Source organism: Paenibacillus sp. FSL H7-689, from assembly GCF_000517905.1.
Classification (GTDB): Bacteria; Bacillota; Bacilli; order Paenibacillales; family Paenibacillaceae; genus Paenibacillus; species Paenibacillus amylolyticus.
On sequence record NZ_ASPU01000055.1, the window covers coordinates 115,343 to 173,013 of the forward strand.

The 57,671-nt window shown below is 46.4% G+C and carries 39 protein-coding genes (2 of these 39 running past the window's edge); 11 read left to right on the top strand and 28 right to left on the bottom strand.

What is annotated here, in order from left to right:
* From C170_RS24630 to spoVAC, 5 genes are all read right to left on the bottom strand, one after another.
* Positions 1 to 796 carry the 5' portion of a DUF58 domain-containing protein gene (locus C170_RS24630; protein WP_179086484.1) on the bottom strand. 452 nt of this gene lie to the left of the window's left edge, so only the first 796 of its 1,248 coding nucleotides appear in the window; the start codon lies at positions 794 to 796; its stop codon lies off the left edge, out of view.
* 3 nt (positions 797 to 799) lie between these two features.
* Positions 800 to 1,756 carry an AAA family ATPase gene (locus C170_RS24635; protein ID WP_036615157.1) on the bottom strand — a complete coding sequence of 319 codons (957 nt, stop codon included), beginning with the start codon at positions 1,754 to 1,756 and terminating at the stop codon, positions 800 to 802.
* Between the two features lie 208 nt (positions 1,757 to 1,964).
* Positions 1,965 to 2,315, bottom strand: coding sequence for a stage V sporulation protein AE (spoVAE, locus tag C170_RS24640; protein ID WP_036615159.1), 351 nt, complete (start codon positions 2,313 to 2,315; stop codon positions 1,965 to 1,967).
* A 5-nt stretch (positions 2,316 to 2,320) separates the two neighbouring features.
* Positions 2,321 to 3,337 carry a stage V sporulation protein AD gene (gene spoVAD, locus C170_RS24645; RefSeq protein ID WP_036615162.1) on the bottom strand — a complete coding sequence of 339 codons (1,017 nt, stop codon included), beginning with the start codon at positions 3,335 to 3,337 and terminating at the stop codon, positions 2,321 to 2,323.
* Positions 3,334 to 3,837 carry a stage V sporulation protein AC gene (gene spoVAC, locus C170_RS24650; RefSeq protein WP_036615164.1) on the bottom strand — a complete coding sequence of 168 codons (504 nt, stop codon included), beginning with the start codon at positions 3,835 to 3,837 and terminating at the stop codon, positions 3,334 to 3,336. Before spoVAC ends, spoVAD begins: the two co-directional genes overlap by 4 nt.
* A gap of 648 nt (positions 3,838 to 4,485) precedes the next feature.
* On the opposite strand from spoVAC, the gene C170_RS24655 reads away from it, so the two are divergent.
* Positions 4,486 to 5,559, top strand: coding sequence for a M42 family metallopeptidase (locus tag C170_RS24655; protein ID WP_036615166.1), 1,074 nt, complete (start codon positions 4,486 to 4,488; stop codon positions 5,557 to 5,559).
* A gap of 159 nt (positions 5,560 to 5,718) precedes the next feature.
* Entirely contained in the window at positions 5,719 to 6,039 is a 321-nt protein-coding gene (locus tag C170_RS24660) for a hypothetical protein (protein WP_036615167.1), read from the top strand.
* A 231-nt stretch (positions 6,040 to 6,270) separates the two neighbouring features.
* Here C170_RS24660 and C170_RS24665 read toward each other — a convergent pair whose 3' ends face one another.
* Complete coding sequence (locus C170_RS24665; RefSeq protein ID WP_036615169.1) at positions 6,271 to 6,978, bottom strand: metal-dependent hydrolase; 708 nt, start codon at positions 6,976 to 6,978, stop codon at positions 6,271 to 6,273.
* Positions 6,979 to 7,253: 275 nt separating this feature from the next.
* Between C170_RS24665 and nirB the strand changes: the two genes are divergently transcribed.
* From nirB to C170_RS24685, 4 genes are all read left to right on the top strand, one after another.
* Positions 7,254 to 9,683, top strand: coding sequence for a nitrite reductase large subunit NirB (gene nirB, locus C170_RS24670; RefSeq protein ID WP_036615171.1), 2,430 nt, complete (start codon positions 7,254 to 7,256; stop codon positions 9,681 to 9,683).
* Between the two features lie 55 nt (positions 9,684 to 9,738).
* Positions 9,739 to 10,065 carry a nitrite reductase small subunit NirD gene (gene nirD / locus C170_RS24675; RefSeq protein ID WP_036615174.1) on the top strand — a complete coding sequence of 109 codons (327 nt, stop codon included), beginning with the start codon at positions 9,739 to 9,741 and terminating at the stop codon, positions 10,063 to 10,065.
* Positions 10,066 to 10,108: 43 nt separating this feature from the next.
* Positions 10,109 to 10,891, top strand: a complete 783-nt coding sequence (locus tag C170_RS24680; RefSeq protein WP_036615178.1) for a formate/nitrite transporter family protein — start codon at positions 10,109 to 10,111, stop codon at positions 10,889 to 10,891.
* A 285-nt stretch (positions 10,892 to 11,176) separates the two neighbouring features.
* Positions 11,177 to 11,806, top strand: coding sequence for a YfbR-like 5'-deoxynucleotidase (locus C170_RS24685; RefSeq protein ID WP_036615181.1), 630 nt, complete (start codon positions 11,177 to 11,179; stop codon positions 11,804 to 11,806).
* Here the strand turns inward: C170_RS24685 and C170_RS24690 are convergent, their stop codons facing one another.
* Positions 11,807 to 12,616 (bottom strand): response regulator transcription factor, encoded by an 810-nt coding sequence (locus tag C170_RS24690; protein WP_051447379.1) that lies wholly within the window; start codon positions 12,614 to 12,616, stop codon positions 11,807 to 11,809.
* Positions 12,600 to 14,498, bottom strand: coding sequence for a cache domain-containing sensor histidine kinase (locus C170_RS24695; RefSeq protein ID WP_036615184.1), 1,899 nt, complete (start codon positions 14,496 to 14,498; stop codon positions 12,600 to 12,602). Before C170_RS24695 ends, C170_RS24690 begins: the two co-directional genes overlap by 17 nt.
* Positions 14,499 to 14,675: 177 nt before the next feature.
* On the opposite strand from C170_RS24695, the gene C170_RS24700 reads away from it, so the two are divergent.
* The 3 genes from C170_RS24700 to C170_RS24710 all read left to right on the top strand — a co-directional run bounded on the left by C170_RS24700 (position 14,676) and on the right by C170_RS24710 (position 17,779).
* Positions 14,676 to 15,977, top strand: coding sequence for an ABC transporter substrate-binding protein (locus tag C170_RS24700; protein ID WP_235200827.1), 1,302 nt, complete (start codon positions 14,676 to 14,678; stop codon positions 15,975 to 15,977).
* 103 nt (positions 15,978 to 16,080) lie between these two features.
* Positions 16,081 to 16,953, top strand: a complete 873-nt coding sequence (locus C170_RS24705; RefSeq protein ID WP_017687164.1) for a carbohydrate ABC transporter permease — start codon at positions 16,081 to 16,083, stop codon at positions 16,951 to 16,953.
* Between the two features lies 1 nt (position 16,954).
* The gene (locus C170_RS24710; RefSeq protein WP_036615189.1) at positions 16,955 to 17,779 is read left to right on the top strand and encodes a carbohydrate ABC transporter permease; all 825 of its coding nucleotides are present in this window, start codon (positions 16,955 to 16,957) and stop codon (positions 17,777 to 17,779) included.
* Positions 17,780 to 17,940: 161 nt separating this feature from the next.
* On the opposite strand, the gene C170_RS24715 is transcribed toward C170_RS24710, so the two are convergent.
* The 16 genes from C170_RS24715 to C170_RS24790 all read right to left on the bottom strand — a co-directional run bounded on the left by C170_RS24715 (position 17,941) and on the right by C170_RS24790 (position 52,212).
* Positions 17,941 to 19,269, bottom strand: a complete 1,329-nt coding sequence (locus C170_RS24715) for an MFS transporter (protein ID WP_036615192.1) — start codon at positions 19,267 to 19,269, stop codon at positions 17,941 to 17,943.
* A 20-nt stretch (positions 19,270 to 19,289) separates the two neighbouring features.
* Positions 19,290 to 19,925, bottom strand: coding sequence for a TetR/AcrR family transcriptional regulator (locus C170_RS24720; protein ID WP_036615194.1), 636 nt, complete (start codon positions 19,923 to 19,925; stop codon positions 19,290 to 19,292).
* Positions 19,926 to 19,985: 60 nt separating this feature from the next.
* A complete protein-coding gene (locus tag C170_RS24725; protein WP_036615197.1) occupies positions 19,986 to 20,753 on the bottom strand; it encodes an ABC transporter ATP-binding protein in 768 nt (255 codons plus the stop codon).
* Between the two features lie 12 nt (positions 20,754 to 20,765).
* Complete coding sequence (locus C170_RS24730; RefSeq protein WP_036615199.1) at positions 20,766 to 23,099, bottom strand: ABC transporter permease; 2,334 nt, start codon at positions 23,097 to 23,099, stop codon at positions 20,766 to 20,768.
* A gap of 35 nt (positions 23,100 to 23,134) precedes the next feature.
* Positions 23,135 to 23,875 carry a thioesterase II family protein gene (locus C170_RS24735; protein WP_036615200.1) on the bottom strand — a complete coding sequence of 247 codons (741 nt, stop codon included), beginning with the start codon at positions 23,873 to 23,875 and terminating at the stop codon, positions 23,135 to 23,137.
* 25 nt (positions 23,876 to 23,900) lie between these two features.
* Positions 23,901 to 24,785 (bottom strand): hypothetical protein, encoded by an 885-nt coding sequence (locus C170_RS31190; RefSeq protein WP_017687157.1) that lies wholly within the window; start codon positions 24,783 to 24,785, stop codon positions 23,901 to 23,903.
* Positions 24,782 to 25,045 carry an acyl carrier protein gene (locus C170_RS24745; RefSeq protein WP_017687156.1) on the bottom strand — a complete coding sequence of 88 codons (264 nt, stop codon included), beginning with the start codon at positions 25,043 to 25,045 and terminating at the stop codon, positions 24,782 to 24,784. The genes C170_RS31190 and C170_RS24745 overlap by 4 nt, the downstream gene beginning before the upstream one ends.
* Before the next feature lie 15 nt (positions 25,046 to 25,060).
* Positions 25,061 to 26,110, bottom strand: a complete 1,050-nt coding sequence (locus C170_RS24750; RefSeq protein WP_036615300.1) for an HAD-IIIC family phosphatase — start codon at positions 26,108 to 26,110, stop codon at positions 25,061 to 25,063.
* Positions 26,111 to 26,129: 19 nt separating this feature from the next.
* Positions 26,130 to 26,981 (bottom strand): 3-hydroxyacyl-CoA dehydrogenase family protein, encoded by an 852-nt coding sequence (locus C170_RS24755; protein WP_036615201.1) that lies wholly within the window; start codon positions 26,979 to 26,981, stop codon positions 26,130 to 26,132.
* A gap of 28 nt (positions 26,982 to 27,009) precedes the next feature.
* On the bottom strand, positions 27,010 to 28,329 hold the full coding sequence (locus C170_RS24760) for an aspartate aminotransferase family protein (RefSeq protein WP_036615202.1): 1,320 nt from the start codon (positions 28,327 to 28,329) through the stop codon (positions 27,010 to 27,012).
* Entirely contained in the window at positions 28,326 to 29,306 is a 981-nt protein-coding gene (locus C170_RS30250; RefSeq protein ID WP_051447380.1) for an ACP S-malonyltransferase, read from the bottom strand. The genes C170_RS24760 and C170_RS30250 overlap by 4 nt, the downstream gene beginning before the upstream one ends.
* Positions 29,303 to 30,454, bottom strand: a complete 1,152-nt coding sequence (locus C170_RS24770) for an acyl-CoA dehydrogenase family protein (RefSeq protein WP_036615204.1) — start codon at positions 30,452 to 30,454, stop codon at positions 29,303 to 29,305. The genes C170_RS30250 and C170_RS24770 overlap by 4 nt, the downstream gene beginning before the upstream one ends.
* Positions 30,451 to 30,708 carry an acyl carrier protein gene (locus C170_RS24775; protein ID WP_036615207.1) on the bottom strand — a complete coding sequence of 86 codons (258 nt, stop codon included), beginning with the start codon at positions 30,706 to 30,708 and terminating at the stop codon, positions 30,451 to 30,453. The genes C170_RS24770 and C170_RS24775 overlap by 4 nt, the downstream gene beginning before the upstream one ends.
* On the bottom strand, positions 30,705 to 34,904 hold the full coding sequence (locus C170_RS24780) for a beta-ketoacyl synthase N-terminal-like domain-containing protein (RefSeq protein WP_036615210.1): 4,200 nt from the start codon (positions 34,902 to 34,904) through the stop codon (positions 30,705 to 30,707). The genes C170_RS24775 and C170_RS24780 overlap by 4 nt, the downstream gene beginning before the upstream one ends.
* Complete coding sequence (locus C170_RS24785) at positions 34,894 to 51,672, bottom strand: hybrid non-ribosomal peptide synthetase/type I polyketide synthase (protein ID WP_036615212.1); 16,779 nt, start codon at positions 51,670 to 51,672, stop codon at positions 34,894 to 34,896. The genes C170_RS24780 and C170_RS24785 overlap by 11 nt, the downstream gene beginning before the upstream one ends.
* A 63-nt stretch (positions 51,673 to 51,735) precedes the next feature.
* A complete protein-coding gene (locus tag C170_RS24790; protein WP_026080959.1) occupies positions 51,736 to 52,212 on the bottom strand; it encodes a DUF6790 family protein in 477 nt (158 codons plus the stop codon).
* Between the two features lie 423 nt (positions 52,213 to 52,635).
* On the opposite strand from C170_RS24790, the gene C170_RS24795 reads away from it, so the two are divergent.
* Positions 52,636 to 53,061 carry an Rrf2 family transcriptional regulator gene (locus tag C170_RS24795; protein WP_036615217.1) on the top strand — a complete coding sequence of 142 codons (426 nt, stop codon included), beginning with the start codon at positions 52,636 to 52,638 and terminating at the stop codon, positions 53,059 to 53,061.
* A 110-nt stretch (positions 53,062 to 53,171) separates the two neighbouring features.
* Positions 53,172 to 54,029 (top strand): SDR family oxidoreductase, encoded by an 858-nt coding sequence (locus C170_RS24800; protein ID WP_036615219.1) that lies wholly within the window; start codon positions 53,172 to 53,174, stop codon positions 54,027 to 54,029.
* Positions 54,030 to 54,239: 210 nt separating this feature from the next.
* Here C170_RS24800 and C170_RS24805 read toward each other — a convergent pair whose 3' ends face one another.
* The 4 genes from C170_RS24805 to C170_RS24820 all read right to left on the bottom strand — a co-directional run.
* Complete coding sequence (locus C170_RS24805) at positions 54,240 to 54,779, bottom strand: RNA 2'-phosphotransferase (RefSeq protein ID WP_036615305.1); 540 nt, start codon at positions 54,777 to 54,779, stop codon at positions 54,240 to 54,242.
* A 31-nt stretch (positions 54,780 to 54,810) separates the two neighbouring features.
* Positions 54,811 to 55,251 carry an Imm48 family immunity protein gene (imm48, locus tag C170_RS24810; RefSeq protein WP_051447381.1) on the bottom strand — a complete coding sequence of 147 codons (441 nt, stop codon included), beginning with the start codon at positions 55,249 to 55,251 and terminating at the stop codon, positions 54,811 to 54,813.
* A gap of 309 nt (positions 55,252 to 55,560) precedes the next feature.
* Positions 55,561 to 56,550 (bottom strand): serine/threonine protein kinase, encoded by a 990-nt coding sequence (locus C170_RS24815; protein ID WP_036615222.1) that lies wholly within the window; start codon positions 56,548 to 56,550, stop codon positions 55,561 to 55,563.
* A 299-nt stretch (positions 56,551 to 56,849) separates the two neighbouring features.
* Positions 56,850 to 57,671 carry the 3' portion of an alpha/beta fold hydrolase gene (locus tag C170_RS24820; RefSeq protein ID WP_036615225.1) on the bottom strand. The gene runs 48 nt beyond the window's last position, so 822 of the gene's 870 nt are visible here — the last part of the coding sequence; its start codon lies beyond the right edge, outside the window; it ends in the stop codon at positions 56,850 to 56,852.

Consider the following 57,671-nt stretch of genomic DNA (forward strand, 5'->3'; position numbering starts at 1 on the left):
CATCCCCATGTTCATAACTTGATGCCAGCGCATCCAAAACCAGAACGGTTTTGGGCACAGACTCATGTTCAAACTCCTTGGACTTCCAGTTCCCTGTCTTTGCCGTTGCATTCCAGTGAATGCGGGAAAGTCGATCTCCGTATACGTAGTCACGTACACCATTGATCTGAGTGGTCTCTCTCCGTGAGCGGGTTAACGCCGTCTGAGGACCGGATAACCGTGATTTGCGGTCGTAAAGCTGCCAATATGGAATAAATACCGTTCTTGGCAGTACGCGAAACTCACCTTTGGCCTTAAACTTTCCTCGATGTTCAATCAGTCCAAATATGTCCTCGCTGGCACATTCCGTTTCTGAAAAAACATACTTTCCCCGCTCAAGTGGCGGTGTCTGAAAAGACAACTCTCCATTACCTCGCATATTGGGAATCAAACTTTCCTTGAACGACCACGATTCTCCGTTATGCCGATGCAGCATTTCACGCACAACAACATAGGGAAGCGGGAGGAATCCCGGAATCGTCAGACTCAGCTGTACTTGAACCTGGTCACCCGCATGCAGCAATTCTTCGTGGTCTGGACCAGAAGATAACCTACGAACTCCTTGAGCACGTCTTACCCCGCTAAATCCAGCAATGGCAAGGTATACACAGAGCAGGGTCACCATCGACAGCAACATAAGGGATGTCTTCCCGCCCTGAAACAAAACATAAGCCAGACAGCACATCCACACCATTGCGATGCTCCATACGCGTGGGTGGCGTAACCCTCTATTGACTGTTCTCAAAAGCGGCTTCATGAACTATTGCCCCATGGAGACGGGCACGCGTACTTGCTGGAGTACGGCATTCAAAACGGCCTCGGAACTCATACTGTCCAGTCTCGATTCGGGACGAAGCACAATACGATGAGAGATCACATAAGGGGCCATCGTTTTCACATCATCCGGAAGCACATAATCACGTTCCTGCAAGAAAGCAAAGGCTTTTACGGCCATCATGAACGATATGGCTGCCCGTGGGCTGGCACCCAGCAATACAGATGGGTGGGAGCGGGTTTGACGAACAACATCCAGCAAATAGTCCATAACCGGATCACCGATAAAGACCTCTTTAATCTCCTGCTGAATTGCCGAGATCTGGTCCATATGAGTCACGGATTCAAGGCGATCTACAGGCTGACCGAGTTGATGCTGTTTCAATAGGATTTTCTCAATTTCCTTATCGGGATAACCTAGACTTATTTTCAACATAAACCGGTCGAGTTGTGCTTCCGGCAACGTATACGTACCTTCAAAATCAATCGGATTCTGAGTTGCACAGAGCATGAATGGATGTGGCAGATCATACGTATCGCCATCAACGGTTACGCTGCGCTCCTCCATCACTTCGAGCAGAGCCGATTGGGTTTTTGTTGTGGCCCGGTTAATCTCATCAGCTAGCAAAATGTTGGTCATCACAGGACCTGGCCGGAAATAAAAACGCTCATCCTTCGGATGGAACACAGATACGCCCGTAATATCACTAGGTAAAATATCAGGATTACATTGAATACGCCGGTACTCACCACGCATGGATTTCGATAATGCCTTGATTAACTGCGTTTTGCCAGTTCCCGGTACGTCTTCAATCAGAACGTGCCCGCCTGCAAGCAAAGCTGTAAGTAAAAGTTGAATTTCAAAGGATTTCCCCATAATACAGGATTCCAGATTTGAACGAACTGCGGATATGATTTGGATCGACTCTTTGCGCACAGGCATGTGGTCTAACCTCCTAAAAAAGCATACAGATTTCCTTTTATTGTACATGATCCAGAGTCACGAGTACACTCGAAGGAACTCACAATTTGTTTCCAGCCCGTCAGATTCACCGCAGTTCTCGCATGAATACGACAAAAAAGGCCCGGATAAAAGTTATCCGAAGCCTCTGTTGAATCGCAATATGTTCAAGGAGATTTCTTATTCTATGTTAGCCTTTTGGTCTAACCACCAATGCCGCGAGAAAAGAAAAGATGATCGCTGACGAAATCCCCGCCGCAGTCAGGTCAAAAATCCCTGTAATCACACCCAGCCATCCCTCTTTTTCAAGCTCCGTCAATGCCCCGTGCACCAAGGAATTACCGAAACTTGTGATGGGGATGGTAGCACCCGCACCTGCAAATTTAACCAAGGGGTCATACACGCCAAATGCATCCGCAAGCGCACCTGTCACAACAAGTGTACTCATGGTATGAGCTGGGGTCAGTTTAACCCCATCCATTAGAAGTTGTCCGATAACACAGATTAAACCGCCAACAATAAATGCCCACAAGAACTGCATTACATTTATCCCTCCTTTTCTATGGCTACGGCATGTGCAATACAAGGAATACTTTCACCCTGCTGGTACGAAATTGGAGACAACAGTGCCCCGGTAGCTACGACGAGCACCCGTTTAAGATCACCCTTCTGCATCCGGTTCAAAATGTGACCATAGGTGACGGTGGCAGAACATCCGCAGCCACTTCCCCCGGCAACCACATAAGGCTGTTTCTCCCGATCATAGATCATCAGGCCGCAGTCATTAAAAACTGTCTGTTCCATGGGAATGCCTTCTTTTTGCAAAAGCTCTTTCGTAATTGGCAGACCGACGGAAGCCAGATCCCCGGTCACAATGAGATCATAATAGCCGGGTTCCAATCCCGTATCCCTGAAATGAGAGATTATAGTGTCGGCTGCTGCTGGCGCCATGGCTGAACCCATATTAAAGGGATCTTTGATACCCAAATCCATAATGCGTCCAATGGTGGCTTTGGTAACAACGGGACCATCACCCGTTCGGGAGACCACACCACACCCTGCTCCTGTGACGGTATATTGCGCATAAGGCGGCTTCTGTGAGCCATACTCCGTCGGATACCGAAATTGTTTCTCCACCGTACAGTTGTGGCTCACCGTTCCTGCAAGAACATAATCGCCAGCTCCGGAGTCAACAATCATGGACGCTAACGCTAACGTTTCCATGGAAGTAGAACAGGCTCCAAAGACACCCAAGTAAGGCACACCCAGTTTTCGCGCTGAAAAGGAACTGCTGATAATCTGGTTCATCAGATCTCCACCAACAAAAAATTGAAGCTCTTCCTTGGTGATATTTGCATTTATCAAAGCCAATTGGGAGGCCTGTTCGAGCAGTTTGCGTTCTCCCTTTTCCCACGTTTTCTCGCCGATCTCGAGGTTGTCGTAGACATAATCGAAATCAGATGACAATGGACCCTCGCCTTCTTCTGGTCCTACAACTGCGGATTTACCGATGATCCGCGGACGATTTTCAAACTGCCATGTCTGGCGACCCAATCGTTTCACAAGTGCCCACCTCCAAATCCCAAAAAGGCATAAACGATCCCTACGACAAATGCTGCCACGACACCAAACACAATAACGGAACCAGCAAGTTTAAACATGTTGGCCCCTACACCGAGCACCAGTCCTTCAGCACGATGTTCCAGTGCAGCAGAACACATGGAATTGGCAAATCCGGTAACCGGTACAGCCGTTCCCGCTCCTGCCCATTGAGCCATTTTATCGTAAACGCCGAGACACGTTAGAATAACCGATATGAGAATCATGACCGCCACCGTAGGACTGGAAGCTTCCTTCGATGTCATGTCGAAACCGGCCATAAAAGCCTCTTGAATGGCCTGTCCAATCAAACAGACGGTACCCCCAACCAGAAATGCTTTGAGGCAATTTTTCAGGATTGGACGAGGCGGCTCATGTTTTTTTGCGACTTTTTTGTACTCCTTTTCATCCATGGACAGGGACGATGATTTTTTTTCGCTTCCGGATGCAGATTGAGCTGGCAAGATACAAGACCTCCTCTATGTGAAAATGGTTCAAAGCTACGGCTGAATGCCAATGTGTGTAATCCTATATTCATTGTTTGTTAATAATCGGAAGGTTATGTATCCGGCGACAGACAGCATATGTTTCCAACAAGATCATGTTGTGAAAGCAAGATGGGAATACGCCGGATCTGAGGACTTTTAGATACGTCTATAAATAAAGAAGAACAATCACGAGCAAGATAAAAAGAACGATAAACAGTACTTTTTCCGTGCCCTCTTCTGGAGGCTTCATTGGATATTTAGCTCCTTCCTGTAGACAGACAAACAAATATTGAAATAAAGAACTTCACAAAATGATGACATCTCCTCCATATATTCATATTCATTGAAGTGGTATCAGGACTGCGACTACAGCGGATAGAGTCATGAAACTTGGACACGGTAAGCGCCCAAAATATGCCTTAAATACGTGACATAAACATGGACAATCACTTGCGCAAGGTTCATACTGTAATGTGACCAGTGGTTAAATAACAAGTCCTCAGCATATTAAAGTGCATGTTCAAAAAGATAAAAGACTTTTTGAACTACATCTTAAAAGGACAACAGGCGGGTAGCCGTTCTACTGTGACCTGAAATACATACCAACAGAGGAGTTGTTGACACATGAATGAAAAAACGATGGATATGTTTCGTACGTTGACGGAATTTCCTTCCGCATCCGGTTTTGAACGTGAGCTTCGCGGCTGGATGAAAGATAAGCTTTCCGCTTATACCGATGAGTTCGTCCAGGATCGCCTGGGGAGTCTATTTGGTGTATTACGCGGGGAGGAATCCGGTCCCAAAGTTATGGTAGCCGGACACTTTGACGAAGTGGGTTTCATGACTACTGGCATTACCGAAACAGGTATGATCAAGTTCCGTCCACTGGGTGGATGGTGGAGTCAGGCTGTACTGTCTCAACGATTGGAAATCATCACACCTGATCGTCGGATTACCGGAGTTGTAGGTTCTACACCTGCACACTTGCTGGACGAGTCCCAGCGGAACAAACCTGTGGATCTGAATTCCATGTATCTCGATATTGGAGCAGACAACCGTGCGGAAGCAGAATCCTGGGGCATTCATCCAGGGATGCAGATCGTGCCGATCTGTGAATTTACGCCTATGGCGAACCCGAAAAAAATTATGGCCAAAGCGTGGGATAATCGTTACGGCGTAGGACTTGCACTTGAACTGGTTGAAGCGCTGCACAAGGAAAAACTGCCTAACACGCTTTACGCTGGTGCAACGGTTCAGGAAGAACTGGGGCTTCGCGGTGCACGTACGGCGGCCAATCTGATTCAGCCTGATATCTTCTTTGCACTGGACTGTAGCGCGGCGAATGATATGACAGGTGACAAACAGTCATTTGGACATATCGGAGAAGGCGCATTGCTTCGTATTTTTGACCCGGGTATGTTCACCCATCGCGGAATGGTGGAATATGTTCAAGATACGGCTTCATCCAATCAGATTAAAATGCAGTATTTCATCTCACCAGGTGGTACCGATGCAGGTCAAGTTCACCTGAGTGGCATTGGTGTACCATCAATAGTTGTTGGTATCTGCGCACGTTATATCCATACCTCTTCTTCCATCATTCATACGGATGACTACGATGCAGCCAAAGAACTGATCGTGAAACTGGTCAAAGGTCTGGATCGGACAACGATGAATACCATAATTAATAACGCGTAATAGCTGACAAGAGACCTCCTAACCATCGGGAGGTCTCTTTTTTATATTCACAAGGATATCAGTTAGACACGTAGATTAATAGGCCGAACATTATAGGGAATTACACATAAGATACAATAACGGAAGATGAATTAAACACCAAGCAGCGGGGGACCTGTTATGGCAGTGAGAAGGAATGGAAAATCGAATAAAGGTTCCAAAAAAACAAATGCCGCAAACACCCTTCTCAATGGCAACCTTAAAGGAAGAAATCTGGAACTTATCGTTGCAGCATTACTGGTAAGTGGGAAGTTAAGAGTGGATGCGGTCACGTTGTTTCGAGAAGCTACACTGGTCGTTGAACTGGTTGGGCAGTATAAATCGCTACAAAATATTACACCATCGAATCAAGACAAACTGGTGCAATTCCTCGATGAGATCGGTGGCGATATGACGTTGAATGACGTTATACGGGCTTTCCAACAGAGAATCAATTCCTAAACGCCAAGAAATGAGGTTGAAGTGATGTCTGACTTTGACGGAAATGGGTTCGCTGAACTACTGATCATTGTCATTCTTGTTGTTTTATTTGTATTTGGTTCTTCCGATATTGACGACCTGACTGATTCTCCTTCTCAATCCTGAATTGGCTAAGTTATTACGATTTATTCATTATGAAATGCATACCTGTAAACGCCAGCCCACAATATGCGGGCTGGCGTTTTTGGATGGCTATAGAAATAGCGGTGAGAATGCAATCCAGGCCAGAATAAGAGTAAGCACAATGCAGACATTCTCTACAACGGCCCCACGCTTGGTCCCTGTACTCATCAGATTCACCCGTATGCGCCACTTGAGCGGTGGTAACGGACGAATACCCCGATTGGTTAGTGAATCGGCCAATAGATGCATCGCATATGCCGTGCCTCCCGCTACCCAGATCTCCGGTCCCTGCTGCTGGGTCGTGCTGTACAACAAGCCCGCCCATATTGCGGTTCCGTACAGGGTATGTGTCAGTCCCCTATGAGTCAGTGTGGTGCAGAGCATTAACAAACTGCCTGCAATCAAGTTCCACGGTGCGAACGCGTGACCATAGAAAACCAGCCCAAGTCCAATCGCAAACATCAACACTTTGCGAAGCGAACGCGAAGGCAGGAATGACACAAGCGCAATGAGGATCGCAAGCAACAGGTTCCATGGTTTGGCATGAACATAGAAGTACACAAATACAGCTGTGGGCAACAGAATCGTCTGTAACAACCTGATCAGACTGTTAGGCAAGGCTCTGGATACCAGCAGCGAATTAGGCTCATCAATGTCAGGCAATAAAGAACCAATCAGAGCAACCGTAACTGCTGGCGCGGTCACTGGCATACCGGCCAACTGCAGAACAGAAAGCGACACACCTGTCCCGATAATAAGGTGGGATCTTCCCATCATGATGCAAAAACGTCCTTTCGAAGAAATCGGGAACAATACGGCCCAGTTCCGATTTTACAACGAAAACAAAATAAGAACAATAGTTCGCATTTCTTATTTGTATGAAAATAAATATAACTTTCTGTGATGGGGCTCACACTATTATATTTATGACTCTTCTATCTTTATTAGTGAATTAAATCACATAAACTATCGTCAACTACTTGTATAATTTCAAATATAAACCACTAAAATTGTTGGTAATGTACAGCGTCTATCCAAGGAGGCATACACACATGAACGGAAAAAAAGAGAAACTCGTTATCATAGGTAACGGAATGGCAGGAATTAGTACCGTTGAGCAAATTTTAAAATTAACTACGCGATTTGATATTACCGTTTTTGGCACAGAGCCCTATCCTAACTACAACCGCATTATGTTGTCTTATGTACTGGAAGGAAGCAAAACACTGGACGATATCGTGCTGAACGACCTTCACTGGTATGAAGATTACGGCATTACGCTGCACACAGGCACAACGGTTACACGAATCGATGCCGAGACACACGAAGTTGTGACTGAAGATGGAACTCGCGTTCCTTATGACAAAATCATCATTGCAACAGGCTCCAACTCCTTCATTCTCCCCGTACCGGGACATGACAAAGAGGGTGTTGTTGGTTTTCGCGATATCGCCGATTGCAATGTCATGCTGGAAGCTGCTAAGCAGTATAAAAGAGCGGCCGTTATCGGGGGCGGACTGCTAGGCCTTGAAGCTGCCAAAGGGTTGGTACAACTTGGCATGGAAGTTACCGTAGTGCATCTGATGGAAGATCTGATGGAGCGTCAGCTTGATCCGCAAGCTTCATCCATGTTGAAGGCAGAACTCGAACGTCAGGGTATCCGGTTCAAGATGGGTGCGCAGACTTCCGAACTACTGGGCGGCGAACGCGTTGAAGGGATACGTTTTGCAGATGATACGGTTCTGAATGTTGATTTTGTGGTCATGGCTGTAGGCATTAAACCCAATACGGCTGTAGCCCGTGAAAGCGGTATGGAAGTGAACCGGGGTATTGTCGTGAATGACTATATGCAGACTTCACTTGAGAATGTGTACTCGGTCGGGGAATGTACAGAGCACCGCGGGGTATGTTACGGCCTCGTTGCCCCATTGTTCGAGCAAGGTATGATTCTGGCGAAACATATCTGCGGTGTGGAGACCGCTCCTTATGAAGGTTCAGTTGTATCCACGAAATTGAAAATTTCGGGTGTAGATGTCTTTTCAACTGGTGAATTCATCGACAGCCCAGAGCACACCGTCATTTCGCACAAAGATGACTGGAAACGGACTTACAAAAAAATTCTGCTTCGTGATAATAAAATGGTCGGCGCTGTTCTCTTCGGTGACATTACGGATTCTGCCGAATTGCAGAAACTGATTAAAAATCAAACCGAAATGACCGAAGAATTGTATGGTTCACTCATGGGTACAGGCTGCGGCGGTCATAAGAAAGCAACCTCTGTTGAAACGATGCCCGAAGACGAGATCGTCTGTGGATGTAACGGGGTAACCAAAGGAACCATTGTTGATGTCATTACAAACCAGGGCCTTACCACTGTAGATGAAATCAAAGCCTGTACCGGTGCAACACGCTCTTGCGGTGGATGTAAACCGGTTGTGGAACAGATTCTGCAATATGTACTTGGAGACAGTTTCAGCAGTGGAGCCAAACAGGGAATATGCGGATGTACTTCCATGGGACGGGATGAGATTGTAGCCGAGATTCGTGAAAAAGGATTACAAACGACCAAAGAGGTCATGAATGTACTGGGTTGGAGTCAGCCAGAAGGTTGTTCCAAATGTCGTCCGGCGATCAACTACTACCTTGGCATGATTGCACCAGACACACACGAAGATGAGAAAGAATCCCGTTTTGTTAACGAACGTATGAACGCGAATATTCAAAAAGATGGAACGTATACGGTTGTACCTCGGATGTACGGCGGGGTGACTACACCAGCGGACCTCAAACGTATCGCTGACGTTTCGGTCAAATATGATGTGAAAGCAGTCAAAGTGACTGGCGGTCAGCGTCTCGACTTGATTGGTGTTAAAAAAGAAGATCTAACTAAAGTCTGGGCAGAACTGGATATGCCTTCAGGTTATGCATACGCCAAATCGCTGCGTACAGTCAAAACATGTGTCGGTTCCCAATTCTGCCGATTCGGTACACAGGATTCCATGGCCATGGGTGCTCGCATCGAACGTAAATTCGAACGTCTGGATCTGCCAGCCAAGTTTAAATATGCTGTCAACGGTTGTCCGCGGAACTGTGCAGAAGCATGTACCAAAGATATCGGTATCGTAGGTAACGACGGCGGCTGGGAGATCTTTATCGGTGGTAACGGCGGTATTAAAGCAAGACTTGCTGATTCCCTGTGCAAAGTGAAAACGGATGAAGAGTTGATTGAACTGTGCGGCGCCATCATGCAATATTACCGCGAGACAGGTAACTATCTGGAACGGACTTCCGAGTGGGTGGAACGCATGGGTCTGGAGCATATTCGTTCGGTTGTTGTGGATAACCTTGAGGAACGTAAAGCGTTGATGCAGCGGATTGAATTTGCACTTGAGCATGTTGAAGAACCTTGGCAAAAAGCGATTCGCAATGAGGAAGGCCAAAGCAAAATGTTCCATGGCATCGAAGTATCGGCTCGTCCATAAGCAAGCTTGCAGGATTAATACTGGAGAATGTTAAATAGATAAGGAGTGGTTTAAGATGACGACAAAACAATCAGGCACCTACTTCCCCGCCGGAGTAGTTGAAGAATTCCTGCCACGAATCGGAAGAGTAGTTGAGATTAAGGACCATCAGCTTGCTGTCTTTCGTGCATCGGATGGTACCATCTTCGCTGCGGATAATCACACCCCCCACCCTAAGGGTGGGCCGCTGGCTGAAGGCATCGTGTCCGGGCATTATCTGTACGATCCGCTGTATGATTGGAAGATCGACCTGACTACAGGTCTTGTGCAAGCACCGGACAACGGTCAAGTACAGATGTATCCGGTGAAGGTAGAGAACGGCCAGGTTTGGATCGAAATATAGCGAAACGTTCAAAGATTGATGCAAAATAATGGGGGAAACCGTGATGTATACACCAAGTGTTGAGGGAATTATTGAAGCTGCGGTTAAAAAACGGGATCAAATGAACGCAAGCCTGTCACGATATATGGTTGCTGCCTTGATGGCTGGTGCCTATGTAGGGCTTGGCATCGTTCTGATCTTCAGTATTGGTGCTCCGCTCCTTGCGGCACAGTCACCACTGCAAACTATGTTGATGGGTATGTCCTTCGGACTCGCGCTCACGCTGGTTATCTTTGCCGGATCGGAACTGTTTACAGGTAACAATATGTTCTTTACCATGAGTACACTGGCAGGCCGAACCACAGTGAACGAAACGCTGAAGAACTGGGGGCTCGTCTTTGTTGGTAACCTGCTCGGCGCAATTCTATTAAGTCTACTTATAGTCGGTAGCGGCCTGTTCAAAACGGCTACGCCGGAACATCTGTTATTCGTTGTCTCTGCCAAAAAGATGGCGGCACCCATGTCTGAGTTGTTCTTCCGAGGCATTCTCTGTAACTGGCTCGTCTGTCTGGCGATCTGGATGGCAGCTCGCTCCAAAGAAGATATCGCCAAACTTGTTCTCATCTGGTGGTGTCTGTACGCATTTATCGCAAGTGGTTATGAGCACAGTGTTGCCAATATGACTTTGCTGTCTTTATCCTGGTTGCTGCCAAACCACCCGGATACAATCACGATGGCAGGCTGGTTCCATAACATGATTCCGGTAACGCTTGGTAATATTATCGGCGGTGCCCTCTTTGTTGGAATGGCGTATTGGTATACTTCTCCGGTACGAAAAAAAGCATAATTCTTGATTCAACTGCACTTATGTAGCCTAGAGCACAACATCTACACACACTGAAGCCACGATGGATGCCGAACTCACGTTCAGTCACACATCGTGGCTTTTTATTGTTTGTCGATAAGCTGTTACTCTCTCGTACGCTTCCCATTCATCCTCTCGTCCTTCTATAGAGAATTAAAACTTCATTTTACCTTCGTCGCTATCCGCGTTAATCCACAGTTGACATAACTGGCGTATAGTCGATGGATACTCACACTTATACTCAACCAGCAAAGGATGAACGCTTATATGGGAATTCACACGTACTTCAGGTCACTAAACGATCTTGAACGTATTATTCGTACACCTGGCAAATTCAAATTCGAAGAACACAGCGTATCCGCCCATTCCTGGAAAGTGGTACAGTACGCCAAAACGCTCGCAGATATTGAGGAGCAACATGGAGTCACCATCAATTGGAAGAAGTTATACGAAATCACCAGCAGTCATGATTATGGCGAAATCTTTATCGGTGATATCAAAACACCCGTCAAACATTATTCGCTGGAGCTGCGTTCGATGCTGCAAAAGGTCGAAGAAGGCATGGTTGAACATTTTATTAATGAAAATATTCCTGAAGAGTTCCAGCCTATTTTCCGCAGACAGCTGCGTGAGGGAAAAGACCAATCGGTTGAAGGACTGATTCTCGAAGTCGCAGACAAGATGGATCAAGTATATGAAGCCTTTGCTGAGCTCCAACGTGGCAATACGGAGAAAGAATTTATCGTTATGTACCGTTATGCCTTGGTCAAAATCAAAAATATCGACCTCCACTGTGTGCAGTATTTCCTGGAACAGATTCTCCCCGACATGATCGAAGAAGGTATCCGCTCCCCGTTTGATATTCGCAAAATAACCGAAGAAGCTCTGGCCCAGTGATCAGCTCAAGTCAACATGGTTCTCATCATCCATGGACAGGGCTTTTTTTCGTTCCTGCAATTGCAGTCGGTACTCACTAGGGTACAAGCCCGTTTTGTTTTTGAAGATCCGGCTGAAATAGTGGGAATCACTATACCCTACCGCTCCACCAATAGTCTTGATATCCATATTCTCGTGCGTGACGAGCATGCGTTTTGCTTCATTAATCCGCAGACCTGTCATATATTTCAGCGGAGTCTCGCCCGTCACCTTCTTGAAGCACTTTCCCAGATAGTCCACACTAAAATGCATCTGTCCCGCCATGTCCTGGAGTGTAATCTCATGCATGTAATTCTGCTTCAAATACAACTTAATGGCCTCTGCGATATCCTCCGGCTTCACCTGCTCATCCAGCACGGCACTGACATGCGCAAGCGAATCCACAGCGCTCCCAAGCTTCAATTCCATCGCATCCAGCAGTGTACGAAGCTGTTCTTCCGATAATGGTTTGAGCAGATAATCCTCCACTTTGTAACTGATCGCCTGCCGTGCATATTCGAATTCATGATAACCACTCAGAATGACAATTTTCACATGCGGATAGGCAAAAAACAGATGTTTGGCGAGTTCCAATCCGTTCATCACCGGCATCTGAATATCGGTTACAACCAGATCAGGTACGGAATGTTCAATGAGCTGTAACGCTTCCTGACCGTTCCGCGCTTCACCGATCACCTCGAACCGGGTGTCCAACTCTCTGAATTTGCGCGAGACATTCCGGCGAATCAGGGCTTCATCTTCCACAATAATCGTTCTATATTTGATTGTCACGGGTTCGGTCATGCTCCTTTCGAATGGAACCACCTATGGTAATCTGGACACCGCCGGAAGGCTTGTTCGTAATCTGCATGTGGGCTGCCGTGCCATACCATAATTTCAATCGGACCCATATATTCTTGAGTCCCATGCCGTTGATTTCGAGGTCAGGCATACGCTCCCACTCCTGTGACTGTTCGATGTAATGCATGATCTTGGCAAGTGCCTCGGGTTCCATGCCAGGTCCGTTGTCTTCCACGTGGATCTGCCAGGTCTGCTGTGCCGCATCCATATCTCCAGTAATATTCAGTTTCCATGGCGGGGTATCACCCAGTCCATATTTCATGGCATTTTCGAGTAGTGGTTGTACCATCAGCATCGGAACCTGGATATACTTCATCTCTTCCGGAATATGAAACTCGTAGTGTAGATCATCCTCAAACCTAATCTTCATACACTCCAGATATCGCTCACAATAATCCAATTCTTGAGACAGGGGAACCCCATTCTTTCCCGGAGTAGAAATATAACGCAGCATAGACGCAATATTGGCGCAGAACGCGACAATCTGCTCATTCATGCCCTCTTCCGCCATGATGCTAATATTAGTGATGTTGTTATAGAGAAAATGCGGGTTCATCTGGGATTGCAGCGCCAGTAATCTCGCTTCTGTCTCCTGAGATTTCATCGCCAGCCTGTCCTGAAACGATTGCACAAGCTGTTGATTCAGCCGGATAAACGTATCATTCAGCTCATCCATCTCCCGAATAGAACCGGGATGCTCCAGCTTGAACAACTGACCGGAATCCTGACCCGATACCAGATCATTCACACCCGTTTTCTGAATAATGCGCTGCAAACGATGTAGCGGCAAAGTAACCCGTTTGGAGATCAGATACGAGAGAACCAGAATCAGCATGAGAGTAGCTAACGTCGCACCGATAAACATCACAGCCATCCGGTTGAGACTCGCGAAAAGGGACTGTTTGGACTGCATGACAATAACGGTCCATCCCGTCTCCTGTGACGTCATGTACGTCATCATCTGTTTGGACTGACTCAAAGGATCGCTAATCTCCTGCATCGTATCAGGCGGAAATGAAAGATTTTGAATCAAGTCCACATCATCGAAATGGCCTGCTTGAAAAGCATCGGCAGCCGAAGAAAGTGGAAACAACCTTGTATTTTGTTCATCCACTACATAGATCCGAAGATCGTCGTTATTTGTCTGCAATTCATTCAAATGCTGAAACAGGGTTCCGGCATCCTGCAAAATCTCAACGACACCCTGGCTGACATAATTGCCATCTTTGTATACACGGGTAAGCGAAATGTAAGATTGATCTGATTTTCCCTCGCCGGTCGGCATGGGCAAGGCTCCGCCCTCTAACAATTGGATCACTCGCCAGCCACTCCGCTCCCAGGTTTCCTTGTACCACGGTCGCTGAGTCAGGTCTACCGACAGTTGACCGTTGAATGCACCCGCTCCCAACATCTTGCCATTCACGTCATAGATATTGGCCTGCTTGGCTGTATTGGAGCTGCTGATGATCGCGAGAATGACATCAATTAGTGTGGTTGTATCCTTATACAATGCTGGATCACTCGTCATTGTCTGCTCACTGCCTTCTGCTGGTGCCAAGTAGTGACTGAAGTGTTCCTTGACCAGATTGGAGTACACGATATTCATGGAAAAGTTGTTCATTTTCACCACTTCCTGATCCAGGTTACTGACGATTGATACCCCCAGTTGTCTCTGCTGTTCTTCACTTCGCTGACGAATGTCACTTGCGAGAAAAACATACAGAAGCCCCGCCACAATCAGCGAAAAGATAATAAATACCGCAGAGTAATAGACAAACAGACTTTGCTGAAGCGTTCCAAATCGATATCGCAATCCCCACACACCTCGTCCTATGATGATATCTGTCACACCATTCGAAAATGTCCACCCAACAGAACGCTTTTGTCTATTGAGCACATCTGCTGTTCACAGTAAAGTTATCCACATAAGAATACGCTTACATTAAGCGTTTCGGCAAGTGACAATTTTCTTTATATTCCGGGAGGTTCAATGATGAGAAAACGATTTCTATTTTCGCTTGCAAGTGTGCTCCTGCTCTCCACTCTGCTGCTTGCCGGGTGCAACTCAGGTAAAAGTACGGAAGGTTCGGGTAAGGTGACTCTCACGTTTGGAACAAGTCAATCCGGTATTCCGCGTACAGGCATCATGCAGACGATGGCCAAGGAATATGAGCAAGAGACGGGTGTCAAAATTGACTTCCAGGTCGTACCTGACGCACAGTGGCGTGACCTGATCAAGGTGAAGCTCGCTTCTGGCGAAGCACCTGATATTTTTAATGTCGATGTGGACCCACTGAGCATGCCGGCTAACGTAAGACCGGAGGAGAATGCCATTGACCTGACCAATGAGGAATTCACAGGTCGGATGTCTGAAGAGATTTTGCCAACTGTCAGTCATAATGACAAGGTGTACGGGGTTTCTTTTGCACCAACGAAAATCTGGTATGTGTACTATAACAAACGTATCTTCCAAGAGCTCGGCATAGAGCCTCCTACATCCTATGCGGAATTCAAGGCCATCAGCCAGAAAATTAAGGATAAAGACATCATTCCGTTCTATCAAGCACCTGCCAGCGGGTGGTATCAGGTTCTGCCTTTGTTCGAAACGGGACCTAACTATGAGCAAACAACAGCGGGAACCTACGAGAAATTAAACAACAATGAGATGAAAGTCGCAGATATGACGCAACTCAAGACGGTCATTGAACAGTTGAAAGAATTTGCGGATCTCGGTTATTTCGGCAAAGACTTCTTGTCCAATACGGTAGAAGCGGGAATTGAGGCGTTTGGTCAGGAGAAAGCAGCGATGTTGCTGCGGGTTCCAGGGACGGAAAAGGAAGTGTCCGAAGCGTATCCGGAAATGGAAGACAATATGGGATTCTTCGTCATGCCATGGGGTGACAATCAGACGATTGGTGTGAATCCTGGCGGTTCAGCTGCGATGTTTGGTAACAAAAACAGTAAACATCCTGAAGAAGTGCTGAAATTCTTCCGCTGGATTACCGAGCATGATCATCTGCAACGTGTGTTCGATGAAGGTGAAGGCAATCTGACGATCTGCTGGCCGGAAATCGAACCAAAGCTGACACAGGACTATATTGATTATGAGAAAGATCATGAAAAAGGTACGGTTATGCAGGCCGCTGTGAAATATATTGATCCACAATGGATGGATATTGGCAAGGACTTATCAGGTATGTTCGCCGGTGCAATGACACCGGATCAGATTCTGCAAAATATTGATAAACGTCGTGCTGAACAAGCCAAAGTGCTGAAAGATGAGAAGTGGTAGTAACAGCGCACATCTCAGTTAAATATAAACGCTGAACAACGTTACATGCAGCGGGCGTTTGCCCGCTCATGTATTTTGGCAGGAAGGAAAGGTGTTACCGGTTATGAATGCAAACAAAATCTATCCCTGGTATTTCTCATCCGGAGCGATTGTGTTATATCTGCTGTTCATTGTCGCTCCCGCCCTGCTGGGCATCTATTATTCCTTCACCGACTGGAACAGTTATAGTTCGGAGAAGAACTTTATCGGTCTGGAGCATTTCCGCACCATTCTGGCGGGTGATCCGACCTATCTGCTTTTTATCAAAAACACAGTCCTCTTCACCCTGGTTACATCCATCGCCAAGACCGTTCTGGGCTTATTTCTGGCTCTACTCTTGGTTAGCGGTGTAAAGGCCGCCAATCTGCATCGGATGATTATCTTCTCACCACAGGTGCTATCGTTCCTGATTGTTGGACTTGTGTTCAAAAGTCTGCTCGACCCCAACAATGGGTTCGTTAACGTGACTCTGCGTTCCATGGGACTAGACGTTCTCGCCCAGAACTGGCTGGGCTCCCTGACTTGGGCCATGCCATCCATCATGGCAGTGGACACGTGGAAAGGCATGGGGTACATCATGGTGCTGTTCATCGCCGGACTGCTCGCGATTCCACGTGATTATTACGAAGCGGCATCCATTGATGGCGCCGGCTTCGGGCAGAAGTTGTTCCGGATCACCATTCCGATGCTGATGCCTACGATCACCATCGCCACGGTACTCAATATTACATACGGGCTGAGAGTTTTCGATGCCGTATACGTGTTAACCAACGGTGGCCCCGGTAACGCGACAGATGTCATCAACACGGCGGTCTATTCCTCTTTTGCCAAAGGATATTGGGGACTGGGGAGTGCGCTATCTACCATTCTGTTTGTCATCATGGCGATCATCTCCTTTTTCATCATTCGTTTGATGAACCGAAAGGTGGAATACTGACATGCGATTGAGAAAAAGATTGGCTTCGATCGGGTTAAATGCTCTCGCCTGGCTGCTCAGCCTGGTGGTCCTGATTCCTTTTGTCGTCATTGTACTGAATTCATTCAAGTCGGACGCCGAAGCCAAAGTGCTTAAACTGACGCTACCCGAGAAGTTTATCATCGAAAATTACAAAATCGTCTATGAACAGGGACATTTGGGAGGTTCCTTTTTCAACAGTCTGTTGCATTCCGGGGCTTCTTCCCTGCTATTGGTGTTTGTTGTGGCTTTCTCGGCCTTCACGTTATCCCGTAACCATTCGAGGCTCAGCAAGTTTCTGTACTTCTTCCTGATTCTTGGCATAACGCTGCCACTCAACTACATTCCGCTGATGGAAGTGATGAAGTCGATGGGTATGATCAATTCACATGTCGGCATGATTCTGCTCTATACGGCTATGGGTATTCCAATCTCGCTGTTCATTACGTATGCGTTTGTGTCTAACATCCCGAAGGAGCTGGATGAAGCCGCGATCATGGACGGATGTAATGGGATCAAGCTGTTCCTGCGAATCATTGTACCTTTGTTAACCTCGGTGCTGGTAACGGTATTTGTTCTTAATTTCCTGAGTGTCTGGAATGAGTTTACTGCCCCACTCTATATGCTGAATACAGTGGAGATGTGGCCGATGACGCTGGCTGTATATAACTTCTTTGGACAATTCAGTGCCCAGTGGAATCTGGTCAGTGCCGATATCGTGCTCACGTCATTGCCTGTGTTGATTGTGTTCCTCATTGGGCAAAAGTATATTGTAGGAGGACTAACTTCAGGGGCGGTTAAAGGGTAAACTCCACCGACAATCCAAATACACAAACACTCTTGTCTAAGTACATCTTCTGACTCCTCAGCACAAAAAAGCCCTTGTCTGCTCATCGTGTGAATAACTTCTTCGTACAGAAGAAGTATCACACGCTGCTGCGGACAAGGGCTTACGCTGTTGGATTCGAATTAATCGTGCGCCAACCCGCCAACATCGGATGGAGCCGCTATATCTGGGCTCTGCTCCAGAGATTTGATCATTTTCAAACGGGATGTGATTATTGCGATCAGAATAACAAACAGACCCGCGATGATAAACAGAAAGGCAATACCTCTGCCTGGCCCAGTTCCAATAATTTGACCAACAGACGAAGCCAGCGCTCCCCCCTCCATCAGTAACGGATTAAACACATGGTCGGCCAGAAAACCAGCCAAACTGTACGCGATAATAAACCCGAGTTGTGACAGAATACCAATGATTCCCCATACCCTGCCCTGCTTATCGTTGGCGATATTGTTTCGCACCAGTACATCTGCGCTCATATTAACAAACGGCAGTGATGACAGGAACAGAAAACCTGCGAAGATAATAAAATAAATGTTGGTGGATATGCCCAGAAGTGAAAAGGACAAACCGCACAAAATCAGACCCATCACAAGCACACTTGCGTATCTCTTTGTTATTGTAAATATGCCGATGCACAAGCTGCTAATCAGCATGCCGATGGCACTAACAGACTGAAACGTTCCAAGTGTCTTTGCATCCGTGAATGACAGAAGCATCGGACCAATGAGTGTCTCCAGGAATCCCAGATAAAAGGTGACAAGTGAAATAATCACCACCAGCAACAGTACTCCCTTGTTGGTTACAACTTCTCTCCAGCCCTCTTGAATATCTGTGATCCAGTTTTTTCCTTCTCGATCCTCTCGCTCCACCTTCATGCTCTTCCGAATAACCAGCACAGCCAGAATGGCAACCAGGAATGTCAGAATATTAATGACCAGAATGACTTCAATGGTTGTTATACTAAGCAGAATGCCCGCAATGATGGGTGAAAACAGAAACTTCGAGGATTCAGCCAGTTGTACAAGACCGCTGCCTTTTGAGAATTGATCCTTATCCAGCAGGTCCGTAGCAGAGGCCTTATATGCCGGGCTCTGCAACGCGGAAAACACGGAACTAAAGGCTACTCCCACATAGATATGCCATAATTGGATATCACCTGTGAGCATAATGGACAGAATGAAAATCAAACCGGCTGCCGACCCCAGGTCGCCGATAATCATCATCGTTCGACGGTCGAATCGGTCGGCCAGTACCCCTCCAATAGGTCGAAGCAGGATATTCGGCAGAAACGTGAATAAGGTAATCAATGCAACACTTGTTGCCGTATTCGTTTTTTCGAAGGCATACACCCCCAGGGAGAAGGCCGTAAGTCCAATCCCAATCATGGAGATGAGCTGACCAAACCATACTACCAGAAACTTTTTAAATGATTTTTGAACGGTATGTTCCATGGATGATACTCCTTTCTCGGCTAACCTTGATTCGGAAAATAGAGACGTGTGACGTAGGCGAAGCTTCCTTGTTCTGCTCCCAGCACACGTTCCATAATATGTGTGAATGCTTCAACCTTTTTTTGAAGTTCTTCCTCCTCCCATTGAAAGATGCCTCGATCCAGCAAAAATTGTGACGATACGAGCAGGAATTCGATGGATTCCTTTGGGTTAGGTGTATGAAATACCCCCTCCTGAATGCCCTGCTCTACCACCTCGGCCAAGATGGGACTTAATCGAATTACCGTCTCTACAAGACTCTTTTGGTGCATCTCCACATTATGAACACTGTGCAATTGCTCGATGAGATCATGTTTTCTGCCGTCTGGCTGATTCTGCGCCATCATGATGCGAAAAATTTTGTCATGGGCATTCAGTTTGGGATCGGACACGACGTGCCTGGCCGATGCCTCCCCACTCAAAATAAAACGCATCACGATGGCGTTCATAACCTCTTCCTTGGACTGAAAATAATAATAAAATGTACCCTTGGCAATGTTGCACGCCTGAAGGATATCCATGACCGTAGCTTTGGTGTACCCCTTTGTTATGAACAGAATCTCGGCGGCATCCAAAATCTCGTTCCTGCGTTCTTCCGGGTTTTTTATCAGTCTCATATCCTGGCCTCCGATACGTTCGACCGACTGTCGGTCTATTGTAGTCATGGAGTTCTTTTTTTAGAACCCCATTTCATTCAACCATTGCGCCAAATGGCTTTCCCTTTTTTTTAAATCCTGACGCTCTCTTGCATATTTTCCAATATTTCTATCTGAAACCAGCTTACCGTCCATCATAAACAGTACACGTTCCGATCTGGCAGCGACTTTCACATCATGGGTCACCAGCAGAATGGTTGTACCCGTTGCATTAATATCGCCCAGAATATCCATGATTTCATACGTTGATTTGGAATTCAGCGCCCCCGTTGGTTCATCGCCGAATAAAATATCTGGATTATTGATCAGCGCACGGCAGATGGCAATCCGTTGAAGCTGTCCGCCTGAGGCTTGGGTGATGTTATGCCCAGCAAGCTCATCAATCCCCATTTTTTTCATTAATGACATTGCCCGTGTATTAATCGTTTCTCTGCTGCTATTCTTGGCCAGATACGCGGAAAGTACAATATTGTCTAATAGATTCAGATTCTTGAGCAGATGAATATTTTGAAAGATGAATCCCATCTTGGTCAAACGTAGACTTGCCAGATCCCTCTCCTCAAATGCCGATATTTTTTTGCCATTAAAATAGACACTTCCAGCACTAATCTGATCCATACCACTTATGTTGTACAGTAAGGTAGACTTGCCTGAGCCAGATGGCCCCATGATGGAAACAAATTCTCCCTTTTTTAATTGAAGGTTGATATCTTTTAAGATGTTATGTTCTTCATTCTCGCCGATCGCTACGGATTTATTCACGTCTTTAGCCTCAAGTATAGTTGTCATCGTTGATCCTCCCTATTCGACAATCATTTTGGATATGCTCGTTTCCTTGATCGATTGGATGCTAATCCATGCTGTTAGTACAATCGTGCCTGCAAGTAACAATGGACACAAAATATATGCCTGTAACGGGTTAACAACAAAAACAATATTGGAAGCACCAAACGTCGACATAATGGCACTAACCAGCAACGGACCCAACGTATTGGACAATATCGTTCCAGTAACAACCCCTAAGATTAATATGACAAGTGACATCACGACATACTTGAACTTGATTTTAGACAAGGCAAACCCAAGGCTTCTTAGTACAGCAATGTCGTTGTTGTCCTTGGCTACTAACATCTGAAGGAACAGCGCTGTAATTAAAATAGATATGAAGACACCGATGACCAAGGCCAGCATCGTCACCATTTTCAATTGTTGGATGGTTCCGCCTAATGTCTGATCCAGATAACCTTGAAGATCGGTTACTTTGGCTGGCGAGAAAGCCGCCTCATATTCAGCGATTTTGGTAGCCATGTCCCCGCGATTATTCAGATCCAAACTGACCACGTACCACAACACACTATCCTTGTTGTAGGGCAATAAGGCCTTCGCCGTTTTGCCACCATTCGTAACGTCCTGGTATATTCCGCTGACCGTCATCATCTGGTCCTTGCCATTAACCAGCAAGGTAAGTTGCTCACCAGTCTTCAGGTGCAGCTCGCTACTGTTGGCATCAGATAACGCAATTTCATTCTCGGTTGTTGGCGCATTACCGCTAACATAAGACAATGGGAAAATACTGAAATCCCCAGTTTCTACACTCAGATTGTCGTAACTTCCTTCCGCATTTTTAATCTTGAACTGGCTTGTTACCAATGGGGAATAGGTTTTGATGTCTTTATCATTTTGGATCTGGGCAACCAGATTGTCATAACGCTGCTCCACATCATCTGTGTGCCTCAAGTCAATGCGAATATCACTTTGTCCAACACCCATATAAGAGATAAAACTTGGCGCCTGCAAAGTGTTCAGGAAGTTGACCGGCACAATCATGATAAATGAACTGACTACAAAGACGAACAACAATAATCGAAACATCTTGATTCGCTGTATCACTTCCTTCAGACCAAGAAAGACAGGTACGGAAGACCAGCGATTGCGGGACAAACTAAGCCGGTTTCGAATGATCTGTGTATCGCCCAGGCTTCCGGTACGGAGAGCATCCACCGCGGAGATGGAACGAAAACGCCGCAGTACCGTTCGACAGAACAGAACAACCATGGCAAATATTATTCCAGCGGCTAATAACGGAATCGCGAAATGCAACAGGGTTGCAGGTGCTTTTCCCATATACAACATGATGTTGGAAACAAATAATTTGTTAACACCAAGTGATGCAATGTAACCAAGCACGGATGCAAATCCGGCCATAAATACATACTTCATCAGATACAGTCTCTTAATATCCTTCTCTGCGATCCCTATCGCTTTCATGACACTAATCTCACGATAATCCTCTTCGATGGTCGCAAGCATCGTGAATCGGATGCAGAGCATCGCGATCAGAATCAGCACAAGACTGACCAGAATAATAACGGCTGCAATGACTCCGTCGGTCATGGCATTCAATACTTGGAAAAGCCCATAGGTTACGACTGGACCCGCGTTAGGAAGTCCGGCATTTTGGTAAGCCTGGGTAAATTCACTCGTCAGTCCGGGATCCGTCAACCGGAATTCGATGAGATACTCCATCTCTCCGATGCTCTGCTTCAGTTCTTGCAAATTCCCTGCACTCACGATAAAACGTTTGGAGTGCACAACCGATGGATTCATCTGAGCATCACGGACAAAATCAACGATGGTGTAAGAACGCTCAAATTGACCATTATCGATCCGAACCTGGTCGCCCACGCTCAATTTTTTTTGCTGCATGTAATATACCGGAACCGCGATCTCGCCATCGTTCACCTGAATAATCTCACTGTCCAGATTCAACAAATAGTCGAAACCCTGATTCTGTGTAACAAAGTCAATGTCCATAACGCTGTTCTTTTCGGACTCTGCTCCGAGAAACAGATTAGAGCCGTCAATGTTAACCATTTCCACAATCTGATGCTGCTGGACCATGGCATTTTCTTCAGCCCATGTATTCACTTTGACCTGATCGAGTTCTCCGGCATGCATTTGCACAAAATGTGGTGTTTTGGATTCAGAAAATAGATATTGGATGGAACTCGTCAGTTCCATAATCATTCTTGACCCCGAAGATACCAGCAAGGCGGCCAGCAGTACAAAAATAAACAACGCAGCCGTAATCCCTTTTTTTCTCGTTATATCGTTTCTCAGCATTCGTAGCAGCATAAACGAACATGGCTCCTCTCATCTACAAGTTGTTCCTATTTATCTGGAGTCATAAAGCTTGTCAGACAATGCGCCACCGTTGAAGGTTGATGCATCATGAACATATGAGCACCCTCTTTGATGGTTTGAAGCTTCATGGATGTGCCAAAATATCGGCCCCATCTCAACGCTGATTGAAGGGTAACAGTACGATCCCGTTCTCCCCACAGATACAATACCGGCAATGAGAGCGGCTCATATTCAAGCGTTGCTGCAGATTCCAGCATCCTGAAATCCGCCCGGATGACGGGCAGAAAATAATTCAATAATTCTTTTTCATGTATCAGTTCTTGCGGGAGAGCTTCATAGGAAAACAGATGATCAATCAGATTTTCGTCTGACATCCGATCATAATTCTGCATCCCGCATTCATCAGGCGTGTTGCAGGCAGATAACACAAGCCGTAGCGTTTTAGCTACATCTGGACGTTCCTGACATAAGCGCTGCGCAACGAAGTAGGCTGTAATTCCTCCCAGACTATGTCCAAATAACAGACTGCCGGGCTGTATAACATCCAGCAGCTTGCTGGTATACAGTTCTACGAGTTGCTGCATATGCTCCAGGGGTGTTTCGGTGTTCAGACCATGACCCGGGGGCGTAAACGCCCAAATTTCCGTGTCAGGAAGGTAAGGCACTAGGGGCTGAAAACTGTTGGAGTTGCCACCGAGATAAGGAAAACAGACCATTTGTCTGTTTCCCTCCCCCTTTTGTAGCTGCTCCAAATAGATCGGTTCCATCACTTATCCACCACCATAACCAGGCTTACTTTCTTTCCAGAACATATGCAGGGAATGTCTGAAGCGAAGTATCCACATTTTTACGCTTGAAAATGACATGTATGACAATAGCCGATATTGCAAAAAAGAAGAATTGCATAATTTGAACTTGCGGATTAAAGTAGTACAAATCAATTTGACTTCCTGTGGCCACAAGCCAGAATGCAAGCAGATAAAACAGAAGTGTACCTTTGGTTGCATTGAAGATATAACTTTGGAACACGATAAATGCCATAAGCTGAACAACGTAGTATATGTAAGTGGTTGAGGTGCCAAAAGAGGAAATCAAGTATCCCGGAAGCACCCATAATCCGAACAACAGGCCGGTAATCAGACCACTTGTTATATTATTTTTTAACTTCCCTTGCAAGAATGGAAGCAAAAATCCGATCCAGCCAAACAGCCCACCAATCAGCCCCGTCTCCTTGATCAGATTCACAATCCCCAACCAGATCATTTCAGGTACACTATATGTCAGTTCAGGGACCGGTATGCCGAATAACAAGGAACCAAAGTGCATTGTTGATGCAAAGATGATGGAAATTCCAATAATGAGCGGTATCCAGAACAGGTCCTGTCTGCGCGGAACCAGCTTCATAAACATTCCTTTTAATGCTTCCTTTCCGCCCATCACATAACATGTAATTAATCCGGCAATGGAAGGTGAATACAGAGCAACGATCGCAAGTGGATGCATCAAGGTTAACTCACCTGTTATGGGTACAATAAAATCCGCAAAGAACATGAACAAACTTGCGATTCCATAACATGTGCCAAAGGAAATTCCCAAAAACAAATACATATATTTGTTGGACGGGCTGGTTGCCGGACTTGTGACTGGACGAATGGATGCCTGATTAGCTGTAATCATAGTGCCGCCTCCTTCTCAGTCAACTTTCTCTCAATAAGATCATGCAAACGGTTAATCGTGCAGAAATTAGCCAAATCCAGATCTTCATTTGCTATCTCAATCTGGAATCTACGCTCTACAAAGTCCACCAAACGCATCGCAAAGAGCGAATTGACGAACCGCTGCTCAAAATAATTGTCATTATCATTAATTTGAGTGTCCTCATGATCCATGGTGAGGTTGTTCCCGATAAACTCCCGAATTTCCTGACGATAATCCACTGCCCTTCCCCCTTGTTATTGATATTGCCCCTCGGGCACTAAAACCTCAATGTAGTCTGGAAACTCTACAGCCTGCTGTAAATCATGATGAAACAGTACTCTTCCTTCCTGATCTGCAGATTGCTGCTTGAAACCGGCAAAGCGATAGCTGATATTCATCATCCGGTTCCTTCCGGTATCCCTAAAGTCCGCAAGCATCTGTTTGCCCTGCTTCTGAGCTTCACGCATGATATACGTTAGCAGTACACTCCCTGCTCCCCTGGACATCACTCTGCAAGACATTAGAAGCATGTTTAGCCGCCATACTTTCTGCTGCATGTGAATAAGTGCAAGCCCAATTTTGCCATACGTCCCGTATTTGTCTTCGAGTTCACACACCAATAACATATGGTCCTGCGAGGTCATCAGTTGGTGCAGCTCCTCGTAACTGTAGGTAATTCCCGTTGCATTTAGTTGATTGGTGCGAACGGTAAGTTCCTCTGCACGTTGAAGATCATCCTCAGTAGCCTCGTAAATGGAAAATTTCATGCCAAGCGTAGCCAGAAATTGTTCTGAAGGTCCCTCATACTGTTCCTCAGCCTGTTTACGGAGCGTATCCGCCTGGTACATCTGCCTTCTGCACGCAGAGTCGGCTGTAATGAATCGAGGCATCAGCCTTGGGTCATCAAGCATGGTTTCATATTGATCCGCATGAAGTACCTGGATGTCAGCATGTACACTTTGCACTTCTTCCAGTTCAAAAGGTTGATCATCCACAAACAGAATGGCATCCATGCCGATATTAATGTTCTGCTGAATCCGCTGAACAGAGACGGACTTCGCATCCCAATGGATTTCGGGATACAGAAAATATTCGGCGATGCCCAGTTCGTTTAGTTTCGCCCAAGCCAGCTCTGCATCATTTTTACTGGCAACAGAGTGCAAAATACCTCGCTGGTCCAGTTTTTCAATCACCTCCTTTAAGCCCGGCTTCAGTTGCACATCTGCAGATTCAAGCAAAACCCCATCCCATATGGTGTGGTCCAGATCCCAAACAATACACTTGATATCCTTGAGCTTTTCCATGGTCATGCCACCCTTCATCTTAGTAGGCATAGAATCCTTGACCCGTCTTCCGCCCCCACTGTCCTGCATCAACCATTTTCTGCAACATCGGACAGCATCGGAATTTGGGGTCCTGATAGCTGTCGTACAATACTTTCAATGAATGCACGACCGTATCCAGACCAATCAGATCCGCCGTCTCCAGCGGCCCCATCTGATAATTGAAGCCCTTCTTCATAATGGCGTCCACCTGCTCGGGTGTAGCGATTCCATCCTGTACAATGTACGCCGCTTCATTCATTAACAAGTGCGAGAGGCGATTAGAGACAAACCCGGGCAGATCCTCTATGACAACTGGACTTTTATCAAGAGTTTCCAAAAAAGCTACCATCTCATGTTCCGTACCCTGCGTTGTATGATGTCCTTTGATCACCTCCACCATGGATTTAACGGGAACTGGATTCATCAGATGCACCCCAATGACTTGACCTGGGTCAGGCAAAAATGAAGCGAGCTTTGTCACGGAAATACAGCTTGTATTTAGCGCAAATAAAGCATCCGGACGAACCTTGTGGTATAGTCGTGCGTAAACTTCCTTTTTCAACTCCAGGTTTTCGGTTACATTTTCAATAATGATACTTGCCTCTTCCACCCCTTCATCTTGTGTCTGGAACGAGATTCGTTCCATGATCTGATCCAGGGGCACCTGACCGTACCCTTGCTTCAGAAAGCAAGCTGAACGATATTCACGACGTATAACATCAGGGGCGTGTTCGATGACCGACGCCGAAATATCCTGCAAAATTACACGATAACCAGCCCTCGCGACATCCAGTGCTGTGGCGCATCCCATCACCCCTGCGCCAATGATTGCAATGAGTCGATTATGCATACCTAATCACCTCCTTATTGAGCTACCATTAGATCAGCTCGTCGTAGATCTCTTTCATTTCTGCAAGTGCTGCAGGGACACGCTCACCGAACCAGGCAACATCTTGCATATCAAGCAGGATATTCGGATACATCCGCGAGAGCGTAGATACCAGAACACCGTGCTCAGCAAGCTTGCTATTTAACAAAATATCAAAAGACATTAATTCAAACGTATAATCAGCCGTATCCGTAAGCGGCTCCGTGCAGCAGTGATAAGAAGCACAGCCAGACGGCCCCTGAACAATTAAAGGCATACCTACCTTCGCTGCTTCCTGGCAGAGTATGTCATGCATCATCTCAGCGTGGCGGTTCATGCTGTGCATCGCCTGTCCTCCATTGCGTCCCAACATTTCCAGCGTAGCTTTTACAGCAGCTGTACCTAATGGATAGCCATTAAACGTACCCGCATGAATTACTTTTTTGTCTACAAGCAACTTCATGATATCCGCTCGGCCAACCAGGGCTGACACCGGAACTCCGCCACCCGCGATTGCCTTTCCAAGTGTAGTCAGATCGGGCGTTACACCGAATAACTGTTGGGCACCACCGAGTCCCATACGGAAACCTGTTATAATCTCATCAAAAATGAGCACGACCTGGTACTCATCACATAACTGTCTAACTTTTTGCAGATAACCCGGAGCAGGCATGACTCCGCCTCCATTTACACAAACCGGCTCCATGATTACTGCTGCAATGTCGTCTCCATACTGACGAAATAGTTCCTCCAGACGGGCTGCGTCATTCCATGGCAAGAGGTAGGATTGAGATTCCATGGCATCCCTTGCCCTCCCCTTTGTTCCTTTCATGTCACCAGGATAGTCTGAAGGTACAGGCAGACCTGTACGTGCAGTCTTGCCACCCATAATATTGTCCGCATTGCCATGATAATGGCCTTCAAAACGTACAAAGCGATTTTTGCCTGTCCACGCCCGTGCAAGACGAAGTGCATTCTGGACAATCTCCGTGCCTGATAACCCAAAACGAATCATCTCTGCTGAGGGTACATATTGATGGATCAGTTCCAGAGCCTCTGCATCCAGATCGCAATGACTTACGGAAAGAACACGGTCAATGGTATCCTTCAGACACTCGTTATACTCTTCGTTGCCGTGGCCAACGATGAGGGCACCAAAGCGGGCATATAAATCCAAATACTCGTTGCCGTTCATGTCCGTCACTCTGCTTCGGGAAGCATGCTTGAAATGGAGCGGCGTCTCTTCCCAAGGAAGGTGAAAATTATAGTGCACACCGCCAGGCAGCCATTGTTTCACCCGCTGATTGTACTGCATCATCTCCGTGATCATCCCTTATCGCCTCCCCCACTTGTCTGGTTTACTGCTTCATATCGCTCCAGTAATCTGGACCGATCTTGCGGATCATCCAGCGAATAGGCTGCAGGCAAGGTCTTATTCTCAGCCAGCATATTTCTTACGCTCTGGCCTGGACCGATATCGATCCATACCGTCGCTCCCAGATTTTGAACGCGTGCCAATGCCTGATTCCAGCGAATGGGTTGCAAAAGCTGGCTGCTCAGCAGCTTAGGAATGTCCTCGGCTCCGCGAATGAACTTCCCATGTACTGTAGAGCAGATGGGAAACACCGGTGCAGAGAAGGAAATCCCTGCAAGCATCTCTTCAAGCTCAGGCTGAATGAACTGCATCAACTCGCTATGATAAGGTGCATCTGCCTTCATTGGCATCATGCGAAAAGGAATGAATTCCCCACCGTAGCCGTCCACCTGATCATCCAGCAGTTGAAGACCCTTCGCAGTACCTGCGACGACAAACTGTCCCGGTGAATTATAACCGGAGATCGTCACATACTCGTTCTGACGAATATTCTCGACTAATTCTTCAAGCGCTTCTTGGTTTACATCAACAACAATACCCGCTCTTCCTTTTTGCTCCTGAATGGAGCGATGCATCAACGCACCACGCTGAGCTGTAAAACGGATCCCATCAGCAAATCGCAGTGCTCCCGCCGCTACTAAAGCCGAAATCTCCCCCAAACTGTGACCTACTGCATAATCTGGAGTCATTCCTGTTCGGCGAACAAATGAGTCAAATAAAACGTAGCTTGCCGTCAGTACAGCAGGCTGAGCATATTCAGAGACCGTCAATTGATCCAGGGTCCCTTCCATAACCAGTGCCTTCAAATCAAATCCGATCACCTCGCTCGCTTCTGCAAAGATCTGATTCGCCTCCGGCTCACTGCCCAACAACTCGCTGCACATTCCGATATAGTGGCTTCCCTGGCCGGGAAATAGCGCACAGAACGTCATACGCTACCGCCACGCTTGTAATAGGCTTTTAATCCGTAATGCGAGATCATCTCCTGCTGCATCTGAGAAGAACCTTCAATAATCTCCAGAATTTTGGCTTCCTTATACAGCCTGGCAACAGGATATTGGTTACTAATTCCGTTCGCACCATGAACCTGTAGCGCATCACTTGCAACTTCAACAGCAACTTTGGACGTAAAATATTTGGCGATCGTTGTTTCCATGGCGGCCTGCGGGTCCTTGGCTTCTCTCAGCTCGGCTGCCCGTAAACATAATGCTCGTGCTGCATGGACTTTTGTCACCGCATCTCCAATCATGCCGCGAATCAGCTGAAAATGACTCAGCTTCTGATCAAATTGCTTCCGCTTCCTTGAGTAAGTCACCATGGCATCCAGCGCTTCCTGCGCAATCGCCAGCCCTGCCCAGGCAATGCTATATCTGCCCTGGTCCAGCGCCCCGGTTACGATGTACTCAAAACCTTCATTCAGACGTCCAATAATGTGATTCTTTGGTACACGCACCTCATGGAGATCAATCTCAGCTATACCTGTCTCTCCCGCAACCATGACACCTTCGATAGGTTGGGTCTGTACACCCTCAAACTGGCGTTCGACCCAAAAAGCAGTGCTTCGTCCCTGATTCGAGGCAATAATGATAAATACATCTGCCAGATGTCCAAACGTGATCCACTTCTTTTTTCCATTTAAAACATAACAGTCCGATTCTTCTCTCCACTCGGTCTTTACACTTTTGGCATCCGAACCAACTTCCGGTTCAGTCAGACCAAAGGCAGCAATCCATTCTCCCTTCACCAACTTGGGCAGCCAGGACGATTTTTGCTCAGGCGTTCCGAAACGTACCAAAGTTTCACTTACAAGTGAAGTATGTACCGTTAACAAGCTGCGAACGGCTGGAAGAGCCTTGCCAAATACTTCAGTCAACAGCCCGTACGCCTTAGGGCCGAGACCCATGCCGCCATATTCAGCCGGGATCGAGGCAGCCAAGTAACCTTTTTCAGCCATGGCACGGATCAATGTTCTGGGAATGGCTTGCTGCTCTTGAATCTGTTGAGCATAAGGGCGAATTTCACGGGCAGCAAACAATTCAGCTTCATGAATGATCTCTTGCTCTACATCCGCTTCAATCATTCGGCAACCCCCTCTTGAAGAAGAGATTCATTGAGATAAGTGGCGAATTCGGCAATTGTTTTGTATTCAAACAACGCAACCGGACTGATGTCAACTTGAAGATGCTTACGCGCACGGTTAATGATCTTGAGCGCCTGCACAGATGATACGCCAATTTTCAGAAAATTCATCTCTTCATCGATGTCCTCTGGCTCCTGATTCAACGCTGCAGCAATCTCGCTTTTAAGAAAAAGCTCAATTTCTTCTTTTGTCATATCATGACCTCCGTTCCCTGATTCACATCTATCCAATGTACATACGGCTCGAATGGGTGTGCTGGCAGATGTACGATCTGGCCAGAGCCATTCGGATGTAACTGTTCCCAATCCAGCGCAGCACCACGTACATAAAGCTGTCCCAGCAGTAAAGCAAGCTGATCCTCCATGGTAAGTGTCGGCTCGGCAGACAAGCGGATGAAGCTCTCCTTGCCACTGTATTCAAGCTGCTGCTCTGTCTGATCTGCAGCAATCATAATTACAATGTCGGCGTTTGCCATCTTGCCAGGTGTGTCTTGCAGACTGTCTAACGTCACTCTGTTGTTCACTGGAATGGATTGGCTTGCATGAGCGCTGTGATGTTCCTCGCCATCCAGATGTAAACTGGATACAAGTTCCTCTCCTGCAGCTATTCCTCGAATCTCTTGAATGGAAGGGACCAGACGTACAAGTGTCTCAAGCAAGGTCACCCAGTAGTTCAAGGTTGATACCGTATCTTCATTAGAATCGTCTGGCCTGAGTACCTTACGAGCTTGAGCTTCATCTTCTCCGCGAATCTCATGCCCCCCAACCACAATATTGACACGAGCAGCTCGGTTTCTAGGCTTGAAGCCAAATTCCATCTCTTCGATGTTCCACTCTCCGGTTGAGCTGACAGCTACTGCTGCACGATACCGATAATGTTTTCTATATCTGTTCCGGGTAAAACAAAGATCCTCTAGTGCCAGGTCCGCATGTTTCTTCACATATTGCTCCGTGTTATCAATCAGCTTTTTTAAAGCCTGCTCTGATTTCGCAGAGAACGTTAACAACTGGCCGCGTGCCGGGGCATCTGCACGGACAGGGGCTTTCCATTCTTCCAGCACAATGTGGGCATTCGTACCTCCCAGGCCAAATGAACTGATGCCTGCCTTCCGTGTTTTTCCTTCAGGTACATCCCACGTTTTATGCTCGCTAACGATATGGAACGGCGATTGCTCCAGTCGGAGGGCCGGATTCGGATTATCCATATGCAGACTTGGTGCCAGTTCCCCATGCTGCATACTGAGAAGAACCTTGGCAAGACTGGCTCCACTGGAGGCTGCAAATAAATGACCAATATTGGTTTTGACTGAACCTAATCCAATCGAATTATCGCTTGTATATCCCTTTTCCCGGAACAGTCGGAGCAAGGCATTCACCTCAATTGGATCTCCAATCCTTGTCCCCGATCCATGTGCTTCAATATAAGAAATCTCGCTCGGGTTTAGGTTGGCGTCGCGATAAGCGGCACGGAGTACCTCATATTGCCCCTGAGGGTTGGGTGCCATAATGCCCAGGGAATATCCGTCGTTATTCACCGCTGTCCCGCGAATCACACCATAAACATGTTTATTGTTGCGAATTGCCTCTGTTAGCGGCTCCAGATATACAACAACAGCACCTTCTCCCAAGACTGAACCATCTGCTTCCCGGTCAAATACCTTCGTATGTTGAGTGGAAGAACAGATTCCAGCATTGCGTGATAGTTGATGAACATGCGGTGTAGCCAAAATGTTCGCTCCACCTACAACTGCCCCAGAGATACGCTTGTCCTGAATGGCCGCCACAGCTTGTGTCAGTGCTACCAGAAAAGAAGAACATGCTGTATCTATGGACAGTGCCGGGCCTGTAAAATTGTACATGTGTGAAATGGAGGCCGCTGCAATATTGGACATATTGCCTACCATAGCGTGAGAATGAACAGCCTTTCCAAGACTCCGGTTCATATAATCAATTACCAGATCGAAGTATGTGCTTGGGTTAATCCCTACATACACACCCACATCACGCTTATCCTCATGATCCACGAGCATACCCGCATCCTCCAGCGCCTCATGAGCAACTTCCAGCAGCTTCCGATGTTGCGGATCCATAAATGCAGCTTGTTCAGACGGGATTTCAAAGAACTCATGATCAAACGTATCCGGTTGCTTCAGTTCCCCAATCCAGTCATCCCAACCAGGTTGCTTGGAACGTCTTGCACGCTCTAAACTAACCCGGTCAACACTATCTAACCCGTTAACCAGATTGCTCCAGAACTGTTCTTGGGTGTCAGCATCAGGCAGACGTAGAGACAGTCCGGTAATAGCAATAGCACGATGTACATTCAGGTGATTATCTGTTGTTTCAGCTTGTTCAGAGTCCTTCGTTTCTGCTGGAAGTTCCTGCAGATATTCCACCATCTCACGTACTGTACTGCAAAAAACAAGTAGTTCTTGTCCTAATTCACGTCCCATATGTGCAGACAGCTTGTCAAGTAATTGATAGGAGAGAATGGAATTGCCTCCAAGTGCAAGAAAAGAAGTATCCATCTCAATCTTTCCTGCGGGCAATTGAAGAATTTCGGCCCAGGCTTTACGTACGGTATATTCCAAAGACGATGTGGAAACCGTCTCGTGTCCTTGCTGTTGTGTGTTTTCGCGAATCAGCTCTTCAATGGCCTCGATGTCCTTGGTAAATACTCCACGCTCATATTCGTTTCTCAGCATGAAGCGCTGAACCTTGCCACTCGTCGTTTTGGGAATAACCTTGATTGGGAGAACATGGGTGATCTCAATACCCAATCCAGCCCTCATACGTTGGATCAGATCCTGTCGTATCTCCAGAAACTGTGGAGCGCTCGATTTGTATTTAACAAATACAAGCAGCTCCTCTACTTGTTTGAGGCTGTTAAAGTGCCCGACTACCGTCAGATTCCCTCTCGGAATGCTGCTATTCTGGTACAAAATTTCTTCAAGATCATGCGCATAATGGTTCTGTCCCCGAATAAACACAATGTCCTTGATTCGTCCGCTTACAACTAGGGAGCCGTCAGCCATATAACCCAAGTCTCCAGTGCGAAGCCACCCATCCACATACATTTCACGATTGATCTCCGGGAGACTGTAATATCCGGAGGTTACCGATTCCCCACGGATCTGGATTTCGCCAACAACCCGTTCATCCAGCACTTCCCCCTGTTCATCCGCAATCCGGATCTGAATCCCTGTCATGGGATATCCTTCATGAACAAATTCGATCACATCCGAAGTATGGCTATCACTGCTAGGCAGCTGTACTGGCACAGCCAGTCCTTCCTGCACCAGCCGCGAACGCGAAATACGTTCAATTCGCGGCTCTTCCCCCAGTCTGGAGGTACATACACCTACTGTCGCTTCTGCCATGCCATACGCAGGAAACATCATATTGGAACGATAGCCACAAGAGCTGAATTTTTTGACAAATCGCTCGATAACAGACGTTGATATAGGCTCTGCACCATTCAAGGTCATACGCAGTGAAGACAGATCAAGCGTTGAGAGCTTGGAATCCGGGATCTTCTGAACCATCCATTCGAAACCGAAATTGGTACAGCAAAACCATTTTCCCTGATGCTCCGTAATCTTGCGCAAGAACAGATAAGGCGACCGTACGAAGGTATAAGGTGACATCACCATGATGTTGGCTCCACTCAGGACGGGTGTCAGATGCTGTCCAAATATCCCCATATCATGCGTATGCGGCAACCAGGTAAACACATTATCTCCTTCTTCAGCTCCAAGAAAAGTCTTGCATGCAATACTGTTGGCGATAATATTGTGATTTGTTAACTGCACACCTTTGGGAATTCCCGTGCTTCCTGATGAGAATTGCAGGAACACAATGTCATCAGGAGAGGTTGGGCATAGATCAGCCATCTGCTGGCCTGCTTGAAGCTGGTTCACGCTAATCAACATAAGACCTTTGAATACCGGACTTTCCGCAAGCTGTTTATACTTGGGCATGTAGGCTTCCTCGACGATAACGACTGGACGCCCGAGTACCTCCCACACTTTCGTGAATTTCTCCAGACCGGCTGAGCCTGGTTCCCAGGCAGCCGGAGGACTGACCGGGGCGACAATAATGCCCCCCAGCATACAAGCCCAAAATGTACGGTAAAATTCCTGTGACTGGTCAATTTCCAAAATAACAACCTGTCCTTGTTGAATGCCTTGCTCCTGAAGAGACTGCAGGTACTTGCGCGCCTGCATCAGTAATTCAGGATATGATTCAAACTGTTCGTCACCTGAAGAGCTGATATAGGTCATTCCCTTTTCTGGATGAGTATCTGCAATGTAGATTAGCATCTCAGCCACTGTTGAATAATGTTCTGGCACAATCAGCTCGGGTCCTCGCTGTATGGATTTACTGGACATGTTGCACCTCCATTGCCTCATTGTGAACTACCACTCTCACATCGCTACCAAGCTTGTCATCAATCAGCTGTTTCATACGTTTGATGTCCAGACCAGCCTGACAGGCCAGATGTACGTACAGACACTCTTCGTCGTAGCGAATAACCCATTCGAATTGGGCGAGTCCCGAATTCGAATCTTGGTCATCCGACGACTGAGACAACATTGAGATCGCTTCGCTGCTGGAGATGAAGCCTTGATAATTAAACAGAATCATCTGACGCGGCTCCTGTTCTGCTTGCCTGTAGGCAGTTCCCAATTGTTCCTGTATGCCATCATATTGTGCCGAGAGGGAAGAATCATGTGTAATTGCCATAAAGTTAATGCTGTGTCGCTTCGTAAATTCCAGACGTTCCAACAGATCTTCCTGTGTGAATTCACTGTCTACCAGCACTGGAATCAGATCAAGGAATTCTCCCACATAATCATAGTAGGATTCTTCGCCATACTCCCTTCCGTAATGCACCAGGGCTATTGGCAATTGGCTTATGTTCAGATAAGCCGCAATGATGTTGGAAAAATTTTCAAAGCATGTCCACCAAACATCTGCAGGCTCCTTCCCTGCAAGGGACAACTCAACAGTCATCGCTGAAGGCGACAATATTTCTGTTTCCTTCAACTTGTTCATGACGATGGTGTTACATCTATTCCATGCCTGAAGCGAAAATTGTTTCTCCATTTCATCTTCTGATACCCCTATGGGGCCTTGAGACAGAAAATTTACATAATCCTCATAATTTCGTACTTGGTACAGAAGATCACTCTCGATCTCTATACCTTGCGGTCTATATAATGCCTTCGATTCAAGTTGCTGCTTGATGATCTGGGCACTCATACCATCAAACGCAAGGTGATCAAAACTCCAAATCAGCTTATGCTCTGTGGCTCCTGTACGCAAAATACACAGACGCCAAGGTAGTTCCTTCAACGTATACGTTTTGTGTAACAGAGACTGAACCAGTTTGTACTCCAACTGCTCAATCGTAGCCAAAGCATAATGACGAATATCAAGATATGGGATAAGCTGTTGCAGCATGTCCGCCGCTAACGACATATCACATGGATGCCAATACAATTGTTCTTCCTCATATATCATGCTGTGCAGCAACTGATGCCGGGATATAACCCCAAGAATCAGGTGTTTTACAGCTTGTTCATTCAATTCGCCTTCCAGGGTTGTTGTAAATCCGCTTGCTCGTGAAGTCGTAGAAGCATGTGCTTGTTGAATTGGAGATAGTGGGAATTGACCCATAGGGGTCATGCCCGCCATAAAAGATGAAACCTGATTGCAGCTGTTTAAGACATGCAGGACCAGGCTGTCCAGTTGTTTCTCATGAAGTGTTATGTCCTGTGGTATGACTATCGGGGACTGAATATGCAGGCTATCTTCGGACCAAACTGACGCCGGAGGATTAATGTCTACCAATTTGGCAAGTCCTCTAACTGTCGGATATTGGAATAATTCGTTCACATTGATGGCAATTCCTTCTTTTGCCAAAATTTGAGTGAATGCAATCGCTTTGAGCGAATGCCCCCCATTTTGAAAGAAGTGATCTTCCACACCAATGCCTGGATTACCCAGGATCTGTCGCATGGCGGCAAGAATGACACGCTCTGTTTTTGTCCGAGGTGAACTCACTTCCAGAGACCTCTGCTGCTCTTCAACCAAATGCTCGGACAATGCCCTTCGGTCCACTTTGCCATTGGCATTAATCGGAAGATGATCCATTCGAATAATTCGTGCAGGCACCATGTACTCTGGCAGCTGCTGGTGAAGTTCTCTTCGAATATACTCAGCATCTGCTCCAGTATCGGTTGTATAAAAAGCGGCAATGTATAGACTTCCTGATGGTTCTGTAGCTGTCATGACAAAGGCATCACGAACTCCCGAAAGACGCTCCATGCAATTGCCTATCTCCGATAACTCAATGCGGAAACCTCTAATTTTGACCTGGAAATCCGAACGTTCAATAAAAATCAGACTGCCGTCAGCCAGACGTTTGACGATGTCACCTGTCCGATACATTCGTTCTCCCTTGCGGAAGGGATCATCAAGAAAGTGTTTTCGGGTAAGATCCTCACGGTTAAGATATCCAATACCTACCGCATCCCCACTGATATACAGTTCCCCTGGAACGTTGGGTGGCACAGGCTTCAGCTCATCATCCAGAACATACAAAGCTGTGTTAGACAGGGGGTAACCTATGGGCAGTGAGCCAGTATAAGGCTCTGTTTGCTGTAATAAGTGGTAGGAGGCAAAAAAGGTTGCTTCCGTTGGCCCATATCCATTTAACAGCCTGCCCGGCCCCACGCATGCAAGCGCTTTGTTGGCATGACTCACCGATGCAGCTTCACCACCAAACATCACTCTACGCACATTCTTCAAGCAATCAGCATCCCAATCCACCAGCATATTAAACAAGGATGTTGGAATATAAAATACTGAAATCCGTTGCTGTTGGATGACATCGGCCAAACGAGCCATATCCAAAATGGTCTCTTTTGAGATTAATACAAGAGTAGCGCCATTTATTAATGAAGCAAAAATATCGAAAATGGAACCGTCAAACGCATAATTAGAAATTTGCAGGATACGATCCTCTGGCACGACGGTGACAAAATTACTATTTTTCATGACTTTGGTCACATTGCGATGACTCATCACAGTCCCTTTTGGGGTTCCTGTTGACCCTGATGTATAAATGATATAAGCCGGGTCAAGAGCGGTCTTGTTCATATTTTCAACGGGCTCCTGCATGTCTCCTGAATCAAATGCTGCCAGTTCATCTGCCGGCACGATACAAGGAACTACAGATTGCCATGTGGAGGCATAAGCCGTTTCAGTCAATAACACAGCCGCATCGCAATCTTGCAAAATAAATTCAATTCTCGATGGCGGCGAAGCCGGGTCGATCGGGACATAACTGCAACCCACTTGGAGTGTAGCAAGAATACTGATCATCTGGTTCGGTCCACGGTCCAGAATGAGAGCAATACTGGAGCCTGATTTCACCCCTTGTCCAAGCAATCTGAACGCCAGCCACTGAACACGTTCAAACAGATCCGCATAGCTCCATTCACCGTCTTCCCAGACCAATGCTGTCTTCTGTGCATGCACATGAACTTGTTCCTCGAATAATTGGGAAATGGTCGCATCTCGCGGATACTGGGCGGCATTATCGTTGACTCCGTACAGCAGCCATTCCTCTTCCTCCGGTGTAGTGATCTTAATCTGACCAATTCGTTCAGTATCCCCTGTTGTGATCTGAGACAGGATATACCGGAATTTATCCAGCATCAGTTCCATGGACTCGGCTTTAAACAAATCTGAGCGATAGTCAAGTTCAACCGTGTAACATTGTTTATGTTCGACCAGTGTCCAAGTCAGATCAAATTTGGCATCCACCTTACCTTCGACCCATGGTTCAAGCATCAGTTCCCCGGCTTCAGGATCATCGGTTCCCATATTAATGTAATTTAGCACCACATCAAATAAGGGGTTGCGGCTTAAATCACCGAATAGACCAAGTTGTTCCACCAGTGCTTCATAAGGATATTGTTGATGCTCATAACAGGATAACAGCTTGCCTCGCATCTCATTCAAATACGCCTCTGTGGAGCATTCTCTGTCCATGCTGGTGCGAATGGCAAGCATGTTCACGAACATACCCATAACGTTATTGAGTTCTGGCTTCTCACGCCCCGCAACCGCTGTACCAACGACCAAGTCGTCTTGACCCGTATACTTCCAGATTAATAGATTCAAAGTTGCCATAAACAACATATAGGGTGTAAGCCCTTGTTGAGTACAGAAGTCATTGACCTGTGTGCTTAACGACTCACCAAGTTCAATGGAACGTCTGTCTCCGCTGTAGGATGACGCGCCATGTCTTGGGAAGTCTGTAAGCAATTCAACCGGTGCAGGCATGTCCTCGAATTCCCGTATCCAAAAATCGGCGTCTTTAACAGATTGTCCATGTGACGTAGCTTCATCACGCCATTCCGCATAATCCTTATACTGAATATCAAGAGATTGCAATGTTTCTCCTCTGTACATGCGAGCAAAATCCTGCATCAGGATAGCAATGGAACTCTGATCCGAAATGATATGATGCATGTCGATGAATAAGATGTGTTCCTCTTGAGAAAGGCGAATGAGCTTAACACGAACCAATGGTGCGCTGGTCAGATCAAAAGGCTTGATCCATTCCATGACCTGTTCTAACCCTGCCGTTTCTAATTCCAGCAACTCCACCACGCTTGGAACCTGATCCTCCACAATTTGGAAAAGATCACCATCAATCATTTCAAATCTGGTACGGAATGCTTCATGTCTCTCTACCAGTGCATCCATTATTAATCTGAATTGCGTAGGGTCAAGTTTTCCCCTTACCCTATAAGAGCTGGCGAGATTGTATGCCGTACTCTCACCTTTCATCCACTCATGCACCACATACATTCTTCGCTGTGCAGAAGTGGTCTTGTATTTCTCTTTCTTAGTTACAGGCAAGATTGGGTCCACTGAATCAGAGTCACTTGTAACCTGATGTTCAGCAATCCATTGAACCATGTGTTCAAATACAGAATGATCAAAAACCTCTTCCAGCCCCAAATTTAATCCAAACATTTCTTTAATCCTCGACGTCAAGGAAATCGCTTTTAATGAATGACCTCCAAGCTCAAAGAAATCATCTTCAAGGCCGACTGCTCCATTACCAAGCAACTCCTGCCACAATTGCGATAATACATGCCTTATCTCATCATCAGTCCGTTGAACCCTGACTTTCCCGGATGGAGATTGGTCTAATGTTGCGATAGAACCCGCTGCAACCTGCGACATACCTGCAAGCTGATACAACGCAACATCATGTTGATGAACAATGGGATCAAAGGAATACGTCGGCAGGGAGATTTTTTGCCTACGGCCCGTTCCGTTTAACTGTTCCCAATCCAACTCCATGCCAGAGCACCAGCAAAAAGCAAGTACTTTCATTAAATACACGTCTGCCTCAAGCAAGCTCTGACGATCTCCAGTAAGAGCAATGATGTTTGGCTCTGAAAATGAATCCGGGGCTGTTTGTTCTGTATCCTGCAGCTGATTCGAAACGATCCACAGCGTATGCCCAGCAGATTCAGAAAGCCTCTTGCGATTTAGCAGCGTAAACAGGAAATTTGGAGATAACAGTGGTGCAATACTCGACGCAAGATCTGTTACAGTTGCATCTGTCATCCTTCCTGTCAAAGCATCTGACAATGCTCCTTCTTCTAGTGACCAATGCTCCAGATTGTATAGAAGCCCCACGGCATGTACTGGATCAAGTGCATCACTAATAACCAACCCCACGAGTTCGCCAACGCCTTGTCCACAGACAGCATCTGGCTTGACACCAAGCTGCATCACGGTTTTATAAAGAGCATATTGCACAACAAAGCACTGCATGCGCTCAAGCCTTGAATCAGTTAACGATCGCCCTATGCCTTGGCGAATGGCATACTGTTCCTTGGACTCAAAGAGGTTCAGTATCTCTTCAAAGTGCTGTTTGAATATCTCTGAGACCTGACTGCGATACACAGAAGCATATAGTTCCCGAATCTTGCGAGCTTCCCAACTTGCATTTCCGCTGAGATAAAACATGACCTTAGGCTTCCCATTCATCACACTTGCCTGTGTCTCGAACTCTACAGACTGCTCGCTTGGCGGAATATAACCATCTACAACGATCAGCGCTTTACGATGAATGAATCTGCTTCTTCCCTTCTGTAGCGTCCACGCAGCATTGGACAACTGCTCCGGCAATGCATGGATCGCCTGTAGAACCGAATCGTACGTGCGTTCCAGCGCAGATTCACTCTTGGCCGAGAAGGGCAGCAGAAGCAAAGATTCATACTTGGCTTGGCTCTCTTGGACGGGCGGTTGCTCCAGAATGACGTGAGCATTGGTCCCCCCGATCCCAAACGAACTGACACCTGCTCGCAGGATACGCTTCGCGTCTTCTAATGGCTGTGGCTCCTTGTTGATATAGAAGGGACTATGCTCCAGCTCCAACATCGGATTCGTCCGATTCATGTGAATCTGTGGCGGAACCACCCGGTGGTAAAGCGTCAGTACGGTTTTAATAAAACCGGCGACACCTGCTGCCGCATCAAGATGCCCAATGTTGGCTTTCACAGAACCTAGAGCACAATAATTTCTACGATCTGTTCCCCATGACTGCCTGAGCGCTTCGATTTCAATCGGGTCCCCCAGTTTGGTTCCTGTTCCATGCGCCTCCAGATAGGAGATCTCTTTTGGAGACACTCCCGAACGATGCAGGGCTGATTGAATAACCTTGACCTGCCCGGCCACACTCGGTGCCGTATATCCAATTTTGTCCATGCCATCATTATTAATCGCTGAACCTTTAATGACTGCATAGATATGATCTCCATCTCTCTGCGCGTCGCGGAGTGACTTGAGCACAACCATTCCGCATCCATTACCAGACACCGTACCAGATGCCTGCTCATCAAACGGTCTGCAATGACCATCCTTTGAATAAATCATGCCTTCATGCCAGTGATAACCTTCTTTGAGCGGATAGGAGATAGAGACACCTCCCGCAAGTGCCACATCACACTCTCCCCGAATCAATGATTCAGCAGCTTGGTGGATAGCGACCAAAGAAGTTGAACATGCGGTCTGGACTGCCATACTCGGCCCTCTCAGATTTAATTTGTGAGATACTCGGGTTGTAATATAGTCCTTTTCATTTAAAGTCATGGCTTCAAAAGCCTGTAACAAATTACCGGAGCGACCGAGAAATTGCACCATCCATGGTAAGCTCAGTCCACTTCCGGCAAACAATCCTATAGATCCCTCATAACTGTAAGGATCACACCCGGCATGCTCAAGCGCCTCCCATGAGCACTGATGCAGCAGCCGGATTTGCGGATCCATCATGTTGGATTCCTGATGCGGATATTCGAAAAATCCGGAGTCAAAATACTCAGTGTCTTGCAGTACACCTTTGGCCCGTACATAATCGGGATGTTTGAAGTCTTCCGGTCGTACACCCGAAGCGGTTAGATCCTCCTCATTCAGACGGGTAATACCGTCCTTACCTGCCATTAGGTTATCCCAGAACTCCTCAATATTTCTTGAGCCGGGAAAATGCCCTGCCATGCCAATAACTGCGATATCCGACGAAGAAGAAATTCTGCTACTGTGTTCTGAAGCAGACGGGATACTCTGTTCCGGTCTGCTCTGCTCCACTTTGCTGTGTTCAACTGTGCTCCTCACATACTCTTTTGGAGCTGTTGTCGGGTCCGGGTTCGTAACAGGATATCCAACCGAAGTGATATGCCCGCTCTCCTCTTCCACCTGTTGTGTAACTGTCGGCAGCATCTGCTCAGCCACCAGATGATTAACCAGTGATGCAATGGAGGAATGCTCAAACAATTGCACCAGCGGAACGCTTTTATCCAGATAGGCATTCAGCCGATTATTGATCAGAATAAGCCCCAGCGAGTTGCCTCCGATGTCAAAAAAGTGATCATGGATATTAACCGTATCCAGATTCAATATTTCCTTCCACGTTGCAATGAGCATCTGCTCCAGATCAACTTTTGCCCGCTCCATTCCTTGAATCGATGAGCCATAAACCAGAGCCGGGTTATCCCTCTCTGCCGTTTCAAAATCAGCCAGACGAAGGGCATTGCGATTCAGTTTGCCATTAGGCAGCACAGGCAGATTTTCCAGACGAATCAAGCGAGAAGGCATCATGTACTGTGGAAGCCGCTGCTTTAACCAGGTCCGAAGCTGTACGTCTTCATCCCCCATAACGGAAGGCCCAATCCCAGGCTTCAGACTGTAGAAAAGGATTAATTGCAATGAATGTGACTCGGCCCCTTCTACCTTAACGACAGCTTCTCTTACACGTTCATAATTCATCGCTGCCTGCTCAATCTCGTTCAGTTCAATCCGGTAGCCACGAATCTTCACCTGCTGATCTAACCGTCCCATTAACTCAACATCCCCATCCGGCAGTATACGGGCCAGATCGCCAGTTCGGTACAAACGGCCTCCCAAAACATTGGAGTTTGCAATGAATCGGGCATCGGTCTCAGCAGCGTTGTGCAGATAACCGCGGGATAATCCTTTTCCTGCAATGCACAGCTCTCCATAACTTCCAGGTGGCAGTATTTCACCTTCATCATTCAGAATATAAATCTCTGTATTGGTAATGGGCTTGCCAATCGTAATCGCAGCTGTGTCATTCAATTCTTTGGTCGTTGACCAGATCGTAGTTTCCGTTGGTCCATACATGTTAAAGACTCGAGCGGGCGTAAGCCGCTTCAGATCGGTGAGGAGTCCCACAGGGACATTTTCCCCTCCGGTAAGAACACACCGCAGATTGCCCAACGCATGAGCGAATTCTGGATTTTCGACAAATGCCTTAATACGTGAGACCGTGCTAAGAATGTGCGTAATACCATGTTCACGTATTCGACGTGAAGCAAGAGCCGGGTCAAGCTGCTCCTGCTCATTGGCCAGATACAGCGAATACCCGGTGCATAATGGTGTCCACACTTCAAATCCGAAAATATCAAAAGATATGGTCGTTACACTGATGATGCGATCTGTCTCATGTGCAAAAATATGTCGGTGCCTGATGTCCTCAACAAAATTGACCATCGCCTCATGAGTAATCATGACCCCTTTGGGACGACCGGTTGATCCTGAGGTGAAAATCACACAGGACAGGTCCGAAGACAGGAAGCTTATGTCCGGGTTAACGGATGCGCGCACATCCTGGGAAGTTGGATCATACACAAATCGCTCTCCACTAAAAGTCACTGTGCCTTCTGCATCAGGCGTACACAGCAATACGTTCATTCGGCTGTCTTCAATCATATTCACGATGCGCTGTGGCGGAAAAGCAGGGTCCAGAGGCACATAAGCCGCCCCAGCTTTCAGCACCGCCAATAGCATAATGATCAACGATTCATCTCGTCTGGATAATATGCCTACAGGTTCATCCCGGCGCACACCTTGATCAATCAGCTTCCAAGCCAGCGTATTAGCTTTTTCATTAAGCTCCCTGTAGGTAAAAGAGGCTCCGGATGATACAAGGAGAGCTTTCTTGTCTGGTGTGTGTTCTGCCTGCAGCTCGAACAGCCGATGCAGACCCACCGCAGGAGTGTAATCCAGACGTGGACCAGCAAGACGATGGACTGGGTGCTCATGAGAACGTTCGTTTCTCTCAAACAGTTCACTCAGAGACAGATTGGGCTGTTGTACAACCTCTTGGCAGAGTCCGATAAACTCCTGCATCATACCTTCAACTGTGTCCCGGCGGAACAGATCCAGCGAGTATTCGATATATCCTTCAATCACCTGCTTCTCCCTGTTTTCTTGACAGGTCATTAACAGATCATAAGTAGACGTACCCGTCTCCACCGGAAAAGAACTGAATTGCAAGCCATGAAGTTCAAGTCCATGCAAATCCATGTTCTGATAATCAAAACAAACATCAAATACCGGATTTCGGTTCAACTCACGTGTCACGCCCAGTTGTGCCACAAGCTCATTAAACGGATACTCCTGATACGCAAAAGCATCCAGTGTATGTTGTTTAAGTTCGCGTAAAAAATCAGTATACGTACGATCAAACGTTGGAAAATTCCGCATCGCAATCATATTGACAAACATGCCTACCGTCTCTTTCCACTCCTCTTGCATCCTTCCTGCAACAGGCGTTCCTACCACAATGTCCTGCTGACCTGAGCGGTGTGCGAGAAGAAGATTCCACACACTTAGCATTACCATATACATGGATGCTTCCGATGAGGAAGCCAGCTCGTGCAAGTGTTGTGTTAACGAACGATTCAACGTGAAATGGAGACGTCCCCCTTGCATGGATCGCTGTGATGGACGCTCATGGTCAAGTGGAAGCTCCAGCACAGGTAAAGAAGGGCCAAGATGGTCCAGCCAGTACGTTTGATGTGAAATGTATTCCTGTGAAGCGAGACGTTGCTGCTGCCATACCGCGTAATCTTTGTACTGCAATCGGACTGCATGCTCTTTGCCAAAATATAAATCATTGAAGTCACGAGTAATGATTTCGACAGATGTACCATCCGCGATAATATGGTGAATATCAAAGAATAACAGATGCTTGCGCTCGCCTATCTTAATCAGTTCAACCCGCATAAGCGGAGCACTCCCCAGATCAAAAGGACGAATCAATGTCTCAATCATCGCAGGCAAATCTTGGTCATCTGCCACATGCTGCTCTGCATAGCCCATACTTAAGCGAACCGAAGGTTGGATAATCTGAACGATCTGACCACCCCGTATCTCAAACGATGTTCTGAGCGCCTCATGATGCTGCATCAACTTCTGCAAAGCAACCTCAACTCTTATACGGTCCAATTCACCTTCAATAATGGTTGCAGACGGTAGGTTGTATGCCGTATTGCCTGGATCAAGCATCGCCTGTGTGAACATACGCATCTGTGCAGAAGAGATTGGATAAGCGTCCATAGTGGGTGCAGATTGAATTATCTGTTGGTCCACTTTTGGTTTCGCTATGACATAGAGATGCTCCGCCAGTTGAATAGGCGTTGAATGATTGAAAATATCTGCTACCTCAGGCTGAATTCCTAAATGGGACCGGATCCATGCAGACAAGCTGACTGCTTTGAGAGAATCTCCTCCAACCGCAAAGAAATTAACCTTTTCATCTAGATCATCGATGCCAAAAATCGTTCGATATGCGTCCAGGACAATCTGTTTCAGTTGGTCTGAACCACCAGTATAAACTGTCCCTTTTACTAGAGTAGAGCCACTTCCCTTACCCAGATCTGCATGCTGCCTATCATCCCCGGTACCCATTCCTTCCACTGCTGATGAGCCAGAAAGAGAAACACCCACAGGATAGGATTGTTTGTTGAAAACATAAGTAGGCAGAGAGCATTTGCGTCGTACCGTCTGCCCTTTGAGCACCTTCCAGTCCGGTTCAATGCCTTCGCACCATAACTCCGCAAGTCTGCGGTTCACATAGATACTGTCCTGCTCCGTCTCCCTTACGTGACGTAGCATATTCAGTACCGTCTGGGAATCTCTTGATAGACTGTGCTGTCTGGCAAAGGAGCTTAGCGTTCGTCCTGCACCTACTTCAATTAATACAGCCCGTTCATCCTTTAACACTTCAGCCAGGTTTGATTCAAACAACACCGGCTGTAAAATATGACGGGACCAATAGTCAGGTTGTGTGATTTCATCTCCAAGCGCCCATGTTCCACTGGTGTTGGACAGTAATGGGATCTGTGGCGTATGAAGTGAATGCTCTGCTAAATAACGTCTAAATTCCTCGGCAGCCTGATTCATCATTGGCGTATGGAATGCATGGGAAGTCTTCACACGAATGCACTTCCAGCCCAGTCCTTCAGCCTTGGCTTCCATCCGTGAAATGGCTTCAGCTGTCCCACCAATCACACTGGAACCTGTAGTATTCACCAGGGCAAGCCACATGTCTTCCTCCAGTTGTGACTTCACCTGCTGTGCATCCGCCATAATGGCAAGCATAACCCCGGGTTGTTGTTGCTGCATCAGACGTCCGCGAAGTCGAACTAACTTGACAGCATCTCCGAGTTCGAACACACCCGCTACCGCTGCGGCAGCCAATTCACCAATGCTATGCCCGATCATGCCATCTGGCTTGATGCCCAGATCCAACAGCGACTTGGCCAGCGCATAACTTGTCATGAACAGTGCGAATTGGCTGTACTCCGTCTGGTTTATTCGCTCAGGGTGCTGATCCCCGTATACAACAGACAGCATATCTTCTCGTTCTTCCGCAGGCAGAAGGTCCAATATTTCCTGAATATAACTTCTGAAGATTGGAGCCAGGCCTGCTTGCTCTGTAGATCTGTATAGTTCTGCACCCATTCCCTGATACTGACTGCCCTGTCCGGGGAACATAAAGTATACGGGACGAGTGCCTTGAGCCGAATGGTATACGCGTGCTTTTCCCAGCTGCTGTATCAGCTTGTCCGGATTATCCTTCCATGTCTTATCCAGAATGAGTGCCTTACGATACGCAAAAACAGATCTACCTGACTGCAAGGTCCACGCTGCGTTCGATACAGATTGATTCGACTGCTGAGTCAGATGTTCCATAATCCGTTCAGCGGTGCGGTTCAGCGAGTACTCTGTTTTGGCGGAAAAAAGCAATATATTTACGTCATCATCCGGACTGCACTTCTCCATCTCGGGAGCCTCCTCCAATACCATGTGAGCATTCGTGCCCCCCACACCAAATGAATTGATTCCTGCGCGCATGACTCCAACATTGCCCTGTTTCCAGTCCACCCCTTGTGCATTAACTTTAAAAGGCGTATTCAAAAAATCAATTTTGGGATTAGGTTGCTCATAATTCGCTGTTCCAGGGATATAACCTTGTCCAAGACTGAGCGCTACCTTGATTAAACCAACCACACCTGCGGCTGTATCCATATGTCCCACATTGCCTTTAACCGAACCAAGATAACAAAATTGCTTTTGGTCGGAAGCAAAGGCCCGAGTTAACGAGTTTACTTCAATTGGATCACCAAGCAACGTTCCCGTACCATGTGCTTCGATATAACTCACCGTTTCCGGGTCTACTCCGGCTACCTTATAAGCATCCTGAATGACTTCAGCCTGTCCGCTTACGCTAGGAGCAAGAAAACTGAGTTTTTCTTGTCCGTCATTGTTAATTGCTGAGCCTTTGATGACCCCGTAGATATGATCTCCATCCCGCAGAGCATCGGTTACCCGCTTCAGCACCACAATTCCCATACCATTGGAGAAGACGGTTCCACTGGCTGCCGCATCAAATGGACGACAGTGTCCATCTGTGGAAAACATCATGCCATCCTCAAATATGTAACCCCCTTCATTGGGCAACTCCACGGTAATTCCACCAGCCACGGCCACATCACATTCTCCAACGATCAAAGATTGACATGCCAGATGAGGTGTAACCAATGAAGTAGAACATCCCGTCAGAGCGGTATAGGCCGGCCCTTTTAAGTTCAGCTTATAAGCCATTCGGGTAGCGAGAAAATGATTGGTGCTGAGGGTGAATGCTTCGTATTTACTGCTATAGTTAGCATCGTTAAAAAGCACTTGACGGTACCATTCGAAGTCATCGGACCCGCCAAGGAACACACCCACCTTACCCGCTTCATCCGGTCTGCAGCCTGCATCCTCCAGCGCTTCCCATATTCCCTGATACAAAAGTCTGAATTGGGGAGACATCATTTTGGCTTCACCGGGAGTATAGTCAAAGAACCCTGCATCAAACTCATCGATGCCGTTGGCACGTCCTTTTGCCTTGACATAACGAGGTGAACGCAGCAGTGCTTCCTCCACGCCAAGTTCCCTCAATTCATCATCACTATAAAAGTGAATACTTTCCCGCCGTTCAACAAGGTTACTCCAGAACTCCCTTATATCCTCAGCACCCGGCACATTCACCGCCATGCCCACAATTGCAATGTCCTCACGCATAATGCCATCTTTTCGTTGAAACAATTGTTCCCTTTCAGTCGGTATCCGAACTCCCTCATCTTTCGGACCCAGTGCGGCAAATTGACGCAATGTCGGGCATTCGAAAAAACGAGGCACAGGGAACTCCACATCGGTATAATGCTTAAGTTTATTGTGAGCCTGAATGACAGAAAATGAATTTCCGCCCAATTCAAAGAAATGGTCATCGCGCCCTACTCTCTCAACACCGAGCACTTCGGCCCACACTTCGGCTATAACCTTCTCAAGCTCAGAAGACGGGGCGGTATAGAACGTACTGGAAGCGTGAGCATGCGTGATATCTGCCATGAGTGCCTTCCGGTCAATCTTCCCACTGCTATTCAATGGAAATTCGGATTTATGTACAAAAACGGATGGTATCATATATGCCGGTAACAAACGAGACAGATGCTCTCTCAATTCGACAGAAGGCAGCTCCTGCTCTGACAGATAGTAGGCATACAGCAAGCCGGACCTACCTTCAAATGATTTCATGACTACCACGGTCTGAATGACACCTGGATAGGATGACAGGGTATTCTCAATTTCGCCTGTCTCCAGTCTGGCTCCCTGAATTTTAACCTGAAAATCAATACGTCCCAGATATTCGATCGTACCGCTTGGGAGTGAACGTACCAGATCACCTGTGCGGTACATGTACCTGAAATGCTCTGCGTCCTGTCCTTCTTGAAAGAAAGGATTAGGGACAAACTTCTCTCGGGTCATCTGTTCCAGATTCAGATATCCACGTGCAAGCCCAACACCGCTAAGACAAAGCTCCCCTGGAATACCTAACGGCTGAAGCTCATCATGATTTCCGACGACATACCATCTGGACTCATTGAGCGGGTAGCCAATCGGTACATTGCCCAAGCCTTCGTAATGGCTTAACGGATAATGAGAAACCCATATGGTGCATTCGGTTGGACCATAAACATTTTCAAGACTTGCTCTAATGCCTAACCTGTTAAATTTCTCAATGATGTCTGGTGTAACTGCCTCTCCGCCAACAAACATCCATTTCAGCGTTTTCAATGCTGACAGTTCGGAGCGAAGCTCCATCGTTTCCAGAAAAAGACGGAATAACGTTGGAACAAAGTTGATGTGCGTAACCCTATGTGATGCCACCGTAGACACAATACGAGAAGGGTCTTTTTCTGCTCCAGGCTCAAGAATACTTAGTGCGCCTTCACCCATGAACCAGCCAAAAAGTTCCGTGGCCGACACATCAAAGGTATATGCTGTTTTCAGCAAGTAAACATCCTGCGCCTGCATTGGAAAACGACGCTCCAGATCAAGCAGTGTATTGACTACGCTATGATTTTCAACCATGACTCCTTTTGGCTTGCCTGTTGATCCGGACGTGTACATGATATAGGCAAGGCTATGCGGATTCAGCGCCTCTTCGAGGTTTGAGACATCCCCCGTATAGGCCTGATCGCCCTCAACGTAGATGTACTGGACATCCAGAGTCTCGTCATCTTTTTCGGGCTGCATAGCCAGCACTATGGATATGTCTGCATCCGATATAATATAGGCCTTTCTGGACAAAGGATAGGAAGGGTCTACAGGTACAAAAGCACATCCGGCTTTTAATACAGCCAATAGGGCAATGACCATATCCGAGGAACGTGGCATCTGCACGCCAACTGCCGCGTTATCACTTTTTTTACTCGCAACGATCTGCCTAGCCAATTGATTCGCTTTTGCGTTGACCTGCGCATAGGTCTGATGCTGTTTCCCTTCCATTAGAGCTACCCGCTCCGGGAAACGTGCTACTTTATCGTGAAATATATCCATAATATGTTGTGGAGTGTAGGGAAAATAAGAAGTTTGATTGAATCGGTACAGTAGGTTTTCTTTCTCATCCTGCATCAGGAGGCTGAATTCACTGATTTTTTGATCAGAATTGGTTACTAGTTGATTCAGCAAGTATAGAAATCGTTGGCCCATTCGCTCCATTGAATCTTCACGGAACAAGCTCGGTTTATATTGCAGCTTCAACTGAGCACCTTGCGGTAAACGACTCAACACCACCATTAGATCTCCTGGAAACGTAACCTTATCCTGATCCAGAATACGAGTTCCGAGGATATCTTCCTCATAGGAATCGTAAACAAAGGAGATATCAAACAACGATGGTGATCCGGGTTGAGCCTGTAACATGCTGTCTCTGACAATGAGGTTATTGGGATATCCGATGTTCCTGTACGTATCCATCCAGGTTGTGGCTACTTGTTGCAGCAGAGGTTTTAGAGTTGATTCGAGGTCAATATGGAATCGCATAGGCAACATATGGACAAAACATCCAATCGTTTCTTCCAAGTCCATACCGGGACGATGAGAATATGGGGAGGCAAAGGTGATATCGTCTGTACCGACATATTTACTCATAAGAATGCCAAAGGCACCCATAAAGAACATAAAAACGGTTACTTCATTATCTTTGGACATCTGTGTAATATCAGCCATTAACGATTCCGAAATATCAAATCGCAGTTCATGACCAATCCCTTCTTGTACAGAACCTGCTGGAAAGTCGTGCTTTAGAGAAAGAGGTTCCACTCCCTTCATTTTGTTCAACCAGTATTCCCGCTCTTTGGAGTACTTGTTTTCGTGCAGTTTCTTGTTCTCTGCCTCAACATAAGAGATGAATCCTTCATCCAGCTTGACATCCACAGGCTGATCTTCAAGAAGACACGTATATGACTGGATAAGTTTGTTTTTCATCAGTTCAAGCGACAAGCCATCACATATTAAATGATGAATACATAAGGTCAGAATATATCGGCTTTTATCCATCTGAACAATCATTATACGGAACAGAGGACCTTTCTCCAGCTCAAAAGGTGTCCCGATGCATTCATCCACCAGTGCTACTAACTGTTGTTCCTTTGGATTCTCCTGATTCTCGCTACTTAGGTCCCACAAGGCAAGTGAATAATCCATATCTTCATGAACGGATAACACAGGTACATCATTTTGAATCTCAATCCGAGTACGCAGCACCACTTGCTCATACATAAGCAATTCGATGGATTGGCGAAATATCTCCATTTGAAGATGATCAAATTGCATTGAAACTGAGATGTTATACGAAGTGGGATCATTCACCTGACAATCAAAATAGATTCCCTTTTGTGTTTCGGAAAGTTCAACGGTTTTTTGTACCATCACGACCACACCTCATCGTTTAATTGAGATTCAAGCTGTGTAAGGCAAAAAATCAGTTACAGCTTAGTGCATTACCCAGATTCCACCAGCCAATACGGAGAGAACCGTGATAAACGTTTGATACACCACATCCATAATGAGATTCCCGATACTGTCTCCATCTGCCTTGCGATTTTTAATCATGACATAAGTATGTGACCAAAGACCACTTAATCCGTATATGTACATCGTTACCAATACACCAACCCAAAAGTTCCCTTGGAACCAGATGGCCATAATCCCCATAACTCCAAGCCCTACCTGGGAAAAACCATATTTAACCTGAAATGGTCCACCAGGCCATCCTAACATTTTGGCTGTCTGATCCGCTCTGGCAATGTTGACAACATAACCAATCACTCCAACCAATCCAAACGTAACCACAAACTGATGAAGCAGCAACACCCTGCTAATCTCGCTCATTTCCCCGGGAAAACCTAACACATATAGGTGTACTCCCCCTGAAATTAGACCTAACAACCATAGAACTAAAAACCACATGCCTGTCCCACTCCCGCCGTTTGTTATTTGGAATCATTTGTAACTAAATGTACAATCTTGTAGTTAAACACATTATATAATCGCTTTTACATTTGTCAATTCATACATAATTTTCTAGTTTGTCGAAGCTTTTGTCATTTTTCTTCTTCTGTACGCAAACAAGAAAACCATATAGTTCCATTTAACTTGAAAATAATAGGAATTTAGCCCTATTATTACATTAAAAGGTTTGAAACCTACTTCTTTTTTAACGCTTCAAAAGAACCACAACTCATTTATTTGACATAGCTGATAGTTCAATTATCATCTGTTTGATCATCTACGATTACAGAACAACAGCAACTATCCATTAAAATATAATCTAAAGGAATTGACATCCGATCTTTTTGTAACTATTATAGTTACAACGGTGGTGATTATCCCATGAGACAAATCAGCAGTCGCTTTTCCATTGCGGTTCATACCCTGTCCCTGATCGCTGTTATTCCCAATGAATGCACCGGAGATGTGATTGCGCAGAGTGTGAATACAAATCCCGTGATTATTCGGCGGATTATGTCCAAGTTGAAACAGGCTGGACTGATTGACGTCAGACCCGGTGTGGGTGGTGCTTCCTTGTTGAAAGATCCAGCCGACATTACCCTTCTTGATGTATATCGAGCGCTTGAGGTGGTGGAGGATGGGGAATTGTTTAACTTTCACAAACATCCGAATCCGAAATGTCCGGTCGGCAACATGATTGAACACACCTTGCGTGCCGAACTCATTGAGGCTCAGACAGCCATGGAACAGCGCTTGAATCGTGTAACCATACAACAGATGATGGATCAGATTCATGTCTCTGAATAAAAAAGCTCATAATGAGCTTTTTTTAACCCTTTCGTTGTAATCACACCTGTTATAACATTTTCGATTACAACCATATGCAAACAAAACACATATCCTAGGAGGAAAAGAAAATGAAAATTTTGGTTACTGGCGCAACAGGTCAATTGGGTTCACTGGTTGTAGAGGCATTGTTAAAAACGGATTCTGCCAAAGGTTTGGCAGTAAGTGTACGTAATCCGGAAAAAGCGGAAGCACTCCGCACTCAAGGGGTTGACGTGCGTCATGGTGATTTCGATCAACCGGAGACGTTGGAGAAAGCTTTTGCCGGTGTAGACCGTCTGTTGCTCATCTCGACTGATGGTGACAATGAAACGCGTATTCGCCAACATCAGGCTGCCATTGACGCTGCCAAGAACGCAGGCGTGGGTTTCATCGCTTATACAAGCGTTGTGAATGCAGAGAAAAATACCCTTTCCCTGACGGAAGTTCACCGCGCTACAGAAAAAGCTATTCGTGAATCCGGCATTCCGTATTCCTTCCTGCGCAACAACTGGTACCTGGAAAATGAAGCAGGCAGTGTGCAAGCAGCTACCCAAGGTGCACCTTGGGTTCATGCCACCAACAACAGCCAAGTAGGCTGGGCTACCCGAAGTGACTACGCCCATGCTGCTGCAGCTGTTCTCGCAGGAGAAGGACATGAGAATACCGTATATGAATTGTCCGGCAAACTACGCACGCAAGCTGAACTGGCTGCCATTGTTGGTGAAGTGCTTGGGCAGGAAATCAACGTGCAAAACGTGAACGATGCCGCTTACGCTGACATCATGAAAGGCGCAGGTCTACCGGACTTTGTCGTATCGATGCTTGTTGATATGCAAAGTGCCATCCGTGAAGGCGCATTGGCTGTAGAAAGTGATACTTTAGAGAAATTGCTTGGCCGTCCGGCTCAGCCACTTAGCGAAAGTATTAAAGCAATTGTAGGCAAGTAAGTTTTGGATATGAGAAAGGGACACACCAACAAATGTTGGATGCGTCCCTTTTTTTGTGTAGCTAACGGTCAATACAACGGTATACAACTTGAACGGAAGACTGCACATTCAATCCATTCAATGCGACTGTTGCAATTTGAGATAGGCATTTATGTTGTCCACAACAGTTCATCACTCATTGCTCACCAGTCACTGCTCACTGCTCACTGCTCACTGCTCAAGAATATAACGTGCAGGAATGTGATCGGCCAGCCAGATATTTTCGTTTCCATGATAAAAGAGGATTCCGTCTGTGGCCGCTTGAGCAGCATTGATTCTCAAAATGACAGGCTGATCATCCCGTCTTCGTCCCACCTGATTGGCTGTATCGATGTCTGCGGACAGATGTACATATTGCCTTTGCCGCGGCTGTAAGCCATGTTCCATAATAGAATGCACTGCGCGTGCCGGGGTCCCATGGTACAGGGTTTCCGGTGGCTCAGCAGATATCTTCGATATCTTATGGGGTGTCGAATGTCCATACAATGCCCGAATGCGGCCAGAACGGATTTCATGTCTCTTTTTCTCCGAGGCTTGAATCATCTGCTCCAGATCAACTTGCGTGACTCCCTTCCACTGCGGACTTTCATGTAAAGCCACCAGCAATTGCGAGATTTCCACCCAACCCTCTTCGTCCAGTTCCAGCTCATACTCCCATGGTGCATGTCGCAGAGCGTATGAGAGTTCCTTGCTTAATTTCATCAGATCCAATGCAATCATCTCCCACATCTAATAAAACCGTCTATTTTTGCGATTGAACCGCTGTTAAAATCTCCTGAATGTTACGTTCCAATCCTTCATCGTTTTCCTGGTTGAATTGGCGGTGTCCATCAATCCCACGTTGGATAATCGTATTCATCACCGGATGAACCTCACGATCGGAAGCCACCCGAATCAGATCATCGGCAAAATCAACCGCCTGCTGCTCACTGTAATTAAATGGTTTAATCAGCATCCGAATGCTCAAGGCATGGGCCTGCGGCTCCGCCAGCTGATCCCGATGAGTGATGCCATACACCGCGCCAAAACCAAAAGCAGCCATGACCTGACGCTCCAGTTCTGTCGTCTGTTCCAAAGGCGTGCCAATCAGCTCACACATTTTGTCCACCATCTGCTCCAACTCGTTTGCTGCCGCAGCCAGAATTACGTCATTAATATCGTCAGCGTTGATAAATTCAGTCATATTGGTTTTCTCCATTTCTGCACCGTATTTGATCCATTCTCTCAGACTCTATGAGAACATTGTATCGGAGTTGGGGTGTTCGTTTCAAATTCTATCTATAGGTGGAGCTGTTAATCACGGCATGATTTATCGTCTGGCTAACTTCGAGACGAACTCTATAAAATATAACGTCATTCAATTACATCCGATTCCCTATAACTTAATAAATAACAAAAAAACCAAATCTCCTCTTTTATAAGTCGACTTGGTTTAATTTATTGTACGAATATGCTCATCTAGCATACCATTTTATAAAAGAGGTGTTATAACTCAAGCCATCTCATGTTGCTTTTTCGACTCCACTTCATAGACCTGCGTATGTTCATTCTCGGCTAAAGACCATTCCACTGTACCTGGCTTGCGCACTTTCCATACCCAGGCTTGAACTCGCAGCGAGCTTCTGACCCAAGCTAAGGAAGCACAGCGTTTCTCAGAACGAACCGTCAACCCCCAATGAATAACACGAGCGAGCCAAGGATTCACATACTCATTATGTGAGCGAACAGATGGCAATTCATCCTGGAACAACCGCTGTTTCACGTCCATAGGGGGTTGCCCGCATGTCCAATAATGGAGCAGAGCTGCCAAACTATAGATGTCCGACATCGGTCCTTGACTGGATTTCTCCGAATAAAACTCCAGTGGAGAATAACCTGCCGATGTGAATATCACCTGTTTCTCTCCGGATTGCATAGGCCAACGGGTAGCTGAGCCAAAGTCCAGAAGTTTAGGTGTACCATCCTCCATAACCATAATGTTGGAAGGTTTCACATCCCGGTGAAGAATGCCTTGCTTATGTATGTAATCCAATGTATCCACCAGTGGAAGCAGCGTCTCCGTTATGAAAGCAGCATCAAGAGCATGATTATGTTCATTCAAATACTCGGTCAATGTGATTCCCGTGCAGTATTCCATAACCAGATACCCCGTACCATTTGCTTCAAAATGATCCATATACGATACAATATGGGGATGATCCAGTTTCGATAATAGTTCACCTTCGAGTAGAAATGCAGCCAGTAACTCCTGATATTGCCCACCGTATCCTCGTGAAGAGCAGAACACCCCTCGCTTGTCTGCCTGCCGTTCAGCCATTCTCTGTGGGAAAAATTCCTTAATGGCTACTTTTGCACCTGTGTTACGATCTCGCCCTGCATATACAATAGCCAACTCACTGCTGGCTAATACCTGTCTTACCTGATATGTATCATTTATAATCACATTACGCTGCAATGTCATTTTACAATTGTCTTTTCTCATAACAGACCTCTTTTCAACCTTGTCGATCGGAAGACTTTCCGCGTAAATGCATCACTTGGTTTAACCAGTCAGCAATTCATCGCCAACTATACATATAAACCAAATGATGCAATTTGAAACACCTTAACGCGAAATATTTAAATATTAATGATATCAAGCCTTCTGCGATATACTGCTAATCCCTATCCACACTACTCTATAGAAGAAAAGCATTCTCTTATATAGAGTATCGACAGATGGATGTAATTACTTTATTAAACTGGAGAAAAACATTTCCCATCCTTCATTTACAGCTTTTATTAATAATTATTCTGTAAAAAACGCCCGATTTCCTCGTTCATCTGAACCAATACGTCCTGTGAAGGAAAATGTCCTGTATCATACTTGATGGCTTCTACATTCGTAATAATCTTTTGAGCTCGCTCAATACACTTATCCGCTGGGAAAAAGACATCCTTCTCCCCCACCAATAACAAGGTTGGTGACGTGTAGTTCACCAGTTCTTCCCGCTCCGTAAGCTTGGGCAGATCCTGATCTATGCTGACGTATTTAAAAAGTTTGCCGATAATGTTTTTATCCATTTCTTTCATGCAGTTGCATGACATGTTGTCCGTAATTTTTTGCAAAGAAGATGGTGAAGACGTCATACGATACTTGACGAGTGGCAGCGTGATATCCTGAGCTGTTTTAATTTTGGAATTGACCGCAAGACCCGCAGGAGCAACCAATACGGCACACGAGATGCGTTCCGGAATATAGGTAGCCAGTCTGAGGATAATGCCTCCTCCAAACGATGGACCGATAAATGCACTCTTTTCAATATCATAGTGATCCAGCAGATCCGATACCCATAAAGCCAAACTATCAAACCGTGTGGAGATACTCGCCTCCTCACTATAACCAGGATGACCAATCGTATCAGGAGCAATAATTCGGTATTCTTTAAATAAAGAAGAGAACCATGACAATGTCATCGGATTCACACAATTACCGCCCTGGAGAATAAATAACGGCTTACCATCTAGAGGACCCGTCAGTAAAACATGCGTCTTTCCAAAACGCGTCTCTACATACTCCCGAGTAAATTCCTCACCCAACTCGTTCAAATAAATCTCATACTC

Coding starts and splice junctions, on each gene's coding strand:
- C170_RS24710 (WP_036615189.1), top strand. CDS start 16,955: ATGCGATTGAGAAAAAGATTGGCTTCGATCGGGTTAAATGCTCTCGCC.
- C170_RS24705 (WP_017687164.1), top strand. CDS start 16,081: ATGAATGCAAACAAAATCTATCCCTGGTATTTCTCATCCGGAGCGATT.
- C170_RS24685 (WP_036615181.1), top strand. CDS start 11,177: ATGGGAATTCACACGTACTTCAGGTCACTAAACGATCTTGAACGTATT.
- C170_RS24785 (WP_036615212.1), bottom strand. CDS start 51,672: ATGGTACAAAAAACCGTTGAACTTTCCGAAACACAAAAGGGAATCTAT.
- spoVAE (WP_036615159.1), bottom strand. CDS start 2,315: ATGCAGTTCTTGTGGGCATTTATTGTTGGCGGTTTAATCTGTGTTATC.
- C170_RS24655 (WP_036615166.1), top strand. CDS start 4,486: ATGAATGAAAAAACGATGGATATGTTTCGTACGTTGACGGAATTTCCT.
- C170_RS24665 (WP_036615169.1), bottom strand. CDS start 6,978: ATGATGGGAAGATCCCACCTTATTATCGGGACAGGTGTGTCGCTTTCT.
- C170_RS24780 (WP_036615210.1), bottom strand. CDS start 34,904: ATGTCCAGTAAATCCATACAGCGAGGACCCGAGCTGATTGTGCCAGAA.
- nirB (WP_036615171.1), top strand. CDS start 7,254: ATGAACGGAAAAAAAGAGAAACTCGTTATCATAGGTAACGGAATGGCA.
- C170_RS24815 (WP_036615222.1), bottom strand. CDS start 56,550: ATGAGAAAAGACAATTGTAAAATGACATTGCAGCGTAATGTGATTATA.
- C170_RS24795 (WP_036615217.1), top strand. CDS start 52,636: ATGAGACAAATCAGCAGTCGCTTTTCCATTGCGGTTCATACCCTGTCC.
- C170_RS24715 (WP_036615192.1), bottom strand. CDS start 19,269: ATGGAACATACCGTTCAAAAATCATTTAAAAAGTTTCTGGTAGTATGG.
- C170_RS24680 (WP_036615178.1), top strand. CDS start 10,109: ATGTATACACCAAGTGTTGAGGGAATTATTGAAGCTGCGGTTAAAAAA.
- C170_RS24700 (WP_235200827.1), top strand. CDS start 14,676: ATGATGAGAAAACGATTTCTATTTTCGCTTGCAAGTGTGCTCCTGCTC.
- C170_RS24730 (WP_036615199.1), bottom strand. CDS start 23,099: ATGCTGCTACGAATGCTGAGAAACGATATAACGAGAAAAAAAGGGATT.
- C170_RS24735 (WP_036615200.1), bottom strand. CDS start 23,875: ATGGAACCGATCTATTTGGAGCAGCTACAAAAGGGGGAGGGAAACAGA.
- C170_RS24770 (WP_036615204.1), bottom strand. CDS start 30,454: ATGATTGAAGCGGATGTAGAGCAAGAGATCATTCATGAAGCTGAATTG.
- C170_RS24800 (WP_036615219.1), top strand. CDS start 53,172: ATGAAAATTTTGGTTACTGGCGCAACAGGTCAATTGGGTTCACTGGTT.
- C170_RS24635 (WP_036615157.1), bottom strand. CDS start 1,756: ATGCCTGTGCGCAAAGAGTCGATCCAAATCATATCCGCAGTTCGTTCA.
- C170_RS24725 (WP_036615197.1), bottom strand. CDS start 20,753: ATGACAACTATACTTGAGGCTAAAGACGTGAATAAATCCGTAGCGATC.
- C170_RS24720 (WP_036615194.1), bottom strand. CDS start 19,925: ATGAGACTGATAAAAAACCCGGAAGAACGCAGGAACGAGATTTTGGAT.
- C170_RS31190 (WP_017687157.1), bottom strand. CDS start 24,785: ATGATTACAGCTAATCAGGCATCCATTCGTCCAGTCACAAGTCCGGCA.
- C170_RS30250 (WP_051447380.1), bottom strand. CDS start 29,306: ATGACGTTCTGTGCGCTATTTCCCGGCCAGGGAAGCCACTATATCGGA.
- C170_RS24790 (WP_026080959.1), bottom strand. CDS start 52,212: ATGTGGTTTTTAGTTCTATGGTTGTTAGGTCTAATTTCAGGGGGAGTA.
- C170_RS24750 (WP_036615300.1), bottom strand. CDS start 26,110: ATGGAAAAGCTCAAGGATATCAAGTGTATTGTTTGGGATCTGGACCAC.
- C170_RS24775 (WP_036615207.1), bottom strand. CDS start 30,708: ATGACAAAAGAAGAAATTGAGCTTTTTCTTAAAAGCGAGATTGCTGCA.
- imm48 (WP_051447381.1), bottom strand. CDS start 55,251: ATGACTGAATTTATCAACGCTGACGATATTAATGACGTAATTCTGGCT.
- nirD (WP_036615174.1), top strand. CDS start 9,739: ATGACGACAAAACAATCAGGCACCTACTTCCCCGCCGGAGTAGTTGAA.
- C170_RS24660 (WP_036615167.1), top strand. CDS start 5,719: ATGGCAGTGAGAAGGAATGGAAAATCGAATAAAGGTTCCAAAAAAACA.
- C170_RS24755 (WP_036615201.1), bottom strand. CDS start 26,981: ATGCATAATCGACTCATTGCAATCATTGGCGCAGGGGTGATGGGATGC.
- C170_RS24760 (WP_036615202.1), bottom strand. CDS start 28,329: ATGATCACGGAGATGATGCAGTACAATCAGCGGGTGAAACAATGGCTG.